At 63.1% G+C, this 56,795-nt stretch carries 52 protein-coding genes, 1 tRNA gene and 3 pseudogenes (2 of these 56 running past the window's edge); 15 read left to right on the top strand and 41 right to left on the bottom strand.

Annotated features, from left to right (window positions below; all coding sequences use genetic code 11):
* Positions 1 to 430, top strand: partial view of an arsenate reductase ArsC gene (locus OHD62_RS15060; protein WP_263783572.1) — the 3' portion only. Its footprint begins 80 nt before the window's first position; only the last 430 of its 510 coding nucleotides appear in the window; its start codon lies beyond the left edge, outside the window; its stop codon occupies positions 428 to 430.
* Positions 431 to 481: 51 nt separating this feature from the next.
* On the opposite strand, the gene OHD62_RS15065 is transcribed toward OHD62_RS15060, so the two are convergent.
* From OHD62_RS15065 to OHD62_RS15120, 13 genes and pseudogenes are all read right to left on the bottom strand, one after another.
* On the bottom strand, positions 482 to 931 hold the full coding sequence (locus OHD62_RS15065) for a hypothetical protein (RefSeq protein WP_263783573.1): 450 nt from the start codon (positions 929 to 931) through the stop codon (positions 482 to 484).
* A gap of 134 nt (positions 932 to 1,065) precedes the next feature.
* A complete protein-coding gene (locus OHD62_RS15070) occupies positions 1,066 to 1,326 on the bottom strand; it encodes a DUF2312 domain-containing protein (protein WP_097573600.1) in 261 nt (86 codons plus the stop codon).
* A 269-nt stretch (positions 1,327 to 1,595) separates the two neighbouring features.
* Positions 1,596 to 5,054, bottom strand: a complete 3,459-nt coding sequence (pyc, locus tag OHD62_RS15075; protein WP_263783574.1) for a pyruvate carboxylase — start codon at positions 5,052 to 5,054, stop codon at positions 1,596 to 1,598.
* 174 nt (positions 5,055 to 5,228) lie between these two features.
* Positions 5,229 to 6,347, bottom strand: a complete 1,119-nt coding sequence (locus tag OHD62_RS15080; RefSeq protein WP_263783575.1) for a branched-chain amino acid ABC transporter substrate-binding protein — start codon at positions 6,345 to 6,347, stop codon at positions 5,229 to 5,231.
* A gap of 139 nt (positions 6,348 to 6,486) precedes the next feature.
* Positions 6,487 to 6,834: a DUF6867 family protein gene (locus OHD62_RS15085; RefSeq protein ID WP_263783576.1), complete on the bottom strand. Its 348-nt coding sequence runs from the start codon at positions 6,832 to 6,834 to the stop codon at positions 6,487 to 6,489.
* 16 nt (positions 6,835 to 6,850) lie between these two features.
* Positions 6,851 to 7,579 (bottom strand): ABC transporter ATP-binding protein, encoded by a 729-nt coding sequence (locus OHD62_RS15090; protein ID WP_107652660.1) that lies wholly within the window; start codon positions 7,577 to 7,579, stop codon positions 6,851 to 6,853.
* Positions 7,579 to 9,096 (bottom strand): ATP-binding cassette domain-containing protein, encoded by a 1,518-nt coding sequence (locus tag OHD62_RS15095; RefSeq protein WP_263783577.1) that lies wholly within the window; start codon positions 9,094 to 9,096, stop codon positions 7,579 to 7,581. The genes OHD62_RS15090 and OHD62_RS15095 overlap by 1 nt, the downstream gene beginning before the upstream one ends.
* Positions 9,096 to 10,202: pseudogene (gene livM / locus OHD62_RS15100) on the bottom strand (high-affinity branched-chain amino acid ABC transporter permease LivM); the annotation flags it as partial. The pseudogene livM and the gene OHD62_RS15095, both read right to left, overlap by 1 nt.
* 186 nt (positions 10,203 to 10,388) lie before the next feature.
* Positions 10,389 to 10,691: pseudogene (locus OHD62_RS35740) on the bottom strand (DUF3382 domain-containing protein); the annotation flags it as partial.
* Between the two features lie 4 nt (positions 10,692 to 10,695).
* Positions 10,696 to 11,598, bottom strand: a complete 903-nt coding sequence (locus OHD62_RS15105) for a branched-chain amino acid ABC transporter permease (protein WP_263783579.1) — start codon at positions 11,596 to 11,598, stop codon at positions 10,696 to 10,698.
* Positions 11,599 to 11,934: 336 nt separating this feature from the next.
* Positions 11,935 to 12,936 (bottom strand): 4-hydroxyproline epimerase, encoded by a 1,002-nt coding sequence (locus tag OHD62_RS15110; RefSeq protein ID WP_263783580.1) that lies wholly within the window; start codon positions 12,934 to 12,936, stop codon positions 11,935 to 11,937.
* A gap of 12 nt (positions 12,937 to 12,948) precedes the next feature.
* Positions 12,949 to 14,268: an NAD(P)/FAD-dependent oxidoreductase gene (locus tag OHD62_RS15115; RefSeq protein ID WP_263783581.1), complete on the bottom strand. Its 1,320-nt coding sequence runs from the start codon at positions 14,266 to 14,268 to the stop codon at positions 12,949 to 12,951.
* A gap of 12 nt (positions 14,269 to 14,280) precedes the next feature.
* Positions 14,281 to 15,174, bottom strand: a complete 894-nt coding sequence (locus OHD62_RS15120; protein ID WP_263783582.1) for a dihydrodipicolinate synthase family protein — start codon at positions 15,172 to 15,174, stop codon at positions 14,281 to 14,283.
* Between the two features lie 103 nt (positions 15,175 to 15,277).
* Here OHD62_RS15120 and OHD62_RS15125 point away from each other — a divergent pair, with 103 nt between their 5' ends.
* Positions 15,278 to 15,931 (top strand): GntR family transcriptional regulator, encoded by a 654-nt coding sequence (locus OHD62_RS15125; RefSeq protein WP_263783583.1) that lies wholly within the window; start codon positions 15,278 to 15,280, stop codon positions 15,929 to 15,931.
* A gap of 13 nt (positions 15,932 to 15,944) precedes the next feature.
* On the opposite strand, the gene OHD62_RS15130 is transcribed toward OHD62_RS15125, so the two are convergent.
* A complete protein-coding gene (locus tag OHD62_RS15130; protein ID WP_263783890.1) occupies positions 15,945 to 16,268 on the bottom strand; it encodes a winged helix-turn-helix transcriptional regulator in 324 nt (107 codons plus the stop codon).
* Positions 16,269 to 16,421: 153 nt separating this feature from the next.
* Here OHD62_RS15130 and OHD62_RS15135 point away from each other — a divergent pair, with 153 nt between their 5' ends.
* On the top strand, positions 16,422 to 16,751 hold the full coding sequence (locus tag OHD62_RS15135) for a nuclear transport factor 2 family protein (protein ID WP_263783584.1): 330 nt from the start codon (positions 16,422 to 16,424) through the stop codon (positions 16,749 to 16,751).
* Between the two features lie 17 nt (positions 16,752 to 16,768).
* Here the strand turns inward: OHD62_RS15135 and OHD62_RS15140 are convergent, their stop codons facing one another.
* Together OHD62_RS15140 and OHD62_RS15145 are read right to left on the bottom strand one after the other, a co-directional pair.
* On the bottom strand, positions 16,769 to 17,098 hold the full coding sequence (locus OHD62_RS15140) for a hypothetical protein (RefSeq protein ID WP_263783585.1): 330 nt from the start codon (positions 17,096 to 17,098) through the stop codon (positions 16,769 to 16,771).
* 306 nt (positions 17,099 to 17,404) lie between these two features.
* The gene (locus OHD62_RS15145) at positions 17,405 to 18,901 is read right to left on the bottom strand and encodes a CoA-acylating methylmalonate-semialdehyde dehydrogenase (RefSeq protein ID WP_263783586.1); all 1,497 of its coding nucleotides are present in this window, start codon (positions 18,899 to 18,901) and stop codon (positions 17,405 to 17,407) included.
* Positions 18,902 to 19,279: 378 nt separating this feature from the next.
* Between OHD62_RS15145 and OHD62_RS15150 the strand changes: the two genes are divergently transcribed.
* From OHD62_RS15150 to OHD62_RS15160, 3 genes are all read left to right on the top strand, one after another.
* On the top strand, positions 19,280 to 20,161 hold the full coding sequence (locus OHD62_RS15150; RefSeq protein ID WP_263783891.1) for a LysR family transcriptional regulator: 882 nt from the start codon (positions 19,280 to 19,282) through the stop codon (positions 20,159 to 20,161).
* A gap of 171 nt (positions 20,162 to 20,332) precedes the next feature.
* On the top strand, positions 20,333 to 20,770 hold the full coding sequence (locus OHD62_RS15155; protein WP_263783587.1) for a hypothetical protein: 438 nt from the start codon (positions 20,333 to 20,335) through the stop codon (positions 20,768 to 20,770).
* Positions 20,767 to 22,923 carry a phospholipase D-like domain-containing protein gene (locus OHD62_RS15160; RefSeq protein WP_263783588.1) on the top strand — a complete coding sequence of 719 codons (2,157 nt, stop codon included), beginning with the start codon at positions 20,767 to 20,769 and terminating at the stop codon, positions 22,921 to 22,923. The genes OHD62_RS15155 and OHD62_RS15160 overlap by 4 nt, the downstream gene beginning before the upstream one ends.
* Before the next feature lie 28 nt (positions 22,924 to 22,951).
* Here OHD62_RS15160 and OHD62_RS15165 read toward each other — a convergent pair whose 3' ends face one another.
* Entirely contained in the window at positions 22,952 to 23,965 is a 1,014-nt protein-coding gene (locus tag OHD62_RS15165) for an AraC family transcriptional regulator (RefSeq protein ID WP_263783589.1), read from the bottom strand.
* Between the two features lie 199 nt (positions 23,966 to 24,164).
* Between OHD62_RS15165 and OHD62_RS15170 the strand changes: the two genes are divergently transcribed.
* Positions 24,165 to 25,403, top strand: coding sequence for an NAD(P)/FAD-dependent oxidoreductase (locus tag OHD62_RS15170; protein WP_263783590.1), 1,239 nt, complete (start codon positions 24,165 to 24,167; stop codon positions 25,401 to 25,403).
* Positions 25,404 to 25,432: 29 nt separating this feature from the next.
* Here OHD62_RS15170 and OHD62_RS15175 read toward each other — a convergent pair whose 3' ends face one another.
* The 8 genes from OHD62_RS15175 to rsfS all read right to left on the bottom strand — a co-directional run bounded on the left by OHD62_RS15175 (position 25,433) and on the right by rsfS (position 33,720).
* Positions 25,433 to 26,689 (bottom strand): D-amino acid dehydrogenase, encoded by a 1,257-nt coding sequence (locus OHD62_RS15175; protein ID WP_263783591.1) that lies wholly within the window; start codon positions 26,687 to 26,689, stop codon positions 25,433 to 25,435.
* Positions 26,690 to 26,896: 207 nt separating this feature from the next.
* A complete protein-coding gene (gene alr / locus OHD62_RS15180) occupies positions 26,897 to 28,048 on the bottom strand; it encodes an alanine racemase (RefSeq protein WP_263783592.1) in 1,152 nt (383 codons plus the stop codon).
* A 78-nt stretch (positions 28,049 to 28,126) separates the two neighbouring features.
* A complete protein-coding gene (locus OHD62_RS15185) occupies positions 28,127 to 28,648 on the bottom strand; it encodes an RNA pyrophosphohydrolase (protein WP_263783593.1) in 522 nt (173 codons plus the stop codon).
* Positions 28,649 to 28,650: 2 nt separating this feature from the next.
* Entirely contained in the window at positions 28,651 to 29,817 is a 1,167-nt protein-coding gene (locus OHD62_RS15190) for a divergent polysaccharide deacetylase family protein (RefSeq protein ID WP_263783594.1), read from the bottom strand.
* Between the two features lie 113 nt (positions 29,818 to 29,930).
* Positions 29,931 to 31,256 (bottom strand): S41 family peptidase, encoded by a 1,326-nt coding sequence (locus OHD62_RS15195; RefSeq protein WP_263783595.1) that lies wholly within the window; start codon positions 31,254 to 31,256, stop codon positions 29,931 to 29,933.
* Between the two features lies 1 nt (position 31,257).
* Positions 31,258 to 32,586: a murein hydrolase activator EnvC family protein gene (locus OHD62_RS15200; protein ID WP_263783596.1), complete on the bottom strand. Its 1,329-nt coding sequence runs from the start codon at positions 32,584 to 32,586 to the stop codon at positions 31,258 to 31,260.
* 164 nt (positions 32,587 to 32,750) lie between these two features.
* Positions 32,751 to 33,233: a 23S rRNA (pseudouridine(1915)-N(3))-methyltransferase RlmH gene (gene rlmH, locus OHD62_RS15205; RefSeq protein ID WP_263783597.1), complete on the bottom strand. Its 483-nt coding sequence runs from the start codon at positions 33,231 to 33,233 to the stop codon at positions 32,751 to 32,753.
* Positions 33,234 to 33,342: 109 nt separating this feature from the next.
* Positions 33,343 to 33,720, bottom strand: coding sequence for a ribosome silencing factor (gene rsfS, locus OHD62_RS15210; protein WP_023678068.1), 378 nt, complete (start codon positions 33,718 to 33,720; stop codon positions 33,343 to 33,345).
* 242 nt (positions 33,721 to 33,962) lie between these two features.
* On the opposite strand from rsfS, the gene OHD62_RS15215 reads away from it, so the two are divergent.
* From OHD62_RS15215 to OHD62_RS15225, 3 genes are all read left to right on the top strand, one after another.
* Positions 33,963 to 34,820, top strand: coding sequence for a mechanosensitive ion channel family protein (locus OHD62_RS15215; RefSeq protein WP_263783598.1), 858 nt, complete (start codon positions 33,963 to 33,965; stop codon positions 34,818 to 34,820).
* 214 nt (positions 34,821 to 35,034) lie between these two features.
* Positions 35,035 to 35,508, top strand: a complete 474-nt coding sequence (locus OHD62_RS15220) for a carboxymuconolactone decarboxylase family protein (RefSeq protein ID WP_263783892.1) — start codon at positions 35,035 to 35,037, stop codon at positions 35,506 to 35,508.
* The gene (locus OHD62_RS15225) at positions 35,508 to 36,365 is read left to right on the top strand and encodes a sigma-70 family RNA polymerase sigma factor (RefSeq protein ID WP_263783599.1); all 858 of its coding nucleotides are present in this window, start codon (positions 35,508 to 35,510) and stop codon (positions 36,363 to 36,365) included. The genes OHD62_RS15220 and OHD62_RS15225 overlap by 1 nt, the downstream gene beginning before the upstream one ends.
* A 31-nt stretch (positions 36,366 to 36,396) precedes the next feature.
* Here OHD62_RS15225 and OHD62_RS15230 read toward each other — a convergent pair whose 3' ends face one another.
* The 5 genes from OHD62_RS15230 to obgE form a co-directional block, all read right to left on the bottom strand.
* Positions 36,397 to 37,695: an MFS transporter gene (locus tag OHD62_RS15230; protein ID WP_263783600.1), complete on the bottom strand. Its 1,299-nt coding sequence runs from the start codon at positions 37,693 to 37,695 to the stop codon at positions 36,397 to 36,399.
* An 89-nt stretch (positions 37,696 to 37,784) separates the two neighbouring features.
* A complete protein-coding gene (locus OHD62_RS15235; protein WP_263783893.1) occupies positions 37,785 to 38,372 on the bottom strand; it encodes a nicotinate-nucleotide adenylyltransferase in 588 nt (195 codons plus the stop codon).
* A gap of 249 nt (positions 38,373 to 38,621) precedes the next feature.
* Positions 38,622 to 39,908 carry a glutamate-5-semialdehyde dehydrogenase gene (locus OHD62_RS15240; RefSeq protein ID WP_263783601.1) on the bottom strand — a complete coding sequence of 429 codons (1,287 nt, stop codon included), beginning with the start codon at positions 39,906 to 39,908 and terminating at the stop codon, positions 38,622 to 38,624.
* A gap of 2 nt (positions 39,909 to 39,910) precedes the next feature.
* The gene (proB, locus tag OHD62_RS15245) at positions 39,911 to 41,092 is read right to left on the bottom strand and encodes a glutamate 5-kinase (protein ID WP_263783602.1); all 1,182 of its coding nucleotides are present in this window, start codon (positions 41,090 to 41,092) and stop codon (positions 39,911 to 39,913) included.
* Position 41,093: 1 nt separating this feature from the next.
* Complete coding sequence (gene obgE, locus OHD62_RS15250; protein ID WP_263783603.1) at positions 41,094 to 42,125, bottom strand: GTPase ObgE; 1,032 nt, start codon at positions 42,123 to 42,125, stop codon at positions 41,094 to 41,096.
* 100 nt (positions 42,126 to 42,225) lie between these two features.
* On the opposite strand from obgE, the gene OHD62_RS15255 reads away from it, so the two are divergent.
* Entirely contained in the window at positions 42,226 to 43,095 is an 870-nt protein-coding gene (locus tag OHD62_RS15255) for an endonuclease/exonuclease/phosphatase family protein (RefSeq protein ID WP_263783604.1), read from the top strand.
* Positions 43,096 to 43,245: 150 nt separating this feature from the next.
* Here OHD62_RS15255 and OHD62_RS15260 read toward each other — a convergent pair whose 3' ends face one another.
* From OHD62_RS15260 to OHD62_RS15270, 3 genes are all read right to left on the bottom strand, one after another.
* Entirely contained in the window at positions 43,246 to 43,833 is a 588-nt protein-coding gene (locus OHD62_RS15260; RefSeq protein WP_263783605.1) for a GNAT family N-acetyltransferase, read from the bottom strand.
* A gap of 115 nt (positions 43,834 to 43,948) precedes the next feature.
* A complete protein-coding gene (rpmA, locus tag OHD62_RS15265) occupies positions 43,949 to 44,218 on the bottom strand; it encodes a 50S ribosomal protein L27 (protein WP_006327539.1) in 270 nt (89 codons plus the stop codon).
* A 99-nt stretch (positions 44,219 to 44,317) separates the two neighbouring features.
* A complete protein-coding gene (locus OHD62_RS15270; RefSeq protein ID WP_263783606.1) occupies positions 44,318 to 45,028 on the bottom strand; it encodes a 50S ribosomal protein L21 in 711 nt (236 codons plus the stop codon).
* A 323-nt stretch (positions 45,029 to 45,351) separates the two neighbouring features.
* On the opposite strand from OHD62_RS15270, the gene OHD62_RS15275 reads away from it, so the two are divergent.
* Positions 45,352 to 45,441, top strand: a tRNA-Ser gene (locus tag OHD62_RS15275).
* Between the two features lie 19 nt (positions 45,442 to 45,460).
* Here the strand turns inward: OHD62_RS15275 and OHD62_RS15280 are convergent.
* Positions 45,461 to 46,084 (bottom strand): TetR/AcrR family transcriptional regulator, encoded by a 624-nt coding sequence (locus OHD62_RS15280; RefSeq protein ID WP_263783607.1) that lies wholly within the window; start codon positions 46,082 to 46,084, stop codon positions 45,461 to 45,463.
* 181 nt (positions 46,085 to 46,265) lie between these two features.
* Here OHD62_RS15280 and OHD62_RS15285 point away from each other — a divergent pair, with 181 nt between their 5' ends.
* Positions 46,266 to 47,105 (top strand): oxidoreductase, encoded by an 840-nt coding sequence (locus OHD62_RS15285; RefSeq protein ID WP_263783608.1) that lies wholly within the window; start codon positions 46,266 to 46,268, stop codon positions 47,103 to 47,105.
* Between the two features lie 145 nt (positions 47,106 to 47,250).
* Here OHD62_RS15285 and fhuF read toward each other — a convergent pair whose 3' ends face one another.
* The 7 genes and pseudogenes from fhuF to OHD62_RS15320 all read right to left on the bottom strand — a co-directional run bounded on the left by fhuF (position 47,251) and on the right by OHD62_RS15320 (position 55,103).
* Positions 47,251 to 47,976 (bottom strand): siderophore-iron reductase FhuF, encoded by a 726-nt coding sequence (fhuF, locus tag OHD62_RS15290; RefSeq protein ID WP_263783609.1) that lies wholly within the window; start codon positions 47,974 to 47,976, stop codon positions 47,251 to 47,253.
* A gap of 8 nt (positions 47,977 to 47,984) precedes the next feature.
* On the bottom strand, positions 47,985 to 49,982 hold the full coding sequence (gene fhuB / locus OHD62_RS15295; RefSeq protein WP_263783610.1) for a Fe(3+)-hydroxamate ABC transporter permease FhuB: 1,998 nt from the start codon (positions 49,980 to 49,982) through the stop codon (positions 47,985 to 47,987).
* Positions 49,975 to 50,883 (bottom strand): ABC transporter substrate-binding protein, encoded by a 909-nt coding sequence (locus tag OHD62_RS15300; protein ID WP_263783611.1) that lies wholly within the window; start codon positions 50,881 to 50,883, stop codon positions 49,975 to 49,977. Before OHD62_RS15300 ends, fhuB begins: the two co-directional genes overlap by 8 nt.
* A gap of 4 nt (positions 50,884 to 50,887) precedes the next feature.
* The gene (locus OHD62_RS15305; RefSeq protein ID WP_263783612.1) at positions 50,888 to 53,356 is read right to left on the bottom strand and encodes a TonB-dependent siderophore receptor; all 2,469 of its coding nucleotides are present in this window, start codon (positions 53,354 to 53,356) and stop codon (positions 50,888 to 50,890) included.
* Positions 53,357 to 53,461: 105 nt separating this feature from the next.
* Positions 53,462 to 54,262, bottom strand: coding sequence for a FecR family protein (locus tag OHD62_RS15310; RefSeq protein WP_263783894.1), 801 nt, complete (start codon positions 54,260 to 54,262; stop codon positions 53,462 to 53,464).
* 48 nt (positions 54,263 to 54,310) lie between these two features.
* Positions 54,311 to 54,466, bottom strand: a pseudogene (locus OHD62_RS15315) (FecR/PupR family sigma factor regulator); the annotation flags it as partial.
* A gap of 121 nt (positions 54,467 to 54,587) precedes the next feature.
* Positions 54,588 to 55,103, bottom strand: coding sequence for an RNA polymerase sigma factor (locus OHD62_RS15320; RefSeq protein WP_263783613.1), 516 nt, complete (start codon positions 55,101 to 55,103; stop codon positions 54,588 to 54,590).
* Positions 55,104 to 55,376: 273 nt separating this feature from the next.
* On the opposite strand from OHD62_RS15320, the gene OHD62_RS15325 reads away from it, so the two are divergent.
* Both OHD62_RS15325 and OHD62_RS15330 read left to right on the top strand, forming a co-directional pair.
* Positions 55,377 to 55,565, top strand: a complete 189-nt coding sequence (locus OHD62_RS15325; RefSeq protein ID WP_263783614.1) for a YodC family protein — start codon at positions 55,377 to 55,379, stop codon at positions 55,563 to 55,565.
* A 405-nt stretch (positions 55,566 to 55,970) separates the two neighbouring features.
* Positions 55,971 to 56,795, top strand: partial view of a calcium-binding protein gene (locus tag OHD62_RS15330; protein WP_263783615.1) — the beginning only. 906 nt of this gene lie beyond the right edge of the window; the window shows 825 of its 1,731 coding nt (coding positions 1-825); it begins with the start codon at positions 55,971 to 55,973; its stop codon lies beyond the right edge, outside the window.

Here is a 56,795-nt window from a genome sequence, read left to right on the forward strand (position 1 = left end):
TCGCATTGGCGCCGGCCGCTTCAAGGCCTATTCTGCCGGTTCGCAACCGAAGGGTACTGTCAATCCCTATGCGCTGCAGTTGCTGGAAAGCCTGAAATACGACACAGCCTTCGCCCGGTCGAAAAGCTGGGACGAATTCTCCAAACCCGGCTCGCCGGAGATGAATTTCGTCTTCACCGTTTGCGACAACACGGCGAATGAAAGCTGCCCGATCTGGCCCGGCCACCCGATGACAGCACTTTGGGCGGTGCCGGACCCGGCCAAGGCCGACGGCACCGAGGCCGAGCAGCATCTCGCCTTCGCCGAGGCCTACCGCATGCTCAACAACCGCATCGCGGTATTCACCAACTTGCCGATGGAATCGCTCGACAATCTGGCACTGCAGCAACATCTCGACGACATCGGCCGCGACGCTTCGAAGCAAAACTGAGGGCGATGCGTTTCGATTGCCGTGCGTTCAGTGCGAGGCGGGCGACCGAACTCACGATCGGGCTTCGTGTCCCAGAACCTCGACGACCGCGCGTTCGACGCGCGAAGCCTCCGTCACCAGCCAGTCGGCCATCGCCGGCCAGTTGTCCTCGGCAAAGCAGTTCACCCGCCACATCGAATTGATGCCGAGGCCCTCGCAACTCTGTTCCGGCCTGAGCTTCAGCCTGCCTTCTATCGCCGGCTGGAAGGGCTTCAACCGCGACCAGGCTTCGGTGGCGCCGAACTTCTCATTGCGGCCGAAGAAGACACCGACATGATTCTGCGCCGGCGCGACATACATGGAAAGGACCAGCGCGAAGTCTGGCAGCCCGCGCTGCCAGAACCAGGGTCCGCGCCGCGCCAACAGAGCCCTTTCTTCCGGATGCCGTTCCGCAAACAGCGTCCAGAAGCCGCGTTGGCGGAATTCAGAGGCGCGGCGGGCGCCAAAGTCGAATTCGCTCATGGTTCGATGCTCGCTCCAGCATCACGCTCAGGTAGTTTCGAGAACCGGAGCGCAGCGGACATTTGGGTCCGTGGGCACCGGAAGCACAGAAAACGCCATCAGATGGCCGCCGGAGTAGAATTTCCAGACAGTCTCTACACCATGCCGAGCGCGGCTTTGTACAGATCGAGGATGGTTTCCTCTTCCTGGCGCTCCGCCTGATCCTTCTTGCGCAGCCGGATGATAGACCGCATCGCCTTGGTGTCGAAGCCGGTGCCCTTGGCTTCGGCGAACACTTCCTTGATGTCGTCGGAGATGGTCTTCTTCTCTTCCTCGAGCCGCTCGATGCGCTCGATGAAGGCACGCAACTGGCCGGCGGCAACAGTCTGGCTGGTTTCGGTGATGTCGTCGGCCATGTTTTTCTCCGCTTCGTTTCATGCCGCGACTCGCTGGACAAACGGCAAATTTGAGCGGGTTCGATGCCCGACCGGGCGCGGCGGGTCAAGCTGTTATCGATGCGGCATGAAGGGTTGGGCACACCCGAAGGTGTGTTGAGATTCAGGTCAGGCCGAGCCGAAAATGGTGGCCGCCGAGAACCGGAGCGGAACGTACTTAAAGTACGTGAGCACCGGAAGCGCAGGAAGCCGGCGTTTGCAGGCCGGCATCACCTGAATATCGGCACACCTTAGCCGAAGGCGATCAAGAGATCCTTGGCGTCGATCTGGTCGCCGGCCTTGACCAGCACTTCGGCAATCGTGCCGTCGCGCTCGGCATGCAATGCCGTTTCCATCTTCATCGCCTCGATCGATAAGAGCACGTCGCCGGCCTTGACCGCCTGGCCTGCAGCAACCGCAAGAGCCGAGACGACGCCCGGCATCGGCGCGCCGACATGTGCCTCGTTGCCGGGCTCTGCCTTGCGCCGCGCCTTGGCGGCGGAGGCGCCATGCGCGCGGTCCGGCACCTTGACGCGACGCGGCTGGCCGTTGAGCTCGAAGAACACGGTAACCATGCCCTTTTCGTCGACGTCGCCTATGGCCAGACACCGCACCACCAGCGTCTTGCCCTTTTCGATGTCGATGAAGATCTCGTCCTCCGGCTTCATGCCGTAGAAATAGGTCGGTGTCGGCAGCACGCTGACCGGCCCGTAGGTTTCCTGCGCGGCAGCGAAATCCGTGAAGACTTTCGGGTACATCAGCCACGAGGCGAACTCGTATTCGCTGAGCTTGCGCTCCAGCTTTTCCTCGATCTCCTTGCGGCTGGCCTTGAGATTGGCCGCTTTCAAAAGCGATCCCGGCCGCGCCGTGATCGGCTTGTCACCTTTCAACACCTTCTTCTGAAGTGCCTGCGGCCAGCCACCGGGCGACTGGCCGAGATCGCCGCGCAGCATAGAGACGACCGAGTCTGGAAAGGCGATATCCCGTGAAGGGTTCTCAACATCGGCCACGGTCAGGTCCTGGCTCACCATCATCAGCGCCATGTCACCGACGACCTTTGACGACGGCGTCACCTTGACGATGTCGCCGAACATCAGATTGACGTCGTGATAGGTCTGCGCCACCTCGTGCCAGCGCGTCTCCAGCCCGAGCGAGCGCGCCTGTTCCTTGAGGTTGGTGAACTGCCCACCGGGCATCTCATGCAGATAAACTTCTGACGCCGGTCCTTTCAGGTCGCTCTCGAACGCGGCATACTGGTTGCGCACCGCTTCCCAGTAGAACGAGATGTTCCTGATCCATTGCGGATCAAGCCCCGGGTCGCGCTCGGTGCCCCTCAGCGCCTCGACGATCGAACCCAGGCAAGGCTGCGATGTGTTGCCCGACAGGGAATCCATCGCCGCATCGATCGCGTCGACGCCGCTGTCCACCGCCGCCAGCACCGTCGCGGCCGACAGGCCCGACGTGTCGTGCGTGTGGAAATGGATCGGCAGGTCAGTCGCCTCGCGCAGCGCCTTGAACAGCACCCTGGCCGCAGCCGGCTTCAACAGCCCGGCCATGTCCTTGACCGCGATGATATGGGCGCCTGCCGCCTGCAACTCCCTGGCCAGACCGACATAGTATTTGAGATCGTACTTGGCCCGCGCCGGGTCGAGTATGTCGCCGGTGTAGCAGATCGCCGCCTCGATCAGCTTGCCCTCGGCGCCGACCGCATCCATGGCGACGCGCATATTGTCGACCCAGTTGAGGCAGTCGAAGACGCGAAACAGGTCGATGCCGCCGGCGGCGGCTTGGCTGACGAAATGCTGGACGACATTGTCGGGATAGTTGGTGTAGCCGACGCCATTGGCGCCACGCAGAAGCATCTGCAGCAGCAGATTGGGCGCCGCCTCGCGCACCAGCGACAGCCGTTCCCACGGGTCTTCGGTGAGGAAGCGCATGGCGACGTCGAACGTCGCCCCGCCCCAGCATTCCAATGACAGAAGTTGTGGCAAGGCCCGCGCATAGGTGCCCGCAATGCCGGCGATGTCATGCGTGCGCATGCGCGTGGCGAGCAGCGACTGATGACCGTCGCGCATCGTCGTGTCGGTGACGAGCACCTGGCTCTGCTCGCGCATCCAGGCCGCGAATTTCTCCGGCCCAAGCGCGTCCAGCTTCTGCTTGCTGCCGCCTGGCACATTGCCATTGAGGTAAGGCACGACGGGCGCCGCAGCATCGGCCTTCGGCTGCGGCCGGCCGCGCGTTTCTGGATGACCGTTGACCGAGACATCGGCCAGATAGTTGAGCAGCTTGGTCGCTCGGTCCTGCCGCTTCACGCTGGCAAACAGTTCCGGCGTCGTGTCGATAAACTTGGTCGTATAGGAATTGTCGGCGAAACTCGGATGGTTGATGATCGCTTCGAGAAAGGTGAGGTTGGTCGCCACCCCGCGGATGCGGAACTCGCGCAGCGCCCGGTTCATGCGGGCAATGGTCTCGGCCGGCGTCGGTGCCCACGCCGTCACCTTCTCCAGCAACGGATCGTAGAAGCGGGTGATGACCGCGCCCGAATAGGCGGTGCCGCCGTCGAGGCGGATGCCGAAGCCGGTGGCGCCGCGATAGGCGGTGATACGGCCATAGTCCGGGATGAAATTATGCTCGGGATCTTCGGTGGTGATACGGCACTGCAATGCATGGCCGTTCAGCCTGATGTCTTTCTGCGCCGGCACGCCCGATTCAGCCGTGCCGATGGCGAAACCGTCGAGGATATGGATCTGCGCCTTGACGATATCGATGCCGGTCACTTGCTCGGTGACGGTGTGCTCGACCTGGATGCGCGGATTGACCTCGATGAAGTAGAATTTGCCGGTATCGGCATCCTGTAGGAATTCGACCGTCCCGGCGCCGACATAGCTCGTCTCGCGGGCGATCTTCAGCGCATAGCCGCAAAGCTCCTCGCGCAGTGATTGCTCGAGATAAGGCGCCGGCGCCCGCTCGACGACCTTCTGGTTGCGGCGCTGGATGGAACAGTCGCGCTCGAACAGATGCACGGCATTGCCATGGGTGTCGCCAAGCACCTGCACCTCGACATGGCGGGCGCGCTCGATCAGCTTTTCGAGATAGACCTCGTCCTTGCCGAAGGCGGCTTTCGCCTCGCGCTTGCCTTCAGTGACTTCTCGGGCAAGGTCTGCTTCGGAGCGAATGGCGCGCATGCCGCGCCCGCCGCCGCCCCATGATGCCTTCAGCATCACCGGATAGCCGACCTCCTTGGCCAGTTTCTTGACCGCCTCCATGTCATCGGGCAACGGATCGGTGGCGGGGATCACCGGCACGCCGACCTCGATGGCCAGATTGCGCGCCGCGACCTTGTTGCCGAGTCGGCGCATCGTTTCCGGTTTGGGGCCGATGAAAATGATGCCGGCCTGGGCGCAGGCCTCGGCGAATTCGGGGCTTTCCGACAAAAGCCCGTAGCCCGGATGGATAGCGTCGGCGCCCGAAAGCCTGGCGACGCGCATCACCTCCTCGATCGACAAATAGCTTTCGATCGGCCCCATGTCCCGGTTGAGGTGCGGTCCGCGCCCCACCTGGTAGCTTTCATCGGCCTTGAAGCGGTGCAGCGAGTATTTGTCCTCCTCGGCCCAGATCGCCACGGTTTTGAGGCCGAGTTCGTTGGCCGCGCGAAAGACGCGGATGGCGATTTCGGACCGGTTGGCGACAAGGATCTTCGTGATTGCCAAGGACAAGGCTCCAGAGATGGAGGGATGGGGGCTGAGGCAATGATTAGCGTGAAAATGCTGCAGCGCAAACAAAAACGCGCGACACTTAAACCGATTTAAATTGATTGTTTGCGCCAACAACGAAAAATGCCCGGCGCTAGGCGCCGGGCATTCGAATTGTCGTCGCCGACAGGCTTACATCTTCTGAACGTAGGTGTACTTGCCGTCGTCGCCCTTCTTCCATTCGTACATGACGTAGCCGGGCAGCGTCGGATCGCCCTTCGCGTCATAGGAGAGGTCGCCCAGCACGGTCTTGAACGGACCCTTTTCGTGAAGCGCCTTGGCGACTTCTTGCGGATCGTTCGACTTGGCGGCCGTCGCGGCTGCGGCGATCGCTTGCGCCGCGGCGTAGGCGTAGAGCGTGTATGCCTCGGGTTCGAAGCCCTGGGCGCGGAACTTCTCGACGAGTTCCTTGTTGGCGGGAATCAGGCGCGGATCCGGGCCGAACGTGTTAAGCGTACCCGCGACCGCATCGCCCGCGATCGAAGCCAGTTCGTTCGATACGATGCCGTCGCCGGAAACCAGCGTGGCCTTGAGGCCCTGATCAGCCGCCTGGCGGATAATCAGGCCGGCTTCGGTGTGCAGGCCGCCCCAATAGATGATGGAAACGCCGGCTTCCTTCATCTTGGCGATCAGCGCCGAGAAGTCCTTGTCGCCGACATTGACGCCTTCATACATGACTTCCGTCAGGCCGGCTGCGTTCATCGCCTTCTTGGTCTCGTCGGCAAGGCCTTGACCGTAGGTCGTCTTGTCGTGGATGACCGCGATCTTGGCGTCCTTGAAGTTCGCCGCCAGATAAGCGCCGGCGATGCTGCCCTGCTGATCGTCGCGGCCGCAGGTGCGGAACACGTTCCACAGGCCGCGTTCGGTGAACTGCGGGTTGGTCGCGGCCGGTGTGATCTCGAGGATGCCGTTCTCCGCGTAGACTTCCGACGCCGGGATCGAGACGCCCGAGTTGAAGTGGCCGACCACGAACTTGACGCCGTCGCCGACGAACTTGTTGGCGACCGAGATGCCCTGCTTCGGATCGGAAACGTCGTCGCCGATCGAAAGCTTGATCTGCTCGCCATTGATGCCGCCGGCCGCATTGATGTCGGCAACGGCCGCCTCGGCGCCCTTCTGCAACTGTGCGCCGAAGGCGGCGTTCGGACCGGTGATCGGACCGGCGACGCCGATCAGTACGTCAGCCCACGCGCTGCCGCCGAACGCGACAAGCGCGGTCAGGGCGACGGCGGACAAAAGTGATTTTCTCATGTAAAACGCTCCCATTTACGGAGTGGGCGTGAATGATGCTTTCATGCGATGCCCACTCTTACTCGCAGAAAGCGTACTTTGCCGATTTTCAGGCACTTGTCACGCCGATTCATTTCCGAAACGGCGTTAATGATGAACGTCAACCTTTTGGTTTCCAGCTCAAAAGCGATGCTCTTTCGTAGAGCCAATTATACTGTGTCACCATCTGGTTGGTGCGCGTGTATTGATAGCCGATGAAGCCCAATATCATCAGCACGATAGTGTCGACGATATAGTAATGCAGCGAAAACATCGTGCCGTTGAACAGCGCGTGGTGGATGAACCTTATGCCGAGGCCGAGCCCGAGCATGTAGGCGAACAGCTGGAGGAAGCTGCGCCATGTCTGGGCGCAGGCCTTGCCCGTCATCCATGCCGCCCAGCCGCCGAGCAGGCAGGTGACGAAGAAGAACTGCCAGATCGAGGGTTCCTCGTAGAGAATGCCCTGCATGACTAGACTCCTGAACTCAATGGTGGCCGCCTTCGAGATAGGCGGCACGCACTTCCGGATTGGCGAGCAGCTCCTTGCCGGTGCCGCTCATCGTCACATTGCCGTTGACCATGACATAGCCGCGCGTGGCGAGCTTCAGCGCGCCGAAGGCGTTCTGCTCGACCAGGAACACCGTCAGTCCCTGCGTACGGTTCAGCTCGCGGATGGCGTCGAAGATCTGCTTGACGATCAGCGGCGCCAGACCGAGCGACGGTTCGTCGAGCAGGAGCAGCTTCGGCCGCGCCATCAGAGCGCGCGCGATCGACAGCATCTGCTGCTCGCCGCCCGACAGTGTGCCGCCGCGCTGGGCAATACGTTCCTTCAGCCGCGGGAACAGCGTGAACACCTTCTCGACGTCCTCGTCATAGTGCTTGAGGTTGTCGAGGCTGGCGCCCATCTGCAGGTTTTCCATCACCGTCATGCGCGGAAAGATGCGGCGTCCCTCCGGCGACTGGGCGATGCGCATGCGCGCGATCTCGTGAGTCGGCAACTGGGTGATGTCGGTGCCGGCGAAGGTGATCGTGCCGGCGCGGGCCCGTGGTGCACCGAAGATGGTCATCATCAGCGTCGACTTGCCGGCGCCGTTGGCGCCGATCAGCGCTACGATCTCGCCTTGCTTGACGGTGACGTCGACGCCGTTCAGCGCCCGGATGTTGCCGTAGTAGGTCTGGACGCCCTTGATATCGAGCAGCGTTGTCCCGGCCATCACTTGCGCCCTCCGCGCTTGCTTGCAGCAGTAGTCTTCCCGGAAACTGCGCTAGCAGTCTTCCCGGAAGCACGATCGGAGGGGTGGCTCGTTTCCACCTTGCCCGCATCGACACGACGCGAGAATTCCGTCTCCTTGCCCTGGCTGAGAAGCTTGGCCTGCTTGACCCACCCCTCGCGCGCGATGCGCCCGTCGAAGGCGAGATAGGCTTCGGCCGCCTCGACGTCGGATTTATTCCATGCCGCGATCTGGTCGAAGTGGAAGATGCCGTGCTGGTTGAGCTTCTTCTCGTTGACCGTGCCGATTCCCTTGATGCGGGTCAGATTGTCGGCAGTGCCGCCGCGTGGCGCCGTGAGCCGGTTCGAAATCCCTGATGTCTTCGCCGTCGCCGGAGCCTTGACGGGCGGCTTTGCAGCGGAAGATTTCGCGGTTGGTTTGGCTGTCGGAACGGCGGCCAGCGAGGCTGACTGGCTTGCCGCCGCCTTCGCGCGGGCGTCGACCTGGCCGGCCTTGGAGGCGCCTTTCGACACCGTGACGCGTTCGCCCTCGCTGTGGCCGACCGTGTCGGTCACCGGCCCGGCGAGATATGAAGACGATGTGCCCGGACCATGCGCCGAGTCCGGACCGATATCCAGCTGCTCGATCACGTCTTCGTCGCCGACTTCGGTCAGAACGGTCTCGACCTCTTCGTCGTCGACGCCGAGATAGGCGGCGATGACGCGCGGGTCGGTGCGCACCGACTGCGGATTGCCATCGGAGATCTTGCGCCCATATTCGAGCACGACGACATGGTCGGAAATCTGCATGACCACCGACATGTCGTGCTCGATGAGCAGGATCGACGTGCCGGTGTTCTTGATGTCCATCAGCAGCGCGTTGAGTGCCAGCGATTCCTTCGGATTGAGGCCGGCGGCCGGCTCGTCGAGGCAGAGCAGTTCCGGCCCCGTGCACATGGCCCGCGCGATCTCCAAACGACGCTGCGCGCCATAGGGCAGGTCACCGGCCGGATCATCGGCGCGGTCTACGAGATCGGCCTTCTCCAGCCAGTGCTTGGCGAGTTCGATCGATTCGGCCGATGCCTTGCGATAGCCGCTGAAGCCGAACAGACCGAGCACCGTATAGCCCGATGCCTTCATCAGCTTGTTGTGCTGGGCGACCAGAAGGTTCTCCAATAGCGTCATGCCCGAGAACAGACGGATGTTCTGGAAGGTACGCGCCACCTTGGCGCGCGCCGGGATTTCATGGTTTGGCAGGCGTTCGAGCAAATAGCTCGTGCCATCCTGCCGGCTGAGCGTGATCATGCCTTCCGTCGGTTTGTAGAAACCGGTGATGCAGTTGAACACGGTGGTCTTGCCGGCGCCATTCGGCCCGATCAGCGCGGTGATCTCGCCGCGCCTGGCCTTGAAGGAGAGATCGCCGATGGCGACCAGGCCGCCAAACTTCATCGACAGATGCTCGACCTGCAGGATGGCATCGTTCGTGCCCGGGTTGGCTTTCTGAATCGAGCTCGCATTCATCAGCCGTGGCCCTCCTTGGTGAAAGAGCTGGAGACAGCCCTTCGCTCCTTCAGGAAGGCGGTCGGCTCGCGGCTGCCGACGAAACCGCGCGGCTTCCACAGCATGACGATGACCATGGCCATGCCGAACAAGAGCATGCGGTAGAGTTCCGGCGTGAAGTCGGGACCGAAGACCTGCTTCAGGAAATCGAGTTCGCGCAGTACCTCCGTGCCGCCGATCATCACCAGCGCGGCGACGGCGATGCCGACCAGCGAGCCCATGCCGCCGAGCACGACGATGGCAAGGATGATCGCCGATTCCAGGAAGACGAAGGATTCGGGGCTGACAAAGCCTTGCCGCGCCGCGAAGAACGAGCCGGCGAAGCCGCCGAACATGGCGCCGGTGGCAAAGGCGGTGAGCTTGGTGGTGGTGGTGTTGATGCCGAGCGAACGGCAGGCGATCTCGTCCTCGCGCAGCGCTTCCCAGGCCCGGCCGACCGGCATACGCCGCAGCCTTATGGTGACGAAAGCGGTGAGCAGGCAAAGGCCGAGGATCAAATAGTAGAGGAATATCTTGTAGTAGGCGCTCGACGTGGCAATGTTCAGCACCTTGGCGATATAGTTCGGATCCGAGACGTTGAACGTCATCAGGCCGAAGAAGGTGACCTTGGGAATGCCGGAGATGCCGGCCGAGCCATTGGTGACCTCGCGCCAGTTGATCAGCACGAGGCGGATGATCTCGCCGAAGGCAAGTGTGACGATCGCCAGATAGTCGCCGCGCAGGCGCAGCACCGGAAAGCCGAGCAGCACGCCCCAGAAGGCGGCCATGGCGCCGGCGGCCGGCAGCAGGATCCAGAACGACAGGCCGTATTGGGTGCCGAGCAGCGCATAGGCATAGGCGCCGACCGCGTAGAAGGCGACATAGCCGAGGTCGAGCAGGCCAGCGAGGCCGACGACGATGTTCAGGCCCCAGGCCAGCATCACATAGATCAGGATCTGGATGCCGAAATTGTCGACCCATTTCAGCGAGCCTTGGAAACCGGCTGCTATCGACCCGCCGTAGAGAGCAAGCGACAGCACGACGATGATCGGGTAGAGCGCCAGCGCGGCGATACCGAGTGCCGAGAAATGGGCATGGATGAAGGCCCGGAAATAAAACAGTACCGAGGCCAGGGCGTAGATGATCGCCAGCGCCCGCACGAACCGTGCATAGCCGGCAAGACCCGGCCCCAGCAGCCCGTCAAGAGAACTGGCCAAGACGAGCAGCAGGGCCGCGATCACGATCGCCGCGATGAAATAGGGCAGCCGGAAGAACCGCGTCGCCACGCTATCTGGCAACAGGCCGGTGGCGACATCGGCGATCTTCTGGTTGGCCATGAAAGGCTGGCCATATGCGACATAGAGGAAGCGCCCGACAGCGGTGGCGATCACCACGATCGCGAGCAGGCCCCAGCGCTGCACCAGGATCAACTCGTTGGAGATGTTCTGGTCTGTCTTCAGCCCGATGAACAGCACGAACAGGCCGAGCGCGATGGCGCCGGCATACAACGCCTCGCGAAAAGCACGCTGTACGGGAGTGGCGACGACGTCGCGCTCCGGGGATACGGTGACGGCCATGATCTCAGACCTTTTCGACTTCTGGCCGGCCCAATATGCCGGAAGGCAGGAAGATCAGCACGATCGCCAGGATGGAGAAGGCGGCGACGTCCTTGTAGTCGATCGAGAAATAGGCCGACCACATGCTTTCGATGAAGCCGATCATCAGCCCGCCGAGCACCGCACCGGGCAGCGAGCCGATGCCGCCGAGCACCGCCGCGGTGAATGCCTTCACGCCGGGCACGAAGCCGTCGGAGAAAGCAATGACGCCATAATACATCAGGAACAGCGTGCCGGCGACGGCGGCAAGTGCGGCGCCCATGATGAAGGTGATGGAGATGGTGCGGTCGACGTCGATGCCGAGCAGCGCCGCCATCTTGCGGTCCTGCTCGCACGCCCTTTGCGCTCGACCGAGCGAGGTCTTGTTGACCAGGTACCAGAACAGCGCCAAGAGCAGCGCGGTGACGACGACGATGATGATCTGCTTCAGCGACACGCTGATGCCCTCGATGTTATAGACCTTGGACACCATCGGCGGGATCGGCTTGTTGCGCGGCCCTTGTGTCACCTGGACGAAGTTCGACAGCGCGATCGACATGCCGATCGCGGTGATCAGCGGCGCCAGCCGGAACGAACCGCGCAGCGGTCGATAGGCCACCTTCTCGATCGTCCAGTTGTACAGGCTGGTCAGAAGCATCGCCACGATCATCATGATCAGGAGCGCCAAGACCACCGGCACCGAATAGAACATAGCGCCGAGGATGAGGAAAACGATGAGGGCGGTGAAGGCGCCGACCATGAAGATGTCGCCATGGGCGAAATTGATCATGCCGATGATGCCGTAGACCATCGTGTAGCCGATCGCGATCAGCCCATAGATCGATCCCAGCGTCAGCCCGTTGATAAGCTGCTGGACAAAGTACTGCATACTGACTTGGCTCCCCTGGAATGTCGCCCATGCAGACGCATTCCTTTTCGTATTTCCCCTAGTCGTAAAGTTTCGAGCCCGGATTGCAACGTGATTTTTCAACCGTCATGCGTGTTTTGCCGACACGCCATCGGATTGCTCCGTTTTTTCCAATCCAGCCCCTGGACTATCGCGGACCCTATCATTGGCATAACGCAATGTCTTTGACGATTCAGCCGTATCATGCACCGCGTTTCGAAGAAATCGCCGTCAAAATAAGTTGATGAGAAGGATCGTTGCGCCGGCGAGCGCAATCCTTTTCACATCTCCTTGCTTTCCCTTGGGTCAGGACTCTCCCTATTTGACGACGAATCCATGTGCGAACGGGTCACGGTCGTCGATGAAGATCGTGTTCAATCCAGTCATGCGCGCCCAGCCGCCGATCGAGGGAACGATCGCCGGCTTGCCCGCCACCTGGACCTCTTTCTCGACCCTGCCCTTGAACAGCGAGCCGATGATCGATTCGTGAATGAAATCGTCGCCAGCCCTGAGCGCGCCTTTGGCGTGGAGTTGCGCCATCCGCGCCGAGGTGCCAGTGCCGCAAGGCGAGCGGTCAATCGCCTTGTCGCCGTAGAAGACCGCGTTGCGGGCATCGGCTTCGGGGTTAGTCGGCTCGCCGGTCCACAGCATGTGCGACAGCTGATTGATACCGGGATTCTCGGGATGCTCGAACTTGTACTTCTCGTTGAGTCGCTGCCGCACCACCGGGCTCCAGGCGATCAGGTCGCCCGCCGAATGGTCGGCCATGTCGCGAAAATTCTTCTGCGGCTCAACGATTGCGTAGAAATTGCCGCCATAGGCGACATCGACGCTGATCTCGCCGAGCTGAGGACAATCCACAGTCAGCCCTTCGGCATGGAGGAAGGACGGCACATTGGTGATGCGCACCTCTTCGACATATTCGCCGACCTGTTTGTACTCGGCGACGACCCGTCCGGCCGGTGTGTCCAGCCTTAGCACGCCCGGGGTCTTCGGCTTGATCAGTCCGTGCTCAATGGCCATCGTCACTGTTCCGATGGTGCCGTGGCCGCACATCGGCAGGCAGCCCGAGGTTTCGATGAACAATATGGCGATGTCGCAATCATCGCGCGTCGGCGGATAGAGGATCGAGCCGGACATCACGTCATGGCCGCGCGGCTCGAACATCAGCCCGGTGCGGATCCAGTCATATTCGGCCAGGAAATGGGCGCGCCGCTCCATCATCGTCGAGCCTTCGAGCGGCGGTCCGCCGCCTGCGACCAGCCGCACCGGATTGCCGCAGGTGTGGCCGTCGATGCAGAAGAAGGAATGGCGCGCCATGTTTGGACCCTGTCAGAACCGGTTCGGAGAGAAAGAAGAAAGATCAAGCGCCGGATTTTGCCCGAAAACGAGTTCGCGGATCAACCGTGCAGTGGCGGTCGCCTGGGTCAGGCCGAGATGGCCGTGACCGAAGGCATAGATGATATTGCCGCCCTGCCTGGTGCGACCGATCACCGGCAGCGAATCCGGCAACGACGGCCTAAATCCCATCCATTCGCGGCCACCCGAGGGATCGAGCCCCGGCAGGAAATTTTGCGCCTTGCGCAGCAGCGCCTTTGATCGGGCAAAGTTGGGCGGCCGCTCGATACCGCCGAGTTCGACAGCACCGCCGACGCGCAGACCCGTTTCGAGCGGCGTGATGACGAAGCCGTGCCCGGAAAAGATCAGCATCCGCTTCACGTCGAAGGCGCTCTTCGGCAACGTCGTGTTGTAGCCGCGCTCGGTTTCCAGCGGGATGCGATCGCCAAGCTGCCTCGCCAGGAGATGTGACCATGCCCCGGCAGCGATGACCAGATGCCTTGCCTGCCGCGCGCTGCCGTCGGCCAGCGTCAGCGTCACGCCGTCCTGTCTCGCTTCGACCCGGTCGATCCGTGCTTTTTCAAAACGCGCGCCCTTGGTCTCGGCATAGGCCCAGATCGCCTTGCCCAGCAATTTCGGATCGGCAATCGTCTTCCACCCCGGCACGAATGTGCCCTTGACGAAGCGTGGCGACAGGCCGGGCTGCAAGGCGGCGAGAGCACCGCCGTCGACATGACTGAAGCCGATGCCGAAGCGTTTGCGCGCCGCCCAGCCCGGCAGCGACGCCCTGAATTCGGCCTCGCTCTCATAGAGTTCGAGCGAGCCGTCCTCGCGCAGCATGGTTGTCGTACCCGAGCGCGCCATCAGCCCGGCCCACTCAGCCTCGGCAAGCCGCATCAGTCCGGCTTGTGCGGCAAGGCCGGCCTCGTAGCGATCGCTGCGCCCGGCGCGCCAGAAGCGGACCAGCCAGGGCATGAGTGTCGGCAGATAGGCAGGCGGGATGCTGAGCGGGCCGAGCGGATCGGCAAGCCATTTCGGCAATTGCCTGATCATGCCCTTGTGGGCCAGCGGCAAGACATCGGAGAAGGCAAAGGCCGCGGCATTGCCCGAACTCGTTTCCTCGCAAATGCCCGTCCGATCGAAGATCGTGACATCTCGTCCCGCCTCGGCCAGATAGGCAGCGGCGCAAATACCGATGATGCCGCCTCCGACGATGGCAATGTCTATCCCTTCTCCCCGTTCACGGGGAGAAGGTGCCCGAAGGGCGGATGAGGGGCGGCGCCCTGCTTCTGTCGACCTGGAATTTCCTTGCACGTGGGCAGAGCCTCAGAACTGCGGCAGCTTCGGCCTCACCGCCAGCGCATCCCTGACGATTTTCTCAACCGCCTTGCGGCGCTCGCCCGACAGCGGCTGCCGCGGCATGCGCACGCGGTCGTTGGTGTTGATGGCAAAAACCTCAGCAAGCTTGATGTTCTGCACCAGATAAGTCGACACGTCGAGGTCGAGCAGCGGCCGGAACCAGCGGTAGATGCTCAACGCTTCCTCGCGACGGCCCTGCTTCATCAGCTGGTAGATGGCGACGGTCTCGCGTGGGAACGCAGTGACCAGACCTGCCACCCAGCCGATGGCGCCGACCGACAGTGCCTCGAAGGCGAGATTGTCGACGCCGGTGAACAGGTCGTAGCGGTCGCCGAAGCGGTTGATGATCTCGGTCGAGCGGCGGATGTCGTCGGAGGATTCCTTGATGGCGACAAAGCGCTTGTCCGAGGCCAGTTCCTCCATCTGGTCGACGGTGACGTCGACGCGGTAGGCGAGCCGGTTGGAATAGATCATGACAGGCAGGTCGCCGGCCTCGGCGACGGCCCGCAGCGCGGCAACCGTCTCCTGCGGATTGGTATGATAGATCGGGCTCGGAACCACCATCAGGCCGTTCGCACCGGCCTTCGCCGCACGGCGCGCAATGCTGGCGGCCTCGCGGGTACCGGCTTCGTTGACCGTCAGCAGGACCGGCTTCTTGCCGGCGACCTTCTGCGCGGTCTTCAGCACCTCGATCTTCTCGTCATGCGACAGCATCGGCCCTTCGCCGAGCGAGCCGCAGACGATGATGCCGTCGCAGCCGGCCTCCATCTGCAAGCCAAAGCAGCGCTCCATCTCGGCATGGTCGAGGCCGTCGTTCTCAGTGAATTTGGTCGTGACGGCGGGGAAAACTCCGGTCCACATAATTGTCGCTCCATCTGATATATCAGTGATATATTTGTTAAGAGAGCTGCTGTCAATGTTGAATCTGCTATGATATATCAAAAATATATCAGGAGACGTCATATTGGTATATGAGAATTCAAGCTCGGAGCCGGCCGCGGCGAAAGCCTACCGCGTGCTCGAGCACATGATCGTAACGCTGGAGTTGGCGCCGGCAAGCTTCGTGACCGAGGGCGCGCTGATCGACAGGCTCGGGCTCGGCCGCACACCGGTACGCGAGGCGATCCAACGGCTGGCCTGGGAAGGCCTACTCGATGTCCGTCCGCGCGCCGGCATCGCGATTGCCCCGCTCCATCCCGGCGATTGGCTGCGCGTCCTAGATGCGCGGCGTGGCGTCGAGGTGGTCCTGGCCCGCTCGGCCGCCCGCTTCGTCACCCGCGAGGCCGCCGACCTGTTTCACGACGCCGCGCTCGCGATGCAGAGGGCGGTGATTTCTGGCAATGTGCTGGCCTTTATCCAGGCCGACAAGGCACTAGACGAGGCACTGGCGCTGGCCGCCGACAACCCCTTCGCCGCCAGGCTGGCGGCGCCCTTGCAGACCCACAGCCGCCGCTTCTGGTTCCGCTACAAGGCCGACACCGGGCTCGCCGAATCGGCCGAGCATCACGTCGCGCTGATCCGCTCGATCCTCGCCGGCGACGAGGAGACCGCGGCCAAGGATGCCAAGCGCCTGATGGCGCTGTTGCGCGGCCACGCCGAGGTGGCGGCCACGCGCTAATTCACAGTGAGAGCTAGCCCTCAGCCGGCTCCTTCTGCGCCGCCCATTTCAGCAAAGCGTCGAGCGCGGGGCACAGAGCCTGGCCCCAATCGGTCAGACAGTATTCGACCTTCGGTGGCACCTGATGGTGCACGATGCGGCGGACGATCCCGTCGGCTTCCATCTGCCTGAGTTGCTGGATCAGCATCTTTTGCGAGATCGCCGGGATCGCCCGTTCGAGATCGGAGAAGCGCAGCACCTTGCCGCCGAACAAATGGAACAGGATCACCAGCTTCCAGCGGCCTTCCAGGATGCGGAGTACATTTTCCACGCCACTCGCCGCGGACGTCGGCGTCAGCACTTTACCCTTGCTTGCGGACTCGCCCTTACTTTCAGGCAAGTACCTTACTTTTTCGTCGGTTCTTGTCATTTCCTCAGCATACCGCATTTTAGGGACCGGACAAGGCCGTGGATGTCATCGACGGCGACCTCAGCAACCGGAGACGAAACCATGACCGTAACACTTCCTCGGCCGCTGGCGGATTATTTTGCCGCCAAGAACCGGCACGATATCGACGGGATGCTCGTCCCCTTCTCGTCGGATGCCATGGTCCGGGACGAAGGCGAGATCCATCAGGGTACGCCCGCCATCCGCGCCTGGATGGAAGCGACGACACGCAAATACCAGGTGACCGTCGAGGTCGCTGACGCGACGGCCAATGGCGATATATGGCGGGTCGCCGGCGTCGTGTCGGGCAATTTCCCCGGCAGTCCGGCGACGCTCCACTACAACTTCACGCTGGCCGGCGAGCAGATCACACGGCTGGAGATCGGCGCATGACCATCCGCCACATTCGTTCACGTGTTCTGGTCGTCATGCGTTGTGGCGACCGGGGCCACCACGTTTTCCCAATTGTCGCCGGCAGCGACGAGACAGCTTCTGCCGGCGAGATCGGTCACAACGATGGTCCAGGTTCCGCTTTTGGCGACAAAGACTTCCATGACCGCCACCTGACCGATCAGCCCGAAAGCGTATTGCCTTTCCTGGAACTGCTCGCTCAAATGGGCGACGAGGTCGCCATGTTCAACGCAGAATTGATATTGGGCGCTCGCGGCATTCGTACCCAGCGCCAATGCGCCAGCGAGAACCAGGGTTTTCACCCATCCTAACAGCGATTTGCGTGCCATAGGGCACCTCCTTTGCCATCACGTTCCGGCAAGGAGAGGTGCCAAAGAGGCAAGCGCTTGACGGCCTCATCTCGCCGGAGCGATCCAGGCCGGTTCCGACGTCATAATCATCGCGTCGTTCCTTTCTGTGTTCCGGTCTGCCATCGGTGGGAATGTTCCCACTATGTTCCATATATGGTATCGGCAATGAAAAAGCGCAAGCAGCACTCCCAAGCCGGCAGATTCATTTCAAACTTGTCTCTGAATAAATGAAGCCCCGGGCCATAGTCCGAGGCTTTGAAGGAATGGACTTGTTCGGTTCAGACCTCAGTTCATCGTCGGGATGACGAACTCGGCGCCGTCCTTCACACCGGACGGCCAGCGCGAGGTCACCGTCTTGGTCTTGGTGTAGAAGCGGAACGCGTCCGGACCGTGCTGGTTGAGGTCGCCGAAGGAAGATGCCTTCCAGCCGCCGAAAGTGTAGTAGGCGATCGGCACCGGGATCGGCACGTTGACGCCGACCATGCCGACCTGGACCCTTGAGGCGAAGTCGCGCGCCGCGTCGCCGTCGCGGGTGAAGATGGCGACGCCATTGCCCATCTCATGATCGTTGGCGAGCTTGATTGCGTTCTCATAGGTCGGCGCACGCACCACCGAGAGCACCGGCCCAAAGATCTCTTCCTTGTAGATGCGCATGTCTGATGTGACGTTGTCGAACAGGCAGCCGCCCATATAGTAGCCCTTCTCGTAGCCCTGCATCGAGAAGCCACGGCCGTCGACCACCAGCTTGGCGCCTTCTTTGACGCCGGTGTCGACATAGCCCTTGACCCGCTCCAGCGCCTGCGCCGTGACCAGCGGACCGAAATCAGCGGAGGAATCGGTCGAGGGACCGACCTTCAGGCTCTCGACGCGCGGGATCAGCTTTTCCATCAGCCGGTTGGCGGTGTCGTTGCCGACCGGGACGGCCACCGAGATCGCCATGCAACGCTCGCCGGCCGAGCCGTAGCCGGCGCCGATCAGCGCGTCGACGGTCTGGTCCATGTCGGCATCGGGCATGATGATCATGTGGTTCTTGGCGCCGCCAAAGCACTGCACGCGCTTGCCCGAGGCGGTGCCGCGCGAATAGATGTAGTGGGCGATCGGCGTCGAGCCGACGAAGCCGATGGCCTTGATATCGGGATCGTCGAGGATGGCGTCGACCACGTCCTTATCGCCATTGACGACGTTTAGGATGCCGGCAGGCAGGCCGGCCTCGATGAACAATTCGGCAATGCGTAGCGGCACGCCTGGATCGCGCTCGGAAGGCTTCAGGATGAAGGCGTTGCCGCAAGCGATCGCCGGCGCGATCTTCCACAGCGGGATCATCGCCGGGAAATTGAACGGCGTGATGCCGGCGACGACGCCGAGCGGCTGGCGCATCGAATAGACGTCGATGCCGGGGCCGGCACCGTCGGTGAATTCGCCCTTCATCATGTGTGGAGCGCCGATACAGACCTCGACCACTTCGAGGCCGCGCTGGATGTCGCCCTTGGCGTCGGGGATGGTCTTGCCATGTTCGCGCGCCAGGATGTCGGCCAGTTCGTCATAGTCCCTGGCGACCAGTTCAAGGAACTTCATCAGCACGCGCACGCGCCGCTGCGGGTTGGTCGCCGCCCAGCCAGGTTGCGCTGCCTTGGCGTTTTCCACCGCCGCGCGCAGTTCCGCCTGTGAAGCCAGCGCCACCGTGCCGCGCACCGAGCCGTCCATCGGCTGCATGACATCCTGCTTGCGGCCGCTGGTCCCGGCGACACGCTTGCCGCCAATGAAATGACCGTATTCGATCATGGTTTCTCTCCCTGGATTTGTGATGGCGCATTGTCCGCCTTTGTGTGGCCGATGGCAACGCGAGGGAGTACGCAACCGTTGTGCAGGAAGTAGATAGCGGTGAGTGTCTGTGCATTAATTCCCGCAAATGGTAGGCTGCGTCTGTCGTCACAGGAACTCTCAAGTTGCGCTTCGTCACGCCCCCCTCTGTCCTGCCGGACATCTCCCCCACAAGGGGGGAGATTGGCTGTCATCCCCGCTTTCGCCAACCCGCAACGTTGCAAGAAAGTCGCCGCCGGAGCGGCCGGCCAATCTCCCTCCTCGTGGGGGAGATGTCCGGCAGGACAGAGGGGGGCGCGAAGGAACACGGCCTTGACCATTTTCATCAAGGTCACCCCCATGAACTGGGATGACGTCCGCATATTCCTCGCCGTGGCGCGTGCCGGCCAGATCCTTGGCGCGGCGCGGCGGCTGGAGCTCAACCACGCCACCGTGTCGCGCCGCATCGCCGCGCTCGAGGATGCGCTCCGGACAAAACTATTTCGCCGGCTCACCACTGGCAGCGAGCTGACGCCGGCCGGTGAGCGCTTCCTCGACATCGCCGAGCGCATGGAGGGCGACATGATCGCCGCGCGCTCCACCGTTGCCGGCGAAGGCGACGACGTCTCCGGCACGGTGCGCATCGGCGCGCCGGACGGCTTCGGCGTCGCGTTCCTGGCCAGGCGGCTCGGCGCGTTGACGGCCCTGCACCGCGAACTCACCATCCAGCTGGTGCCGGTGCCGCGCTCCTTCTCGCTGTCCAGGCGCGAAGCCGACATCGCCATCACCGTGGAGCGTCCGACGGAAGGCAGGCTGGTGGCGGGCAAGCTGGTCGACTACACGCTCGGCCTGTTCGCGTCCCGCGCCTATGCCGAGGCGCATGGCTTGCCGCGGACGCCTGCCGAACTCGGACAGCACACGCTGATCGGCTATGTGCCGGACCTCATCGTCAGCCCCTCGCTCGACTATGCGGCCGAATTCAGCGCCGACTGGCGCACCAGCTTCGCGATTTCCTCCGCGCTCGGCCAGGCCGAAGCGGTGCGTTCCGGGGCCGGCATCGGCATCCTGCATACTTTCGTCGCCCGCTCGATGCCGGAACTGGTACCGGTCGACATCGTCGCACCCATCCGCCGCGCCTACTGGCTGGTCTATCATGAATCGGTCAGGCCGCTGCGCCGCGTGCAGATCGTCGCCAGCTTCATCACCAAGGCAGTGGAAAAGGAGCGGGGATTGTTCGCGTGATACATGTCGCCCAAAAGTGGGAACCGGTTTCGGGACAACGACATGGATCAAAAACAACCTCGCCTTTTCCTCGCCATAAAGTCGGCGAGTGTGGCGATGCGCTGTTGCCGACGCCTTGTTGTGCCGCCGCGCTGGACAGGGCATTTCCGGGGAAAGCTGGCGCGGGTAGACATGCGAGCCGTTCTTGCAATCCTCCTGCTGGCGCTTTCCGCCTGCGCCAACCCGTGGGCGAAGGTGCCGGAAGCGGAACTGCCCAAGTCTGTCCGCTATGCGATGGCGCGCCCGTCGCCTTTCGTCTTCGGCAATTACTGCGGCCCCGGCACCCGCACCGGCGACCTCTCGGCCCGGCCTGTCGACCGCCTCGATGCCGCCTGCCAGATCCACGATGCCTGCTACATCGCCCGCCGCAACCATTGCGACTGCGACGGCGCGCTGGTCGCCTCGGCGAAAACGATCCGCGACGACAAGACGGCGCCAGGAAGGATGCGCAGGCAGGCGGAGCTTTTAATCACCACCTTCGCGCTTCCCGTCTGCAAGATCTTCCCGCAAGGGTTCATGCCGCCGCGCGATCCCGCCCAGCTGAAGGCGATGAACGGAGCCACCGGGTGAGCCGGCGACGCGCCGGAGCAACGGCGCTGCTCGGACTGGCACTGGCCACCCTTACCGGCTGCGCCGGTCGGTCCGTAGGCAGCTGCGATGTCCTCTCCGGCGAAAGCGCCTGCGCTCGCCCCTCACTGTCGGCCACGGCATCGGGTCCAAGGGTCGCGGCGGCGCAGTTTTTCGGCGATGCGGATGGAAACGACTACGAGAAGCGCTTCCTGGCGCTGCTCGCCCACCACCAGCTCGGCGCGATGGACCGGGCGAACGGCATCGGCCCTTTCGGGCATGACCGTCACGACATCGCCAACAGCGACTTCCAGGCGACCTACCGGACGCTGGAACGATTGGCCAAGCCGGTCGCCATGGGACAGGTGCCACCATCGAATGGAAAAAAGGGTGAGGGCCGTTTCGACGGGCGCTGGCGGGTGTCGCGGCAGACGCTTTATATCGACGCAGCGGCGCGTCCGTCCGGGCCGAAGACGTTCAGCTTTTCCGGCGTACAAGCACGCTCGGTCGAGATCCTGATGCGCCAGGCGGGCAGAGAGCCGGTCGACATCGACGGCGTCTGCGACGGCACGCTGGCAGTCCGTCAGACCGGCGGCGTACGCAGCTTTCCGGCAGGCGCGGCGTTTCGCATCCGACTGGCGAGCGGCGACACCAGCCTGTTTCCAAGCGAGATCCTGAACCGCTGCGACCTCACCGTCCGCTCCAGCCTTGCCCCGGCGGGCGCTCCGCTCGCCATCCTGCGCGAAGAGGTCGCCGATCCGGCGCTCGCCGCCCTGGACCGCCGCTATGAGCGTTGTCCCGTGCCCGATCCGGCAGGCCTCGATGCGCTCGAGCGCGCCTTCTACGCCAGCCGCTGGCTCTCGCAGACCTGTACGCTGACGCTCGGACAGCCCCGCCTGCTGCGCAAGTCGCGCGACGGCTTCAATGCCAAGGTCGAAGCGCTGCTGGGCGTGCCGCTGCCCGACAGCGCGTTCGACAGGGGCGATCCCGAACTGCCGCTCGATTTCTCCCGCGCGCCAAAACTCAAGCTGATCTATCTGTCGTCGCTGGAGTTCAAGGCGGATTTTTCCGGCCGCATCATCGAGCGGCTGATCCGCCACCATGCTGCGCTGGGCACCAAGGTGCGCATCATGGTGACCGACGTGCTGGAGCGCGAAAAGGACGACGCCATGCTGCACCGGCTGGCCGCCGAATTTCCCAATGTCGAATTGCAGGAATACCGCTGGCGCGCCGACCATGGCGCGCCGATCGACGAACAGCTGTCTCAACTGCACAAGACCCATCACGTCAAGATGCTGGCGACGCTGGCCGAGGATCCCGGCCGCTCGCGCGTCATCATCGGTGGCCGCAACATCCATGACGGCTTCCTGTTCCACAAGCCGGTCGACCTGTCACGCTATCCCGGCCTCCAGCAATATGGCAAGACCGACGGACTGTCGCTGAACTACTATTCGAACTGGAGCGACTTCGACATCGAGATATCAAACCGGACCACGGTCGAGACGCTCGCCGCGCATCTTTCGACGCTGTGGCTGCGCGACGCCGATACCAATATTTCGCGGCCCTTCTCCATTCCGGTCCGTTCGGATGGCCGGCGTCCGCCTGGCACGGCGCGGCATTTCATCTCCGTCCCCTATGCGGACAGCCACGCGCTGGAGAGCTATTTTGTCGAACTGATCGACACGGCTGAGCACCATGTCGAGATCGTCAATCCCTATCTCAATCTGACGCCTAGCCTGGCCCAGGCCTTCGACCGCGCGCTGGCGCGCGGCGTCAAGATCGACATTATCGGCCGCATCGATCTCAAGGGCGACATTGGCGGCAAATTCCTCACCGCGCTCAACAAGCTGTTCGTCGAGAAATATGGCGACCGCATCGACATCCGCGAGTTCAAGGCGCCGGATGTCGTGCTGCATTCCAAGATCATTATGATCGATCAAAGGCTGGTGACGATCTCGTCTGTCAACCTCAACAACCGCAGCTTCTTCCACGACTCGGAGAACGGCATGATGGTGCTCGACCCCGCCTTCTATGCCAGGATGAAGCCGATCTACGACGACTATGTCGCCCATTCGAACCCGGTCGCCACCAATGTGACGGTCCCGTGGGCCTATCGCCTGTTGTTCTCGGAGGGCTGGGTGAAGCAAGCCTTTTAGGAACCGACTTCGTGCCAACAGCAGGCGTTCATGTGGCTTCAAGCGGCATGCGGACCGTTATTCTGCGCTCGGCTTTCACCTGGTCCGATTGCGATGCCCTCTTTCGGAATTGTCCCGGTGGAATGCCAAACTCACGTTTGAATGCCCGGTTGAAAGCCGCCTCTGAATCGTACCCGACCTCCGACGCCACCTGCAGCACCGTTTCTTGGGTCGTTTCAAGCAGTCTTGCCGAAAGTTGCAGTCGCCAGCGCGCCAGATAGGCAAGTGGCGGCTCCCCAAGATAAAGCGTGAATCTCTGCGCCAGGACCGAGCGTGAGGTTCCGACCTCCATTGCCAATTCGGCTATGGTCCAGGGATGGAAAGGTCTTCTATGCATCAGCGCCAGCGCGCTGCCGACCACCACATCACGTGCGCCCGCCAGCCAACCGGTCTGCTCCGCGGGCAATCGCTCCATGTAGCGCCGCAACGTTTCGATGAAGAGCGCTTCCGCCATCTTCGACAGGAGAATGGACTGCCCGGGGCGCCCGCATCCGGCCTCTGAGACCAGATGACGGATCGAGTTTTCCAACCACTCGCCGGCCGAATCGCCGCGGATATTGATCCTGATCATCAGCGGCAGGCCTGCGAGAAAGAGCTTGTCCGCGTGTCGCTCGCAGCCGAAATAACCACAGACGAATCGTGTCACCTCGCCACCGCCACCCAACTGCATCGTCGTGAGATCGCCCGCCAGAAACCTGCCGAGCGTGCTCCCGCTATCCATGAACTTCGACGGCGAGCCGTTCGAGACGGTATGTGCATCGCCGTGCGGGATGATCAGCACATCGCCGGCCGAAACGGGTATCGTGGAGTCCGGGAAAGACACGACGGCCTTTCCCTCCGTGACCAGGTGATAGCTCACCAGCCGCTCGGTTCCAGGAGCGAGCACATGGGCAACATCCCTGACATGGGGCACCCGGAATCCCCAAGGGGCAGTACACTCCGCATGATAGAAGATGGCGCCGGTCATGCGCACCGCATTCAGCGCCTCTGACAAGGCGTCCATCCGCCGCTCCGATCGAACAAGCCCAGCGCCTTCAGCTCCCGCTGCAAAGAAACACGGAATTCCGGCAAAGATTTGATCCCGCCCTGCGCGTAATTTCGAACCATATGGTCGTACTCTGATCGGGTGCGACAGACGAAGACGCCAAAGCCGCGGGAAGAAAGGGGCCGACCGCAGCGCAGGCGAACCCGAGGAGATCGAAATGAACAAGAAATTCGACGCAATCGTCGTTGGCGCGCGCTGTGCCGGGTCTCCGACGGCGATGCTGCTGGCCCGGCAGGGCTATCGTGTATTGCTGGTCGACCGCGCCACCTTTCCGAGCGACACGGTGTCCACGCATATTCTGCATCCTCTTGGCGTGAGCACTCTGTCGAGATGGGGCCTTCTCGATCGGCTGACAGCGACGGGATGCCCGCCTATTCACACCTACACCTTCGACTTCGGGCCTTTCACGATTGCCGGTTCGCCGGGCACGCCGGCGGCGCCGCTGGCCTACTGCCCGCGCCGAACGATACTGGACAAGCTTCTCGTCGATGCGGCAGCCGAATCCGGTGCCGAGGTCCGCGAAGGTTTCGCCGTCGACCAGGTTTTGATCGAAGACGGATGCGTGGTTGGAATAAGGGGTCGTTCGAAGCAAGGCGGCTCAATTGTTGAGCACGCGGACATCGTCGTCGGCGCCGATGGCAGGCACTCGGTCGTAGCCGAGGCAGTTCGGCCTGAACATTACGACGACAAGCCGCCCTTGCTCGCCGGATACTACACCTATTGGAGCGGGCTACCGATGGAAGGCCGGTTCGAACAATACATCCGCGAGCACCGTGGCTTGGCCGCCGTTGCAACCCATGACGATCAGACGCTGGTCATTGCCGGCTGGCCATACGCGGAGTTCACCGAAAACAAGAAGGACATTGAAGGAAATTACCGCAGGACGATCGAGCTCGCACCAATGTTTGCCGATCGACTACGCGGAGCCAGGCAGGAAGCACGTTTTGCCGGCACAGCCGTGCCCAACTACTTCCGAAAACCTTACGGTCCGGGCTGGGTGCTCGTCGGGGATGCCGGCTACAACAAGGACTTCATCACGGCGCAAGGAATCATGGACGCCTTCCGACACGCTGAACTTTGCGCCGTCGCACTTGCCGCGGTTTTCTCCGGAACGCGGTCGTTCGAGGATGCGATGGGCGATTATCATCACGCTCGGGATGCACAGGTAAAGGCGATGTACGAATTCACCTGCCTACTGGCGACGCTGGAGCCGCCCCCGCCCGACATGCAGCAACTGTTCGGCGCGATCCATGGCAACCAGAAGGCCATGGACGGCTTTGCGCGGCTAAACGCCGGGACCACATCGCCTGCCGAGTTCTTCGCGCCGGAAAACGTCGACGCAATCATGGCAGCCGCAGCCTCAAGTTCTCACAAAGGTGCCGCACATGCCGGGTAGCGGAGAGCCAGAGGTCAGTGCGGCAAATCTTACCTGACGTATCGTTCCGGCCCGAGATCGCGCACATTGATGTCGGGCACGCGGCTGGAGACGATGTCGGCCAGCACCTTGGCCGAGCCGCACGCCATCGTCCAGCCGAGCGTGCCGTGGCCGGTATTGAGATAGAGGTTGGAAAACTCGGTGCGGCCGATCAGCGGCGGCCCGTCCGGCGTCATCGGCCGCAGCCCGCACCAGAAACTTGCCGCACGCATGTCGCCGCTGCCTGGAAAAAGATCGCCGACCGAGTGTTCGAGCGTGCGGCGCCGCGATTCATGCAGATCGAGATCGAAGCCGGAAATCTCCGCCGTGCCGCCGACCCTGATGCGGTCGCCGAGCCTGGTGATCGCCACCTTGTAGGTTTCGTCCATCACCGTCGACACCGGTGCGGCGGCGGCATCCTTGATCGGCACTGTGATCGAATAACCCTTGACCGGGTAGACCGGGATCGGCCGCCTCAGCATGCGCATGAACCTGGCCGAATAGCTGCCCATCGCCATCACATAGGCATCGGCGGCCTTCCAGCCCTTGCTTGTGTTGATGTTAGCGATGCGGTTGCGGTTCCTGATGATGCGCCTGATCGACACGTCGTATTCGAAGGTGACGCCGCGTGCCGCGCAGAGCTCGGCCAGACGGTCGGTGAACATCTTGCAGTCGCCGGTTTCGTCGCCCGGCAACCGCAGGCCGCCGACGAATTTTTCGCGCACCCCCGCCAATCCCGGCTCGGCCGCGATGCAGCCGTCGGGATCGAGGATCTCGTAGGGAACGCCATAGCTCTTCAGCACCTCGACATCGCCTGACGTGCCGTCGAGCTGCTGTTGCGTACGGAACAGTTGCAGCGTTCCCTTGGCGCGCTCGTCATAGGCGATGCCGGTCGCCTCGCGCAGCGCCTTCAGCGTATCGCGGCTGTATTCGGCCAACGGAACCATGCGCGCCTTGTTCACCGCATAGCGCTCGGTGGTGCAGTTGCGCAGCATCTTGACCAGCCATATCCACATATACGGGTCCAGCGTCGGCCGTACCACCAGCGGACCATGCTTCATCAAGAGCCATTTGACCGCCTTCAGCGGAACGCCTGGCCCGGCCCATGGCGAAGCGTAGCCCGGCGAGATCTCGCCTGCATTGGCGAAGCTGGTCTCGAGCGCCGGACCTTTCTGACGGTCGATCACCGTCACCTGATGGCCGGCCTCGGCCAGGAAATAGGCCGTGGTGACCCCGATCACGCCACCGCCCAGCACGAAGATCTTCATCGCATAATTCTCCGCAACGACATTCTGCCAGGGGGCAGGCCATCATCCGCGTTCTGTCTGCCGGATTTTACCGCATCCGCCAAGGGGGCCGCGTGTCGCGTTCCAATGCATGTCGCGCAAAAGCGCGCAGCGGCTTTGCGATAATGACATGCATAAAAAACAAGACCTTAAAGCGCAGCGCCCGATTCCGTTCAAACGCGACGCGCTTTAGCCGTTCACGTAGCGCCGGTGGAAGCGATGGCCGAGGCTGGTCAGGATTTCGTAGCCGATGGTGCCGGCATGGCCGGCCGCCTGGTCCACCGTCCGCGATGGTCCGATCAGTTCGACCAGATTACCCGCCTTCAGCCTGCCGGGCGGCAGCGCCGAAATGTCGAGGATGATCGAATCCATCGAGACCCGGCCCAGGAAAGGCAGTCGCACGCCATCGAGAAACGCAGCCGCCGAGGCACGTCGAGGCCAGCCGTCGGCATAGCCGAATGAGATCGTCGCGGCAGCCCGCGGAGCCGGCGTATGGAAAGTATGGCCGTAGCCGACACCGGCACCGGCCTCCAGCATCCGCGTCTGGATGACCTTGGCCTCCAATCGCACCACTGGCAGCATCGGGTTCGGCTCGGCAGGCGTCGGATTGATGCCGTAGAGCGCAGCACCGGGACGGGCGAGGTCATAGTGAAAGCGCGGTCCAAGAAAGATCCCGGATGAGTTGGCGAGCGACGCCGGCGCCTTCGGCAGCATCTTGCACAGCCGCTCGAATTCCAGCCGCTGCTGCTCATTGGCCGAATGCACGGGCTCGTCGGCGCAAGCCAGATGACTCATCACCAAGGTCAAGTCGATACCGTCGAAAGCCTGCGGATCCCCGGCGACGGCCGCCACTTCCGCCGCCGCCATGCCGAGCCGCGACATGCCGCTGTCGACCTGGATCGCCGCGGGCAATTTCCGGCCGGTGCGGCGGGCCGCCGCGCGCCAGGCCGCCAGTTGCTCCACGCTATTGATGACGGCCGTGAGCCCGGCTGCCACCGCTTCCGCTTCCGCGCCGGGCGCTATGCCGTTCAGCACATGGATGGCAGGCACCGGGCCTAGCGAGCGGCGCAGGGCGATCCCTTCGCTCAGAAGCGCGACAAAGAATGTGTCGCAGCCTTCCCTGGCCAGCGCTGCCGCCACTTGCGCCGCGCCGAGACCATAGCCGTCGGCCTTGACGACACCAGCACAGTGCACGCCGCCCAGCCGCGCCTTCAGCCGCCGGTAGTTCTGGCGGATCGCGCCGAGATCGATGGTCAGGATCGCGCCGGCCACCGCTTCGCTGACCAGCCCGCTTTCGGCAGCGGCCCCTTCCGGGAGGGATTTCTTTCGGGCGTCGTTCATGCCGACCTTGTTTGCAGCGGATTGGCCATCAATAAGGCGATGCTGCCGATGCAGCAACCATGGCCGGCACGGCAGCAGCTACGCTACCAGATGCCTGAACGCCGCCACCACATCTTCGTAAACCTTGCGCTTGAATGGCACGATCAGGTCGGGCAAGTCCTGCATCGGCCGCCACGCCCATTTGTCGAACTCGGCGGTGTGACCGCCTGGTGGCGGATTGATCTGGATTTCGCTTGCATCGCCGTGAAAACGGAAGGCAAACCATTTTTGCGTCTGGCCGCGATATCGCCCCTTGAAGGCAACGCCGACCAGATGCGCCGGCAGGTCGTAATTGATCCAGTGCGGCGCCTCTGCCAGCAGCGAGACCGATCGCATGCCGGTCTCTTCATACAGTTCCCGCTCCGCCGCTTGCAGTGGCTCCTCGCCCTTGTCGATGCCGCCTTGCGGCATCTGCCAGAGCTGCGTCGTGCCGGCAAATTCGCTGTCCGGTTCGGCGATGCGATGGCCAACCCAGACCAGATCATCGCCATTGAGGATCATCAGCCCGACGCAGGGTCGATAAGGCAGCGTCTCTGGATCGATCTTTTTTGCCTTCGCCATGTTCAGCCTTTTTGCGGATCGATCGCCACTGCCGAAATCGGCACGATCTCGATGCCGCGCTTCTTGGCCTCGACCACCCAGGACGCCACCGTATCGACCGTCAGGTCGAAGGCCGAGCCGATGCCGACGGCGGAGCCCTTCGCGCGAGCGGTCGCTTCGAGTTGGTCCAGTTTCTTGAGGATGGCGCCACGATCCTGCACGGCGTCGATCGCCGTATCGCCGGCAACAAAGGGCACGCCGTCCTTCAGCGCCAGTTCGGGGGCGAGGCTGCGTGCCGAGGAGCCGTCATCGACATAGGCGAGGCCACGCTTGCCGAGCTCGGCCATGAACGGCCCCATCGCCGTCGCGTCGGCCGAAAAGCGCGCGCCCATATAGTTCATGACGCCGGTATAATTGGTCGTTCGCGACAGCGCCCAGCGCAGGCTCTTCAAATTCTCGTCGGGTCTCGCCGCGATCGTCAGCGTGTTGCGGCCGGGATTGACGTTCGGATAGTCGAACGGTTCGAGCGGCACCTGCATGACGATCTCATGGCCGCTCTGTCGCGCCGCCTGCATCCAGCGGCCGATGCTGTTGCCTTGCGGGGCAAACGCCAGCGTCACCTCCGCCGGCAGCTTGGCGATGGCTGCTTGCGTACCGGTTTGCGACACGGCGAGCCCGCCAATCACGATCGCCACACGCGCACCGCGCGCCCCGGACCACGGCCGCGCATAGACATCGAACGGCCGCCTGCCATCGGCGGCACGGACCGGCAACGGACCGGTGTCGCTGGCTTCGATCAGCGCCCTGTCGGGAAGATGCGCGATCTTCAGGTTCTGGCCGATGGCCGAAGGGTCGCGAATGACGATGCCCGCCTTAGGCGGACCGTCGCCCTCTTCAGTCTCGACATGGATGATCTGCGGGCCGCCGGTCTTGGGCGCTGCTTCCGCTTTCGACGCCGGCGCTGGCTCCGTGGACGGCGCGGCGGCGGCCGTCACCTTCGGCGTTGAAACGGCTGTAACCTCCGGCTTTCGAAACGGCTTCTCGCGCAGCGCGATGGCGCCGGAGACGCCGACAACGGCCAGCACGACAAGGGCGGCCGCAACCGCACGAGTGCTGATCCTGCTTTCCGCGCGCGGCGGCCGGACGGCCTGTCCGAGCGGGCGTTCAATATCCTTGCCGATGTCAGCCAAGCCGCATCCCCAGCCGCGGTCTCCGAATCAAACTGCCGGAACCTCACGGCCCCGGCAGCATCGCATCGCTTCGATCAGGCGGCCAGACCTGTTTGCCCGGCCACTCTGAAGTCTTACTGATTAAGCACAGCCTTATCCGGATTTGGCGGGAACGCCGGATCGGTCTTTTCGCCGCGCAGAAGCTGCTCGGCATAGATGAGCTGCAAGTCGTCCTTCGGCTCCGGCGGCACATAGGCTGCCGAGCCCGAACCGGTCGTGCCTTCATCGGCGCCCTTGATATGACCCTTGAGGTCCGATTCGCCGCGCGTCAGATCCCTGCCCTGCAATTCCGGCGGCAGCGGCTGGTCGACCTTGATGTCGGGCGTAATGCCCTTGCCCTGGATCGACTTGCCCGACGGCGTGTAATAGAGCGCTGTCGTCAGGCGCAGCGCACCGTTCTCGCCGAGCGGGATGATGGTCTGGACCGAGCCCTTGCCGAAGGACTGCGTGCCGACCACCGTGGCGCGGCGCAGATCCTGCAGCGCGCCGGCGACGATTTCTGACGCACTGGCCGAGCCGCCATTGACGAGCACGATCAGCGGCTTGCCGCCGATGTCGTCGCCCGGCCTGGCGTCGAAGCGGGTGACGTCCTTCGGATCGCGGCCGCGCGTCGAGACGATCTCGCCACGGTCGAGGAAGGCGTCGGACACGCTCACCGCCTGGTCGAGCAGGCCACCCGGATTGAGCCTGAGATCGAGCACATAGCCCTTGAGCTTGTCGTTCGGCACCTGCTTCTTGATGGTGTCGATGGCGTTCTCGAGGTCGTCATAGGTCTTTTCGGTGAAGGAGGTGATCTTCATGTAGCCGATGTCGTTCTCGACCCGGAACTTGACCGCCTTGACCTTGATGATGTCACGCACCACCGTCAGCTCGATCGGCTTGTCGGCACCCTGGCGCAGGATGGTGAGCTTGATCGGCGTGTTGACCGGCCCACGCATCTTCTCGACCGCGTCGTTGAGGGTCAGACCGCGAACCTCGTCGCCGTCGATCTTGGCAATATAGTCGCCGGCAAGCACACCCGCCTTGGCGGCCGGCGTATCGTCGATCGGTGTGATCACCTTGACCAGGTCGTTCTCCATGGTGACCTCGATGCCGAGGCCGCCGAACTCGCCCTTGGTCTGCACGCGCATGTCCTGCGCTTCTTCGGCATTCATGTAGGAGGAGTGCGGGTCGAGCGACGTAAGCATGCCGTTGATGGCGTTCTCGACCAGCGACTTGTCGTCGGGCGGCGTCACATATTGCGCCCGCACCCGTTCGAAGATGTCGCCGAAGATCGCCAGTTGCTTGTAGGTCTCGGAGCCCGCAGCGTTCGCCGTCGAGCTTGGCGCACCATAGACCAGGCTCATCGCGGATGCGCCCATCAGCGCACCGGCAAACAGAAGCGACAATTTCCGCATCATCTCACGTCCTTCCAGAGAAACGGTCCGCCCACCATGGGGTCGGATCGACGGGTTTTCCATCCTTGCGGAACTCGACGTAGAGCTCCGGCGTGGCATTTCCATTCTTCGAGGCCGAGGTGCTTGCCACCCGGGCCTCTCCCATCGCACCGACCGGCTCTCCTGCGAGCACCGACTGGCCAGACGCGACGCTGATTCTGCTCATCCCCGCCAGAACGACATGATAGCCGTCACCCGCGTTCAGGATCAAGAGTTGACCATAGGAGCGAAAAGGTCCCGCATAAAGCACATTTCCGTCCGCCGGCGCTGTGACGATGGCTCCCGATTGTGTCGCAACCATGTCGCCGAGCATCACCGCGCCGTTACCGTCATCGGCCCCGTAACGCCGCTTGATCTTGCCGATGACCGGCAGCGCGATCTGCCCCTGGAGCGCCGAAAAGGGTGCTGCGGCGGTGAGCCGGTTGGCTTCCGGCACCGGCAGGGACGCCAGTTCCGGCTGCGCCGGGACCTTGTCGGCGTCCGCGGACTTCTGCTCGGCGGCTTTTGCCGCATCCGCCGCCTTACGCGCTTTGTCGGCCTCGAGCGTCGCGATCAGTTCCTTCAGACTGCCGGCCTTCGCCGCAAGTGCCTGGGATCGCTGCTTTTCGGCGGCCAGCGCCGTTTGCGTGTCGGCCTCGAGCTTCTGCTTGGCTTCGAGCAGCATGCTTAGCCGCTTCTTTTCTGCGGTCTGCTCGCCGACCGCCGCCGTCAGCCGTGCCCGCTCCGCCTCGATCGAGGCTGTCACCCGCGACTGCTCCTTGAGGTCGGCCAGCAGTATCTCGGTCTGCTGGCGCAATTCCGGTACCACCGCACCGAGCAGGATGGCGCTACGCACCGACGACAGCGCGTCCTCCGGCTTGACCAGGATCGCCGGCGGCGGATTGAGTCCCATGCGCTGCAGCGCGCCCAGCACTTCGGCGAGCACATCGCGCCGCGCGGCCAGCGAGACGCGGATCTTCTGCTCCTCGCCTTTCAACCCCTCCAGCTTGGCGCCAATATCCTCGATATCCTGGCCAAGCTTCTGCTCGGTCATCGCCGACTGGATCAGCGCCGCAGTGATCGAGGCATGGTCTTTCTTGATCGTCGCTATGTCGGCGGCGAGCTTGGCCAGCCGCTCGGATGACAGCGTGATCTCCTTCGACACCTGTTCGTATTCGGCCCGGCTCTTGTCCGGATCGGGCGCCAGGTCGAGTGTGCTCTCGGCCCTGGCGGCACTGAGCGACAGCACGAACGCCACCGCCGCGATGCCGCAGCCGTGCAGAATGCTCGCTCTCGATCGTCCCATTTCAGACATTGAGCCCCGACTCTATGCGTGGCTTCGTTAACGAACAATCAACCATGTTCGATAGGCCTGCCAACGGCGTACAATTTGCCGCTGCATTGGGGCGGAAATCCGGGCGGCTTGCACCACCCATCGGTTCACCACCGGTTTCGACCAAAGCCGGTCATGAACGAAACTCACGAGCGGTGATAGGGATGCCCGGACAGAATCGTGGCGGCCCGATAAAGCTGCTCGCCCAGCATCACGCGGACCAATTGATGCGGCCAGGTCAGCGACCCGAACGACACCATCAGATCGGCCTGATCGCGCAGCGATTGATCGTGGCCGTCGGCGCCACCGATGGCGATGACCAGCGCCTTGCGCCCGCTATCGCGCAGCAGGCCGATGCGACCGGCGAAATCCTCTGAGGAAAGGTTCCTGCCGCGTTCGTCGAGCAGCAGCAGTGCGGTGCCCGGCTGCAAATATGTCTGCAGCTTCTGGCCTTCCTCGCGCCGCCGCTCGGTGGCGGTCTGCGCGCGGCCTTCCGCGATCTCGGCAATACCGGCAAATTCGAGGCCCACGGTGGGGCCGCTTTTGGCGAAGCGCTCGAAATAGCGGTCTGCGAGCTGCTTCTCGGGGCCGGCTTTCATTCGGCCCACGGCATGAACTGATATCTTCATCCTACCTCAAGGAGCCGCTGATGCATGTCGCCCCAAAAGCGTGCCCTCGGGCTTCAACCGAAGGTGCGCACCGGTTTGGCACAAAGACATGCATCAAGACAAATACGGCTCAGTGCAAGGTCTCTTCCTCGAGGTCCGGCGCCTGCCACATCTTTTCGAGATTGTAGAAGTCGCGGACTTCGGGACGGAAGACATGGACGATGATGTCGCCCGAATCGATCAGGACCCAGTCGGCGCCGGCCAGCCCCTCGACGCGCGCCGTGCCAAGCCCGGCATCCTTGAGCGCCTTGAGGAGATGATCGGCGACTGCCGAGACATGACGGTGCGATCGGCCGGACGCGACGACCATATAGTCGCCGAGGCTCGATTTTCCCTGAATGTCGATTGAGACGATGTTTTCGGCCTTGGAGTCTTCCAGACTGGCAAGGACTGTCTTGATGGCGCGGGACACGGCGTCGTTTACGCTGATCCCGGCCGGCGAAGGCACGATATCGGCCCTCTTCCGCAGTGCTGTTCTCAGTGTATTTCCTTTCGCAGCAAGAACAACCAAATCACCCGTGAAATCAGGTGACACCGCTTAAATAGGCAGAGTTCCGTTGCAGTTTCAAGACGGCAGCCTCCGCTGTCGCCGAACGCCCTGCCCGCCCTGCGGTTCCAGCTCGCGAAAAATATCGGAACCCTTGGCGCTTTGCAGGGGTTATCGGCGCATCGATCAACCGGATTTTTATCATGCCAATCGACCCACAGAACGCCGTCCTCACCGTGCAGGCGGGGCTGGCGCAGCTCAGCACTCTGATTGTTTCCTACTCGTTTTCGGCCATCGGCGCCGTCATCCTGCTGGTCGTCGGCTATATCGCCGCCGGCCTCGCCGAGCGCTCGATCTTTGCCGGCCTCGGCCATATCCACGGCTTTGACGCGACGCTGCGCCATTTCTTCTCGAAAATCGTCCGCTACGCCATCCTGGTCCTCGTCGTCATCATGGTGCTTGGCCAGTTCGGCGTGCAGACCGCCTCGATCATTGCCGCCATCGGTGCCATTGGGCTGGCCATCGGCCTGGCGCTGCAGGGCACGCTGCAAAACATTGCCGCCGGCATCATGCTGCTGGCGCTGCGGCCATTACGCATTGGCGAGTATGTCGAGGTCGGCGCCATTTCCGGGACCATCGAGGAAATAGGGCTGTTCGCCACCCGGCTGAGGACGGTTGACGGCGTCTATATACTCGCTCCCAATTCGACATTGTGGAACCAGCCTGTTCGCAACTATTCGCGCAACGGCGTCCGTCGCGGCGACATCACGCTGACCATCGGCTCGTGGAACGACATCGATCTCGCGCAAAAGACCATGCTCGGCGTCGCCGCCGCCGAGCGGCGCGTCAGGCGGGAACCGGCCCCGATCGCCTTTGTCGCCACCGTCGGCGACAGCACCGTCGCCATCACCTTGCGCTACTGGACCTCGGCCGCCGACTTCTTCGCCACCCAGATCGACCTCACCAAACGCGCCAAGCAGGCCTTCGACGCCGAAGGCATTTCGGTTCCAGCACCGCCACCGGAAGCGCCACGGCAGGAGGCCTCAACCACAAGGCAGTAATCGGCATCGCCGGACGCGGGTGCTCGACCACCAACCTTCTTTGGCGTGGGTAGGGCCTGAGGCTTGGATTCCTTCGCCCGGTCCCGAATTTCTCACTATCTTGCGGCGCGGCGCCGTCACCTCGCGCGGCGACATGCAAAAAAATTTGGCGTGCATGTCACACCAGCGGATCCTGTCTCGTCATGATGTCGCAACCAACAGAAGGAAGCCGACCATGACTGCAAAACTTGATCTCTTCGCCACTGCCCCTTCCCTGATGAAGGAATGGCAGCGCGCGGCCTTCGCCATTTCCTCCAGCCTCGAGCCCAGCCTGAGCGAGCTTGTGAAGATTCGCGCCTCCCAGATCAACGGCTGCGCCAACTGCCTCAATATGCATACAGTGTTTGCGCGCGAAAACGGCGAGACAGAGCAGCGCATCTATCTGCTGTCGGCCTGGCGCGAGGCGCCATGCTATACTGACCGTGAGCGCGCCGCACTCGGCTGGACCGACGCGCTGACGCGGATGTCCCAAGGACATACGCACGAAAGTGCCTATGACGCCCTGAAGGCCGAGTTTACCGAGGAGGAGCAGGTGAAGCTCACTTTGATGATCAATGTCATCAACGGCTACAATCGCCTTGCGGTCGGCTTCAGTGCCTGGGCCGATCCGGCGGCTATAAGGTCCGCCGCCAAGGCGGCGGCCGCCTGATGATGAACGCGGAGTCCGAGCATACGGCGGTGAATTTCGAGCCGCTTCGCCCAAAGCTTATGCGCGTCGCCTACCGCATGCTAGGCTCCGTGGCCGACGCCGAAGATATGGTGCAGGAGGCCTTCATCCGCTGGATGAGGGCCGACCGCACAGAGGTGCGCGAGCCCGAAGCGTTCCTGCGCCGCACGGTCATGCGTCTCTGTCTGGACCAGCTCAAATCGGCACGGCGCCAGCGCGAGACCTATATTGGACCCTGGCTTCCCGATCCCGTCATGGAGGACGACGAGGCAGAAGACGTCACCTTGCCCCTGATGCTCGCGCTGGAACGCCTTTCTCCGCTCGAGCGCGCGGCTTTTCTGCTGCATGATGTGTTCGGGCTGGAGTTTGAGGAGGTCGCAGCCGCGATCCAGCGCGACCCTGCGGCCTGCCGCCAGCTCGCTACCCGTGCGCGCGCCCATATGCGTGAGGCGCGCCCTCGCTTCCAGGTGGAAAAACAACGTGGCCTTGAGCTTGCCGAGGCCTTTTACACCGCCTCGCGCAGCGGCGATATGAAGGCTCTTGGTGCAATGCTGAAGGCCGATGTCAGCGCCCATGCCGATGGCGGCGGCAAACGTCCGGCAGCCACCGAGCCGGCCCTGGGGTTCGACGCCGTTATGCAGCAATACGAGCGGGTGGCGGCATGGCTGCGTGAGCATGGCTCGACACTTGTCCGTGTTGGTTTCGTCAATGGATTGCCAGGCTTCATCACGCTGGAAGCCGACGGCGAACTTCAGACCACCGCACTCGAAATCGAGGACGGCAAGATCGCGGCGATCTATGTCGTGCGCAACCCCGACAAGCTCAGGCATCTGCACTAGACTAATGCCTGAGCTTGTACCCGGTTAGGCTCTAATCGTCGGAACGACCGCGCTGTTCCTCCGGCGCGAAGGCCAATTCCACCGGCAGCGGCGCTTGCGCGCTCATCGGCGCGAAACTGCCGGTCTCGGCAGAAGGAACAGGCGACATCGCCAGCACCCGCCACAGCACGAACAGGCAGAAGCCAGCCGCGATCGCTATCGCCACATAGATGAAAGCCTGCGTGCCATAGACGGCGGAAAGCCCGGTCACGATGCCGGGGACGATGAAGCCGGACAGCGACCACGCAAACAGCAGCGAACTGGACAGCGCCACCATGTCGTCCTTGCCGGCGCGGTCGGCGGCATGCGCGCTGGCCAGCGAATAGATCGATTCCGAGGCGCCGTCCCAGACCACGTAGATGACGACCAGCGCCGCCAGCGCGCCGCCGTCGAAGCCGAGCGCGAACAGGCCCGCCGCCAGAGCCAGCGCCGAGGCGGCGATCAGCACGTAGCGCCGGTCGGTACGATCGGAAATCCAGCCAAGCGGAATCTGCAGGATCAGCGTGCCGACCGGCATCGCCGACAAAAGCAGCGCCACATCCGCCTGGCTGTAGCCCTTGGCCGTGGCATGGATCGGCGCGAAGCCTGAAATCGCCATCGACAGGCCGCCGACGGCGAGCATGCCGGCGACGCCCACCGGCGAAATCCGCCAGGCCAGGCCAAGCGCGACCGAGGCAGCCTGCGGCGCCGGCGGCTGGGCGAGCCGCGTCAGCCCGACGGGCAGGATCGACAGCGCCGTGAAGGCGATGCCGATCAAAGGCGCTTCCGCCGTGCCGATATCGACCGCCGCCAGCGTGGCGTAACCGACGCCGAGCCCAGCGACATAGGCGACGTAAAAGACCGCCATCACCCGGCCACGTATGGCGTTGGCGACGGCATCGTTCAGCCAGCTTTGCGCGACGATGAACAGGCCGACAATGGCAAAGCCGTAAAGCGCGCGCGCCGCGATCCACAGCAGCGGGATCGTCCCTGCCCCGACGGCGGCATTGGACAACACGATCAGCGCCGACAGCACCATGAATGCGCGGGCATGGCCGACGCGCCGCACCAGCGGTCCGGTCAGGATACAGCCGGCGAGGCCCCCGGCCGAAAGGCCGGTGATGATCAGCCCGGCCCAGGTCGGATCGAAACGCTCGGCGCCGAGGCGAACGGGGATATAGGCGAACATCAGTCCATTGCCGATGGCAACCAGCGCCATCGACAGGATGACGCTGGCAATGGCAATCGCCGGCGTCGACGGGCTGCCCTGCCGTGGGTCGGGTCTGGTCTGGTTTCGCTCGATAATCGTCATCTTGTCGCAGGATCGCCTACTCGACGGCGATAGGCCGCCGCAAAAGCGACATCGGCGGTCTTCCCATCTCCTGAAGGGAGAAGGAGACTCTATCCTTTCGCCATCTTGCGGATGGCGCTCGACGACAGTGACGAGCGTGGCCCGTGGATAAAGGTCCAGGCCGGCGCCTTCATCCGGGCGAGACGCGGCGCATCGCCCTCGTCGACGCGGGCATAGTCGAAGGTCTTGGCGACGACCGACGACAGGAACGACAACGTCGCACCCGGGCGGTCGATCACCGCGATCGGGAACGTCATCACGATCTGGCGCCAGCGCTGCCAGCGGTGGAAGTCGCGCAAGCTATCGGCGCCCATGATCCAGACGAAGTCGACGCCGGGATTGCGCGCCTTGACCAGCGCCAGCGTGTCGGCGGTGAAGCGGACATGGTGGGCGGCCTCGAAGGCGGTGACCTTGATCTTCGGGTTCCTGGCGATCTGCTCGGACAGGCTGAGCCGCTCCGTCAGCGGCGCCAGTTCCCGCGTGTTCTTGAGCGGATTGCCGGGGGTCACCATCCACCACAGCTGGTCAAGCGCAAGGCGCCTCAGCGCGATCTCGGCGACCAGCGCATGACCGGCATGCGGCGGGTTGAACGAACCGCCAAACAGGCCGACAGCCAGGCCTTTTTCGGCATGCGGCATCTTGAGGTAGTGGGTGGGGACGGGATGCTCGGATGAGGAAAGCATGCCTCAGGCGCCCCCCTCTGTCCTGCCGGACATCTCCCCCTCAAGGGGGGAGATTGGCGGCTTCATCGCCGGAGCAAATCTTGCAGTGCCGGCGATTGGCGAAATCGGAAATGACAGCCGATCTCCCCCCTTGCGGGGGAGATGTCCGGCAGGACAGAGGGGGGTGGCTGGGCGCAACGCCTCAGGCTCTAACGGCGAAAAAAGTCAAGGCCGCACCTGTCCCGACCCACGCACGCGGTATTTGAACGACGTCAGCTGCTCGACGCCGACCGGCCCGCGCGCATGCATCTTGCCGGTGGCGATGCCGATCTCGGCGCCCATGCCGAATTCGCCGCCGTCGGCGAACTGCGTCGAGGCATTGTGCAGCAGGATCGCCGAATCGATCTCGTTGAAGAAGCGTTCGACCGCTTGCGCGTCCTCGGCGACGATCCCCTCGGTGTGGTGCGAGGAGAACGTCTCGATATGCTCGATCGCGTCGGCGACGCCGTCGACCAGCTTCACCGCGATGATGGCGTCGAGATACTCGGTCACCCAGTCGACGTCGGTGGCCGGCTTGGCATCGAAAAACACCTTCACGACCTCGGCATCGGCGTGGATCTCGCATCCTGCCCCGCGCAGCGCCTCCAGGATCGGCACCAGATGGGTGGACGCGACGGCGCGATCGACGAGCAGCGTCTCGGCCGCGCCGCAGACGCCGGTGCGCCGCATCTTGGCGTTGACGGCGATCTTGACCGCCATGTCGAGTTTAGCCGAGCGGTCGATATAGAGATGGCAGATGCCTTCGAGATGGGCAAAGACCGGCACCCGCGCCTCGCCTTGCACCCGCCCAACCAGGCTCTTGCCGCCGCGCGGAATGATCACGTCGAGATTGCCGCCGAGGCCTTTCAGCATTTCGCCGACGGCGGCGCGGTCGGTGGTCGGCACCAGCTGGATGGCATCTTCCGGCAGGTCGGCCGCCTTCAGCCCCTCGACCAGGCAAGCATGGATCGCGGCGGAAGAATTGAGCGAATCCGAACCACCGCGCAGGATCACCGGATTGCCGGCCTTGAGGCAGAGCGCGCCAGCATCCGCCGTCACATTCGGCCGGCTCTCATAGATAACGCCGACGACGCCGAGCGGCGTGCGCACGCGCTCGATATGCAAGCCGTTCGGCCGGTCCCACGCAGCGATAACGTCGCCGACCGGATCGCTGAGTTCGGCGATCTCGCGGATACCTTCGGCCATGGCGTGGATGCGCGCGGGATCAAGCTTCAGCCGGTCCATGAACGAGGCGGAAAGCCCCGACTCGTGGCCGTTCGAGATGTCGATGGCATTGGCGTCGAGGATTTCCCGCTCCCGGGCGATAATCGCCTCCGCCATGGCGACAAGCGCGGCATTCTTGGCGGTCGTCGCAACGATGGCCAGCGGGCGGGCAGCAGCGCGGGCGCGGCGGCCGATATCGGCCATCAGCGCCACCGTGTCATCCCGGGATTTTTCATGCAGCTTCAGCATGCTCATCCTCCGCTCGTTACCTGGTCGTCCGCCCGTACGTGGTCACCCGCCCCTACTTGGTCACCAGCATGGCTCACCACAAGGTCGTCGCGGTGGATCATCGCCGAGCGCGCCTCGTAGCCGAGCACCGTTTCGATCTCTGCCGTCTTCAGGCCAGCGATCCTTACGGCATCGGCGGCATCATAGGCAACCAGCCCGCGCGCGATCTCGCGGCCCTCGGGCGACAGGATCGCCACCGTGTCGCCGCGCGAGAAATTGCCGCTGACCAACTTTACCCCGGCCGGCAGCAACGATTTGCCCGACAGCAGCGCGCCGATGGCGCCGGCATCGACAGTCAGCCGTCCCGCCGGTTCGAGCTGCCCGGCGATCCAGGTCTTGTAGCCCTTGACCGGATTTGCGCTCGGCTTGAAGAAGGTCGCCCGCTCGCCACGCTCGATCGCCATCAACGGCGACAGCCTGATGCCAGCCGTTATGATCATGGCGGTGCCGGCGGCGGTGGCGATCTTGCCGGCATCGAGTTTTGTCCGCATGCCGCCGCGCGACAATTCGGACGCCGCCGCACCCGCCATCGCCTCGATATCGGGGGTGATGCGGTCGACCACCGGAATGAACTTGGCTTGCGAGTCCCTGGCCGGCGGCGCCGTATAGAGTCCGTCAATGTCAGAGAGAAGTACAAGAAGATCAGCGCCCATCATGGTGGCGACACGCGCGGCCAGCCGGTCATTGTCACCATAGCGGATTTCGGAGGTCGCCACTGTGTCGTTCTCGTTGATGACCGGCACCGCCTTCATCTTCAGCAGCGTCGAGATCGTGGCGCGTGCGTTGAGATAGCGGCGGCGCTCCTCGGTATCGCCGAGCGTCAGCAGGATCTGGCCCGACTTCAGGCCGCCCTTGCCGAGCGCATCCGACCAGGCGCCGGCCAGCGCGATCTGCCCGACGGCGGCAGCCGCCTGGCTTTCCTCAAGCTTCAGCGCCCTTTTTCCCAGGCCAAGAATGGTGCGGCCGAGTGCAATCGCCCCGGACGACACGACAAGGATTTCAGCGCCGCCCGCGGCCAGCACCGCAATGTCGTCGGCCAGCGAAGCCAGCCAGTCGCGCTTCAGGCCCGATGAGCGGTCGACAAGCAACGCCGAGCCGATCTTGACGGTGATGCGCCGGTATTTTTTCAGCGACTGCGCGGCCATGCTATTTTTCCCAGCGCGTCTCGACCGGGGCGGCGACGGCGTTGCGCGCCTCGGCCACTATCGCCATCAGGGCACGCAGCACTGCCTCGACGCCTTCGCCGGTGACGGCGGAAAGCAGCATCGGTGCGCGGCCGGCGGCGCGTTTGAGCGAGGCGGCCTTCTTCTTGCGCTGATCGGCATCGAGGATATCGACTTGCGAAAGCGCGACGATCTCGACCTTCTCGGTCAAGCCGTTGCCATAGGCGTCGAGCTCGGCGCGCACGGTCTTGTAGGCCTTGCCCGGATTTTCTTCCTGCGCCGAGACGAGGTGCAGCAGCACGCGCGTGCGCTCGACATGGCCGAGGAAACGGTCGCCTATGCCGACGCCCTCATGCGCACCCTCGATCAGCCCGGGAATATCGGCAATGACGAATTCGCGGCCATCGATGCGGGCGACACCAAGGCCAGGATGCAGCGTGGTGAAGGGATAGTCGGCGATCTTCGGCTTGGCTGCGGTGACCGCCGCGAGAAAAGTCGACTTGCCGGCGTTGGGCAGGCCGACCAGGCCGGCATCGGCAATCAGCTTGAGCCTCAGCCAGATGTTCATCTCTTCGCCCGGCAGGCCGGGATTGGCGCGGCGTGGTGCCTGGTTGGTCGAGGTCTTGAAATGCTGGTTGCCGAAGCCGCCATTGCCGCCCTTGGCCAACAGGAAGCGCTGGCCGACCACCGTCAGGTCGCAGATCAGCGTCTCATTGTCCTCGGCAAAGACCTGGGTTCCCGCCGGCACTTTCAGCGTCACGTCGGCGCCCTTGGCCCCGGTCATGTTGCGGCCCATGCCATGTATGCCCGTCTTGGCCTTGAAATGCTGCTGGTAGCGATAGTCGATCAGCGTGTTCAGCCCATCGACCGCCTCCAGCCAGACATCGCCGCCCCGGCCGCCGTCGCCGCCATCGGGACCGCCGAACTCGATGAATTTCTCGCGCCGGAACGACACCGAACCGGCGCCGCCATCGCCGGAGCGGATGTAAACCTTGGCTTGATCGAGAAATTTCATCGGATTGTGTTGTTTCTGCTATTGGCTTTGGGGGATTGCTCTAAACCAAGGCGGGGCGAAGGGCGAGGCCGTTTATGACCTTGGCCGGAGAGATATCGCAATGAAACTTGTAACCTACAACATCCAGTACGGCATTGGCCTCGATGGCCGCTACGACGTCGACCGCATAGCCGATGCCGTGCGCGGCGCTGACGTGATCGCGTTGCAGGAGGTTACCCGCAACAACCCCAAGAATGGTGGCCGCGACATGGTCGCCGAACTCGGCGACGCCTTGCCCGGCTATTTTGCCGTCTATGGCAGCAATTTCGAGGCCAATATCGGCTCCGCTATCGAGAACGGCCATGCCGTCACGAGAACCTTCCAGCTCGGCAACATGGTGCTGTCGAAAACGCCCATCCACCTGTCGCGCAATCTGCTTTTGCCGCGCAGCCGCAGCTTCGAGGCGATGAACTTCCAGCGTGGCGCGCTGGAAGCCCTGATCGAGACGACGCTCGGCTTTGTCAGATTCTATTCCATCCATCTCGATCACCGCAGCCCGGTCGAACGCGTGAGCCAGATACAGTTCCTGCGCCAGCGCCTGTTGAATTACGCGCTCGAAGGCGGCGCACTGTCCGGCGTCGCCGAGATCGGCCTGCCGGAATTACCCCATCCCGAAGCCTTCGTCGCCATGGGCGATTTCAACATGCTGGCCGGCTCACCCGAATATGTCGAGCTCGCCGGCCGGCCGGACCATGAATTCGGCATGCCGCTGACCGCCGACTTTGCCGTCGATGCCGCCATGCGCCTCAACGTGGCCGGCGCCGATCTCGTCACCTGGGTTGATCCCAAGCGGCCCGCCGACACCAGCCGACACAAACGCATCGACTATGTCTTTTCCAGCGCATCTCTCGCCAAGTCGCTGAAGCGGCTTTGGGTCGACCGGCAAGCGGTCGGCTCCGACCACATACCGGTCTGGGTCGAGCTAGGCTGAGCGCCAAGTGCTGCGAGATGGGTCGAGATTCAGGTCAGGCCGAGCCGAGAATGATGGCTTCCGAGAACCGGAGCGGAGCGTACTTAAAGTACGTGAGCACCGGAAGCGCAAGAAGCCGCCAGGCCGGCCTTACCTGAATATCGGCCCATCTCAGAAGTGGACCCAGTTCCTGAGGCTGGTCCAGGTCTTGCGGTCGAGCCGATAGCGCTCGACCGGCACCTGGCCGGCAACGATCGAGTTCAGCATGCCCTGGCCGGCATACTGGAAGCCGCATTTGTGGATGACCCGGCGCGAGGCCGGATTGATGACCCGGGTCGAGGCATGCAGCACCTGGATCGACGTCTTCTGGAAGGCGAGGTCGACCAGCGCGTGCGCGGCCTCGGTGGCATAGCCGTGCTTCCAGTAAGGCTCGCCGATCCAGTAGCCGAGCTCCAGCCCGCGGTCGGTGGTGTTGAGGCCGGCGCAACCGACGAAGGTTTCGGTGCCGGCCAGCGTCAACGCATAGGCAATTCCCGCCCGGCGCGATGCCGCCATGGCGAGGAAGGCGCGGGCCTCGGCCTCGCCATAGGGATGCGGCATGCGGGCCAGCATTTCGGCGACATGACGGTTGTCGGCAAGCGTCACCAATTGCCCGATATCGCTTTCACGCGGCGGTCGCATGACCAGCCGCTCGGTCGCGAGCACCGGGCAATCGATCGCGTAACTTTCGTCTTCCGTGTCTTCCGCTTCGGCAACCATGTCAGTCCTCCAGGCAAGAAAAAAGGGAGATGGAAACCCATCTCCCCTGATCCTTTTCCTGGCTTGGCCAGACACCGGTCCCGAGATGGGTGCCGGTGTTGTGGTGCGGAACCGGCTACTCCGCTGCTTTGGTAATCGGGTTGACCGATACGTAGGTTCGGCCGTTGGCTTTTTTGTTGAAGGTGACTGCGCCGGCTTCGAGCGCAAACAGGGTGTGATCCGTGCCCATGCCAACATTGACGCCCGGATGCCACGAGGTACCGCGTTGACGAATGATGATGTTGCCCGGAATCACGGCTTCACCGCCGAACTTCTTCACGCCCAGCCGCTTGGAATGGGAGTCGCGACCGTTGCGCGACGAACCGCCAGCTTTCTTGTGTGCCATCTAACTAACTCCGATGCGCCGCAAGGCGCCTAAAAGATCTTATGAACGCGTTCGCGTTCCGTTTCAAGTCCGATCCGGCGACGATTGCGCCGGTTCGTTTTACTTCTTCGCCAGTTCCTTGGCCTGCTCGCGCCAGTCCTTGATCTGGTCGGCGCTGAACGGCATGTGCTCGTCGATCTTGGCCACATCCTTGTCGGTGAGCTTGGCGATCTGCGCGAAGGTGGTGATGCCCTGTTCGTTCAACTGGCCGGCCGCAACCGGGCCGATGCCATTGATCACGGTCAGGTCGTCCGGCTCGCCCTTCGGCGCCTTGAACAGCGTCGCCGCGGCGGCCGCGGCCTTGGCTTCTTCCTTCGGGGCAGCCTCTGCCTTGGCTTCCTTCTTGGCCTTGGCCTCCTTCGGCGCGGCCTCGGCCTTCGCCTCGGGCGCTACCTCTGCCTTGGCTTCCGGGGCCTTGGCTTCCACCTTGGCGGCGGCCTTCTTCGACGGCTTGGCGCCACCCAAAAGGATCTCGGCGATCCGCACGGTGGTCAAAAGCTGGCGATGGCCGATCTTGCGGCGCGAATTCTGCCGGCGGCGCTTCTTGAAAGCGATGACGGTGCGGTTCTTGCCCTGCTCGACGACCTCGGCAGTGACCAATGCGCCGTCGACGAACGGCGCGCCGAACGTCACATTCTCACCCTCGCCATGCGCGAGCACATGGCCGATCTCGACGATATCGCCGACCTGGCCTTCGACTTTTTCGATCTTCAGGAGATCGTTGGCGGCGACGCGATACTGCTTGCCGCCCGTTTTGATGACTGCGAACATTTTTTGCCTTTCGCTGTTCGGTCGGCCTTGATGAACCGCATCACGCGGTTCGGCCGTCTTTTTGTCAGTCTGCGGGTTCAAAAAACAAGCGGCGCGGAAGAACCCTCCACGCCGATTGCGCGCTGTCCCTAACCGAAGGTTGCGTCGAAGTCAAGGCAAACGGCGCAAAGCAAGCCGGGCGGCATTCGGCAAGCGATAGCAGGTCTCGAGAGACGAACCGTACGGCCCGGAGAGAAGCCCGATATCAGGCAGATTGGGCCTTGTAACCTGCCTGTGCAGCCGTTATCTAGTGCGCCGCGCCGGCAACGGCGGACCATGACCGCGGAGAGGTGGCAGAGTGGTCGAATGCACCGCACTCGAAATGCGGCATGGGTGCAAGCCCATCGGGGGTTCGAATCCCTCCCTCTCCGCCACTTAACTCGGGCATCGCCGTCATGCGAGCGAGGTCGGGACAGCCTCCTCAATGGATGCGCTCTGGAGGCTCTTGATCTGCCTGATCAGGTAGGTTCGGCGCTTCGGGTTGGCGAAACCCAGGAGGAGCACGCAGGCGCCAACCTCGAAAGCGCTTCCGAGATCTTCATCCCGAAGCTCTCCAGCGATCCAGAAAGAGACGCAACCGCGGAAGTCGAAGGCAAGCTGTTCCGCGAGAATGGCGTGCGCAACCTTCTCCATGTCCATTGCTATGCCGGCGAAGTCGCCTAGCGCCAGGGACCAGAGCTTCCGCGAATGCTGGTGAACCGTACTCGGAGCGGAACTCGCCACGCCGAGCGAACCCACCACGGCCTTGTGAACAGTCGGCTTCTCTAGCAGGAGCGCCACACTGATCCGTCCCATCACCAGCACGCGATCGATCGCATCGCCATCGGGTGCCTCGTCGCGGAAGCGCGTCGCCATCCGCTCGATCAGGCGGGATGACAGCGCCTGCATGATCGCGTTCTTGCTCCCGAAGTGATTGAACGGCGTCGCAAAACCGACACCCGCTTCAGCCGCAAGAGCGCGCATCGAGAATTCTGCGTCCGGACTCGCCTGGAGGAGCCGCTCGGCTGCGTCCAGCACCACGTCTCGGGCAAGTTGCCGGTTCCGCTCCCTGAGCGGCTGGAGCGACTTGTTCGCTGTCATCCTTTGTCCTTGAAGTTTGTCATCGCAGCTACATATATCATGATATAAAATTTATATCATGATTATCAACGCACAGCCAGGCCTCCCTTGGTGGCGGGCGATCTCGAAGGGGTAGCAGATGAGCGATCCAAAGGTTTTCCTGATAACAGGCGTCAGTTCCGGTCTCGGCAAGGCGTTCGCCGAAGGCGCACTGGCTGCCGGGCACCGCGTCATCGGCACAGTGCGGAGCGCAGAGGCGGCATCGGCGTTCTCGTCGCATCCGACGAGTCACGCCCATGCCGTCGTGCTGGACGTCACGAATTTCGGCGCGATACCAGATGGCGTCACAAAGGCCGAGCACGAGGTCGGCCCCATCGACGTGCTCGTCAACAATGCTGGCTACGGCCATGAGGGCATTCTGGAGGAAACGACACTGGAGGACGTGCAGCGGCAGTTCGATGCCAACGTGTTCGGCGCTGTCGCGATGATCAAGGCCGTGCTGCCGGGTATGCGGGCGCGGCGTTCGGGGCGCATCATCAATGTCACCTCCATGGGCGGCTTTATCACGATGCCGGGCATCACCGCTTATTGCGGAAGCAAATTCGCCCTCGAAGGAATCTCCGAAGCGCTAGGCAAGGAGGTGAAGCCGCTCGGCATTTATGTGACCGCGCTCGCTCCGGGGCAGTTTCGCACGGATTGGGCTGGCCGATCGATGGTTCGCGCCGAGCGGAGCATTGTCGATTACAACGCCGTGATGGACCCCATCCGCGCGGCTCGCCAGGCGAAGAGTGGCAGGCAGCCCGGGGATCCGGCCAAGGCGGCGCAGGCGCTACTGAAGTTGGTCGGGTCCGACAACCCGCCGGTGCGACTCTATCTCGGCGCGGACGCTCTCAAACTCGTCGAGGACAAAATCGAAGCCATGAAGGCAGAAATCGCAGAATGGGAAGCCCTCTCTCTATCCACCGACTTTGACGCATGAGGCGACAGCAAAAGAGCATGACGGAGGCGCGCGCGTCGCGGGCGGGCTCCGTTTAAAATTCGACCAATCTTCTCAGGTCCGCCGCGGCCCCTGCCTCTTTCTGGCAGGCCGCCAGGCGGTTCTTGTCACATCGAGCGGGAGACCTCTAGCTCGTCCCCTGCTGCTCGCTGCGACCGCTCCCGCGCGGTACTTTGTCCAGCGGGCATGACTTGCACAGGCTCAGCGAGGCGATGCGGTATCTGAGGCAGCAGAGCCGCCGCCGGCGCCGGCCTTCGCGGTAGCGGACGGGCTCAAACAGGTCGTTCTTGCGGCCGTCGGGCCAGAGCCGCGTGGCAAGCAGCGCTCTGGCATCAGTGACGCCGGGATGCGCTTCACCGAGAAAAGCCGCGCATTCGCTGACGATGGTCTCCGCGACATTGCCGGCATTGCTCCACAGGGTCTTGGCCGGCAGGCCGCTGGCGCGCGAGATCGCCGCGATCAAAGGCGCCAGATGATCCTCGACGAGTGGCCAAAACCTCTGCACCCCTGAAACAGGCAGACGCGCGCCTTCGCCGGGCAAGCGAATGGCCAATGTCCTGCTGTCCGGCGAAAGCACGATGCCGATACGATCGATGGCGGTCGGCAGCAGCCAGTCGGCCGCGATATTGGCAATGAGCGCAGGCGGCAGCAGCTGCGAGAAATGCCATTTCGACCATTGCGTGGCCACTGCCTGCTCATCCGGTTCGGCATAATTCGTCGCGAAGGCGCTGAGCATTCGCCGCAGCCTGTCTCCGTCCAGAAGCGCGGCGCCCGGAACATGAGGCCGCGGGTCGTCCTCCAGCACCAGGGACTCGGCAATCGCGGCAAGCTTGCCGGGAAAGAACGCGGACAATGCCGGAATCATCGTCGGGAAATCAGCGCCGCATAGAACGCCCCTCCGATGACAGTCGACACCAGGCCGGCCGGCACCTGCCACGGAAAGGCGATGGTCCGGCCGATCCAGTCGGCCAGCACCATCAGTGCCGCGCCGATGAGGGCAGCGGCGTAGGCCTGCGCGACCGGTTTCCTGAAACCGCTGAGCCTGGCGAGATGCGGCCCCATCAGGCCGACGAAACTCAACGGTCCCGCTAGCACCGTGGCCGCGCCGGTCAAGACTGCGGCCACCAGAAGCAGCAGGACCCGGCTTTGCCATTCCGACACGCCGAGGCCGATGCTGGCGGCACGCCCAAGCGGCAGAATGGCGAGCCAGCGCGATACAAACGGCACGATGGTAAGTGCCGCGAGCGCCGGAAGGCAGGCAAAGGCCGCCTGGCCCGGCGTGACCGCATAGGTCGAGCCAGACAGCCAGACGAGCACATTGAGAATGCGGGGATCGCCAAGGGCGGTGAGATAGGTCAGCATCGAAGCGACGATCGAGCCGAGCGCCACACCGATCAAGAGCAGATGCTCGGACGAAAAGGCCGAGCGCCGGCTGAGCCAGAGCACCGTCATCAGCATTACGAAGGCGCCGCAGGAAGCGAAAAGCGCCATTGAGACGCGATCCATCGGCGGCAGCAGGAAGGCCGCCAGAATCAGGAAAATCCCCGCGCCCGAGGAAACGCCAAGCAGTTCGGGGCTGGCCAGCGCATTTCCAGTGATCTTCTGGATCAGCAGGCCGGCGAGCGCCAACATGAGACCAGCCATGGCAGCCGCGGCAACGCGCGGCAGCCGCCACGGCATGAGATCGGCAAAATCCCCGCCGAAAGCGATATGCCAGCCCTGCGGGGTTCGGCCGACGAAAAGTGCCACGGCGAGCACCGCAAGCACCGCCAGGCCGAGCAGGATTTTCGACCGATCGGTAACGGCCACAGGGAAACTCGCGGCCATCGGCGCGCCCGATCCCCAGCCCTCGGCGGCTGGACGAATCTGGCGCATCAGCCAGATGAGAAGTGGCGCGCCGAAAATGGCCGTGATCGCGCCCGCCGGCACTTCCACGCCGCCGGTCACGAAGACGAGCGCCTGGTCGGTCATCGCCAGCAGGCCTGCGCCGATCAGCGGCGCGGCCAGCAGCCTTTCACCGAACAGCCTCGCCCCGGCATGGCGCGCGATGGTCGGGGCGGCAAGGCCAACGAAGCTGATGAGACCGACCGCCGCCGCGATCATGGCACTCAGCACCACGGCAATGCCAAGCCCCAGCAAACGGGTGGAAAGCAGCGGCACGCCAAGGCTGAGGGCGCCGGCCTCATCGAGGTCGAGCAGCTTGAGGCGCCGCGAAAGCAAGGTGGTAGCAGCCAGCGCCACAGCCAGTCGCGGCAACAGGCCAAGCGTGGTGCTCCAGCTGTTCTGCACCAGCGACCCCGCCTCCCACACATAGAGATCGTTGACCGCATCGAAATGGGTCATCATCAGCATCGATCCGAGCGAGCCCAGGCTCAACGAAACGACCAGGCCGGAAAGAATGAGCGACAGCGGCGAGAACCCGCGCCGCGCCGACAGGGCGAATACGAGCAAGATCGCCGTGGCAGCGCCGAGAAGGGCGGCGAAATCCCAGCCCAGGACAAGAAGCTGCGGCGCCCATAACGTGGCGACGACCAGGCTGCATTTGGCGCCGGCAAAGACACCCAAAGTGCCAGGCTCGGCCAGCGGATTGCGCAGCACCTGTTGGAAAAGCGTACCCGCGAGACCGAGCCCGGCCCCACAGCAAAGCGCCACGCAAAAACGCGGCAGCAGGACGTCGCGCGCCATCAACTCACGCAGATTGCCCGGCTCCGGCGTGAGCATGCTTGCCCATGCATTGAAAGGCACGAGCGCATTGAGATTGGCGGCGAGAAACAGCGTTGCCACCAGTATAATGACCGCGCCCCACAGCGCCGCACGGTTGAGCGCGGACAGTGGCTGGACAAGCACCGTGTCAGCCATTGGCGCTACTTTCTTGCGGCAGGATCTCGGCAAGTTGCCGCGCGAAGCGGATGGCGCTGAAGACGCCGCCGCTCGGATAAATCACCGGCATGGCGGTGACGCGCCCCTGGCGCACCGCCGGCAGCGCGTTCCACAGGGAACTCCGCGCGAGGTTGCGCATGGCTTCGGTCGTCTCGGCGCCGCGGTCGAAATGGACGATCCGCGCTTCGGGATCGGCGGCCAGTTGCTCGATGCCGGCGGAAACCACGCCGGAGGCGTTCACCCTGCCCTGCCAGGCATTTTTTAGGCCGAGTTGCAAAAGCACGTCGCCGATCAAGCCGTTGCCGCCGAACACCGCCAAATTGCGGCCATTGGCGGCAAAGCGGCAGACATAAAGCGCCCGACCCGAGCGCACCGCCAGCGCCTGCCTCGCCCGCGCCAGGGTTTCCTCGGCGCGCTCGGCCCAGAGTGCCGCTTCATCAGCCCGATCGGTGGCCGAACCGACTTGGCGCAGCAGATCGATCATATGGGCGACCGCCGGCGTCTTGCCGGCGGAACTCTGCAGGGGGACCAGTGGAGCGATTGCCGAGAGCCGTTGCAGCACCGGCTGCTGCCAGGCTGCGAGCAGGATAAGCTCTGGCCGCAATATCTGCAGGAACTCCGCATTGGGCTCGGTCAGCGGCCCGAGATCCTGCACGCCTTCGGGCAAAGCGGGTTCCGCCACCAGCCTGATGTAAAGGGCCCGGTTGGCGACGGCCAGCGGCGTTACGCCCAGCGTCAGCAAAAGCTCCGTCGGCAGCAGGTCCAGGCAAACCACCCGCCGCACGGCCGCAGCAAGCACCTTGCGCTGGCCGGACAAGACGAAAGGGGCGGTGAGTACCGCCCCGATCAAAGCCCGCCGGTGAAGGAGACCGCGCCGCACGGCTTCACCATTTGCGGGAAAGCGTGGCCGTGACCGTCAGCGGCTCGCCGTAGCGGCAGCCGGTTGCGCCCGCGCAGGTGTAATATTGCTTGTCGAACAGGTTGCGGGCATTGACGTCCAGCGTCGTGCCCTCGAACTTCGGATCGACTGCCCCGAAGTCATACTTGACCATGGCGTCGGCAAGCAGGTAACCGGGCACGTCCTGCGAGCTGTCCAGCAAGTTCGTCTTGCCGATATAGCGCAGGCCGCCCCCCAGCGTCAGGCCCGTCAGCCCGAGCGTATCCATGCGGTAGTCGGCCCAGACGGAAAACGTATTGCGGGGAGTAAGCTCTTCCTGCTGGCCGATTTCGGAGGCCACGGCGCTCTCCAGGATCCTGGTGTCCGTATAGGCGTAAGCCGCAACCAGGCCGAGGTCCTCGAACTGCCCGCGCGCTTCAAGTTCGAAGCCGCGCGAGCGCACCTTGCCCACTTGGTAAGGCAGGAAGGTCACGGGATCATAGCTTACGAGATCGGTCTGGGTGAGATCATAAACAGCGCCGCTGAGCAGTAGGTTGGTATCGGCTGGCTGATAGCGGACGCCCACCTCATATTGCAGGCCCCTGGTTGGAACCAGCGCGTTGCCGGTGCGCGAATCCACACCCGCCTGCGGCAGGAAGGATTGGCTGACGCTGACATAGGGGGCAATGCCGTTGTCGAAGAGATAGACGAGCCCCGCGCGCCCGGTGAAGGCGTCGTCGTCCTGCTCCGTCACCGTGCCGGTCTGGTAGGACGTCGTCTCGCTGTCCGCCCGGTCATAGCGCCCGCCGAACAGAAAGACCCATTTTTCCCTAAACTTGATCTGGTCCTGCAGATAGACGCCGTAATTGTTGGCTGTCGTGTCGGATCCTCTGTCAACCGCGTAATTGATGTCGGGCGCGCCGGAATAGACGGGATCATCGACATCGAGAGGGATGTACCCGGTTCCGCGATAGCGGTGTGTTTCGTAGCCGCGCCGGTAGTAATCGAAGCCGGCGAGCAAATTGTGTTCCCAATCGCCGAACTCGAAAGTCTTCTCCAGCGAGTTGTCGGCCGTCACGCCGCTGGATTTCTCGTCGCGGGCGCTGGCAAGTCGGTAGAGCTGTCCATCGGTGACGGGCACGAGATTGCCGATCATGTAGTCCCACTTGACGTCGGAAGCGAAGTACCGAGCCTTGCTATGGAACTTGATGCCGTTGTCGAACTCGTGGTCGAACAGATATCCTGCGGAATAGCTGTCACCCTCATACGTGTCGAAATCCGGCTCGCCCAGGAACAGGTCGCGTGGAATGCGGCCGGTGGAGACATCCTCCAGCATGAGCGGCGTCGAAAACCGCGTTTTCACATGCTGGTAGTTGGCGAGAAGCGTGAGCTGCGTGACGTCATCGGGTTTAAAGGTCAGCGCCGGGGCGATGTAGACCTTGTCGTCCGGCGTATCCTTCACCCAATTGTCCGCGTCCCGGACAAGTCCTGTGAGACGGTAGAGCAGCGTGCCGTCGGCATTGAGCGGCCCGCCGAAATCGCCAGAAATCTGCTTGCGGCCATAGCTGCCATACTCGACATTCACCTCATGCAGCGGCGTGTCGGTGGGACGCTTGGATATGCCGTTGATGACGCCACCCGGCGCAAGCTGGCCGTAAAGCATGGAGGAGGCGCCGCGCAGCACGTCGAGCCGTTCCAGCCCGTAGGGTTCGGTCGCAAGGTCATAGACGGCGGATTGATATTTCATGCCGTCGCGAAGCAGATTGCCGCTCGGCCCCGCGGCATCGAAGCCGCGTATGTTGACGTCGTCGACCATCCGGCTGAAGGACTGCGACTGCATGGTGATGCCCGGCGTGTAGGACAGCGCGTCGGCCACGGACACCGCCTTCTGGTTGGCAATCTGGTCGGCGGTGACCACCGACACCGACTGCGGCGTCTCGATCAGCGGGGTGTCGGTCTTGCTGCCGGATGCGCTGCGGGTCGCGACATACCCCTTGACCGGCCCCCAGGCCGTTTCGATGCGCCCCTGGACGTCGATGGTCTCAAGCACCTGCGCTCCATCGCCTGCCTCGACGGCGCCGGTCGTATCGGCCCGCGGTGCGACGACGGCGGCAATCGTGGGGCCAGTCATCCGCACCTGAAGGCCCGTCCCGGCCAGCATCGCCTGCAATGCCTGGCGCGGCGACATGGTGCCGGATACCACGTTCGACCGCTTTGCGCCGGCAACGCTCGTCGCATAGCCGACCTGCCAGCCGGTCGTCCGGATGAAGGCTTCGATGGCCGATGGCAGCGGCTGGGCGGGAATGGAAAACCGTACCGGTTGGCTGACGGAAGCCTGCTGCGCCAGGACCGGCATGGGCAGCGCCGCAGCCGATATCGCGATCAGCGCTTGCAGCAATGCCGCCTTGCGGCGCCTCCCTTTGTCGCTGCGCCTGCCGACAGGCTCCGCGCCGCGTGCTGTTTCCCCAGTCCCCATCGCCAACGCCCTTTCATCAACGCAAGGGCGCCTGCCCGCTCGACAAACGCCCCTTCAATGAGAAGACGCATGACTGGCGTGGATCTCACAAAAAAAGTTGAGAAATTAACGCAGGATTAAAACGCCGCCGGGAAGGCGACTGACCTTGGCCCCCGCGGCCTCGGCCAGATTGCGGATGGCGCCTTCCGGGTCGTCAAGGCGATAGTTGCCGGTTACCCGGATGTTGCCCACTCTGGAGCTCAGGACAAAGATCGGCTCCGGATAGTAACGCGCCAGATCCCGCACCGCCGCCGACAAGAGATCGTTACGGAAAACGATGCGGCCACCAACCCATGCCAGGGCGCTTTGAGCGTCCACCGTCCTTACCGGTGAAAGCGCATCGGAGGTCACCTCGACCATCTCGCCGGGATCGAGTGATGCCATGTCAGCCGCGTCATTGAGGCGGCTGACCTCGACATGACCTCGCTCCAGTGTGACGGTGTCTATTTGCGATCCGGTCCGTACGGCAAAGGCAGTGCCCGTAACCTGCACATGGCTGAAGGCCGCCGACACGAGGAACGGATGGGCTGGATCAGGCACAACTTTGAAGAATGCCTCGCCTTCCAGCAATCGCACGCCGCGTCGCCCGTTGTCGAAATCGACGGCGGCGGCGGATGCCGTGTTCAGCATCATGACCGAGCCGTCGGGCAGTGAAATCTGACGGAAATCCCCGGCGGCGGTCATGTAGTCGGCTTGCCAGCGCAGCATCAGACCGGGCAACTGTACGGCTCCGATCGCAACAACCGCCAGCGCCGCGGCCATGGAAAGCCATGCTTTCACGCCGAACCGCCGCCCGACCCGCTGCTTCTGTGCCGCCCTTGCGACATTCGATCGATCGAGGGATGCCAGTTTTTCCGCATCGATCATCGAGGCCGCGCGTAAGGCCGCCGAGCCCGACATGTCCTTGATTTGCTCGAAGGCTTTCGCGTTTTTCGAATCGGCCTCGAGCCAGCGTTCGAATTCGAGGCGTGTCAAAGCATCGCAATTGGCTTCCAGGCGCACAAACCAGTCCAGGGCCGCGTCGACAACGGAATCCTGATGTCGGTATGGATCGGTCTCCTGTCTCCCCACCTTGCGGTCCTTTTTTTGATCGTCATATCCTTGACGTACTAGAACAGGCGATCTCCTAAAATCGACTCCCTAAAACCAGAACGCTAGGATTTCGATTGCCCTGTCTACTGGCTGCCAAGGTCTACAGGCTGCCGAGCCTGCGCATGGCGTCGTGACAATGACCCATCGCCAGCTTGACGTCGTTGAAAACAGTGTTCTGCGAAACACCGAGGTGTTCGGCTATTTTCGGGTAGGGCCATCCCTCCACCCGGGCCAGCATCCAGGCACGCCTGGCCCGCTCCGGCAATTTTTCAAGCGCCTCGGCCAGATGGCGCATTCGTTCGCGCTCGATGGCTATGGTTTCCGGCGAAGGCGTTTCGGCTGGAATGTCGGCAAAGTCCTGTGCCTCCAGGTCCCTGCGCTCATAGCGCTCGCGCGTCCTGCGGCGTCTCTCATGGTCCAGAGCCAGGTTGCGCGCGGTGTGATGCAGGAAGGCTTCGATGCGATCGATCGGCCCCGCCTCAAGCGCCTTTCGGGTGCGCAGATAGGTTTCCTGGGCAAGGTCCTCCGCCGTGGAGGGATCCCGGACGATGCGCATCACACTGCCCATCAGCGAGCGTTTCTCGGAGAGGAAGATGGTTGTCAGACTGGGCCGCATCACACGGTCCGCAAGAGCTGAACACAGGAACATCCCGAGCACGTGATTGTCACAGGAACCCACCAGACCACACCGCCGAGACGCAGCGGACGTATCGCGCTATCAAACATGTATCAAAAGGTCAACTTATCGGCACTCAAGTTGCGACTGCAACCGGTCGATTGGCGGTACAGGCGGCACATATGATCCTTTGGGATGCAACCGCTGCTTGTCGACAGGCGCCATTGGTGCTTACCTCTCGGTGTTCTGTTTCGAACTCCTGGGAGGAACATCATGGCGGACAGTTTCAAAACCGGAGATGTCGTCAAACTGAAGTCCGGCGGCCCGAACATGACGATCAACGATCATGCTGCCTCCGGCATGTATCTGTGCAATTGGTTCAATCGCGAGGGTGACATCTGGACCCCTCAGCACGCCGCTTTCAAGCCGGACCAGTTGACAGCGATCGATCGATCTCAATGACTTGAAGACGCAGCGGTTTGGGTTGATTTCAGTCTTCTGCCCGCGGCGCCAGCTTGGTGCGCGGCGATTGCGCTGAGGAATATCTTGCCGAATTCCCTGAGCTTCGCGGCGCCGACGCCAACCACTTCGGCGAAGGCGCCGAGGTCGCGCGGGCAGTACTTGCGGTCATATCGGCTGCTGCGACGACTCGCCCAACCGCCACGCCGCCATCGGCTGGCTCCTGTCTATCCAACACAAGCCACCGTTAAGATTCTGGTAAGGTCGTGCGTCGAAATCGCAAGACAATTGGTATCCATCGAAGATCAATGATTCTATCAACAGATGTCGCTAATTGATTTGGCGCTAATATAGACCTTCGCGTAGGCAGGGGTCGGGGCGCTGCAGAATCAGACGAGGGATATTTGCATGGCCACGATGCACTACACTTGGGGCGCCTCAGCTGCCCAGGCCCAGGCCAATGGCTTCAACCTGGTTGATCTTCAATACGCCTCATCGGTCAACGCGTTGCCGGAGGGCTCGAAGGCCCTGATCTGGCTCGGCGAGAGCAATGGCGTCACCCAGTCCTTTATCGACAAGGTAACGCCGCTCCTCAACAATCCGAAGGTTTTTGGATTTTTCCTGACTGACGAGCCTGATCCGACCGGCAGATACCACACCCAGGTGGACGCTGCGGATCTGAAGGCGGAATCCGACTGGATCCATCAACATTTTCCGGGCGCCAAGACCTTCATCACCCTGATGGACATGGGGTCGTACACAGATTCCAATTACAACAATACCTACAATCCCGCCAACACCGGCATCGATTATTACGGCATTAATCCCTATCCGGTGCGCACGACCGCGGTCGACTTCAACTACATTGACAGAGCCGTGGCCGCGGCGTTGGAGGCAGGCATCCCGCAGAGCGCGATCATTCCGGTCTATCAGACGTTTGGCGGCGGCGGCTGGGCGACCAATACGGGCGGCTCCTATGTCATGCCCACGACGTCCCAGATGCAGACCATGATGGACCACTGGGAACGGCTGGTTCCCAATCCTGCCTTCGACATGGCTTATAAGTGGGCCTCGCAGAACGGTGAAACCTCGCTTGGCAACACGTCGTCAATGCAATCCTTTTTCCGGGAGCACAACTCCGAAACTGGGACAGTCACGCCACCTGTTGTCACGCCACCACCTGTTGTCACACCACCACCGGTTGTCACACCACCGGTTACCACCCCGCCACCG

This window comes from Mesorhizobium sp. YC-39 (assembly GCF_025753795.1).
Lineage (GTDB): Bacteria > Pseudomonadota > Alphaproteobacteria > Rhizobiales > Rhizobiaceae > Mesorhizobium.

Bases quoted from the DNA above. Each gene is read 5' to 3' on its own strand.
- OHD62_RS15095 (WP_263783577.1), bottom strand. From the start codon at position 9,096: ATGAATGCGAGCTCGATTCAGAAAGCCAACCCGGGCACGAACGATGCC.
- OHD62_RS15320 (WP_263783613.1), bottom strand. From the start codon at position 55,103: ATGCGGCCCAGTCTGACAACCATCTTCCTCTCCGAGAAACGCTCGCTG.
- OHD62_RS15170 (WP_263783590.1), top strand. From the start codon at position 24,165: ATGAACAAGAAATTCGACGCAATCGTCGTTGGCGCGCGCTGTGCCGGG.
- OHD62_RS15110 (WP_263783580.1), bottom strand. From the start codon at position 12,936: ATGGCGCGCCATTCCTTCTTCTGCATCGACGGCCACACCTGCGGCAAT.
- OHD62_RS15215 (WP_263783598.1), top strand. From the start codon at position 33,963: ATGCCAATCGACCCACAGAACGCCGTCCTCACCGTGCAGGCGGGGCTG.
- OHD62_RS15305 (WP_263783612.1), bottom strand. From the start codon at position 53,356: ATGGGGACTGGGGAAACAGCACGCGGCGCGGAGCCTGTCGGCAGGCGC.
- OHD62_RS15165 (WP_263783589.1), bottom strand. From the start codon at position 23,965: ATGGACGCCTTGTCAGAGGCGCTGAATGCGGTGCGCATGACCGGCGCC.
- OHD62_RS15120 (WP_263783582.1), bottom strand. From the start codon at position 15,174: ATGTGGACCGGAGTTTTCCCCGCCGTCACGACCAAATTCACTGAGAAC.
- OHD62_RS15135 (WP_263783584.1), top strand. From the start codon at position 16,422: ATGACCGTAACACTTCCTCGGCCGCTGGCGGATTATTTTGCCGCCAAG.
- rlmH (WP_263783597.1), bottom strand. From the start codon at position 33,233: ATGAAGATATCAGTTCATGCCGTGGGCCGAATGAAAGCCGGCCCCGAG.
- OHD62_RS15085 (WP_263783576.1), bottom strand. From the start codon at position 6,834: ATGCAGGGCATTCTCTACGAGGAACCCTCGATCTGGCAGTTCTTCTTC.
- OHD62_RS15140 (WP_263783585.1), bottom strand. From the start codon at position 17,098: ATGGCACGCAAATCGCTGTTAGGATGGGTGAAAACCCTGGTTCTCGCT.
- OHD62_RS15185 (WP_263783593.1), bottom strand. From the start codon at position 28,648: ATGGCGAAGGCAAAAAAGATCGATCCAGAGACGCTGCCTTATCGACCC.
- OHD62_RS15285 (WP_263783608.1), top strand. From the start codon at position 46,266: ATGAGCGATCCAAAGGTTTTCCTGATAACAGGCGTCAGTTCCGGTCTC.
- OHD62_RS15230 (WP_263783600.1), bottom strand. From the start codon at position 37,695: ATGACGATTATCGAGCGAAACCAGACCAGACCCGACCCACGGCAGGGC.
- OHD62_RS15195 (WP_263783595.1), bottom strand. From the start codon at position 31,256: ATGATGCGGAAATTGTCGCTTCTGTTTGCCGGTGCGCTGATGGGCGCA.
- OHD62_RS15270 (WP_263783606.1), bottom strand. From the start codon at position 45,028: ATGTTCGCAGTCATCAAAACGGGCGGCAAGCAGTATCGCGTCGCCGCC.
- OHD62_RS15145 (WP_263783586.1), bottom strand. From the start codon at position 18,901: ATGATCGAATACGGTCATTTCATTGGCGGCAAGCGTGTCGCCGGGACC.
- obgE (WP_263783603.1), bottom strand. From the start codon at position 42,125: ATGAAATTTCTCGATCAAGCCAAGGTTTACATCCGCTCCGGCGATGGC.
- OHD62_RS15200 (WP_263783596.1), bottom strand. From the start codon at position 32,586: ATGTCTGAAATGGGACGATCGAGAGCGAGCATTCTGCACGGCTGCGGC.
- OHD62_RS15065 (WP_263783573.1), bottom strand. From the start codon at position 931: ATGAGCGAATTCGACTTTGGCGCCCGCCGCGCCTCTGAATTCCGCCAA.
- OHD62_RS15240 (WP_263783601.1), bottom strand. From the start codon at position 39,908: ATGCTGAAGCTGCATGAAAAATCCCGGGATGACACGGTGGCGCTGATG.
- OHD62_RS15260 (WP_263783605.1), bottom strand. From the start codon at position 43,833: ATGGTTGCCGAAGCGGAAGACACGGAAGACGAAAGTTACGCGATCGAT.
- OHD62_RS15080 (WP_263783575.1), bottom strand. From the start codon at position 6,347: ATGAGAAAATCACTTTTGTCCGCCGTCGCCCTGACCGCGCTTGTCGCG.
- OHD62_RS15220 (WP_263783892.1), top strand. From the start codon at position 35,035: ATGACTGCAAAACTTGATCTCTTCGCCACTGCCCCTTCCCTGATGAAG.
- OHD62_RS15225 (WP_263783599.1), top strand. From the start codon at position 35,508: ATGATGAACGCGGAGTCCGAGCATACGGCGGTGAATTTCGAGCCGCTT.
- OHD62_RS15255 (WP_263783604.1), top strand. From the start codon at position 42,226: ATGAAACTTGTAACCTACAACATCCAGTACGGCATTGGCCTCGATGGC.
- OHD62_RS15175 (WP_263783591.1), bottom strand. From the start codon at position 26,689: ATGAAGATCTTCGTGCTGGGCGGTGGCGTGATCGGGGTCACCACGGCC.
- alr (WP_263783592.1), bottom strand. From the start codon at position 28,048: ATGAACGACGCCCGAAAGAAATCCCTCCCGGAAGGGGCCGCTGCCGAA.
- OHD62_RS15155 (WP_263783587.1), top strand. From the start codon at position 20,333: ATGCGAGCCGTTCTTGCAATCCTCCTGCTGGCGCTTTCCGCCTGCGCC.
- OHD62_RS15105 (WP_263783579.1), bottom strand. From the start codon at position 11,598: ATGCAGTACTTTGTCCAGCAGCTTATCAACGGGCTGACGCTGGGATCG.
- OHD62_RS15070 (WP_097573600.1), bottom strand. From the start codon at position 1,326: ATGGCCGACGACATCACCGAAACCAGCCAGACTGTTGCCGCCGGCCAG.
- OHD62_RS15235 (WP_263783893.1), bottom strand. From the start codon at position 38,372: ATGCCGCATGCCGAAAAAGGCCTGGCTGTCGGCCTGTTTGGCGGTTCG.
- rpmA (WP_006327539.1), bottom strand. From the start codon at position 44,218: ATGGCACACAAGAAAGCTGGCGGTTCGTCGCGCAACGGTCGCGACTCC.
- fhuB (WP_263783610.1), bottom strand. From the start codon at position 49,982: ATGGCTGACACGGTGCTTGTCCAGCCACTGTCCGCGCTCAACCGTGCG.
- proB (WP_263783602.1), bottom strand. From the start codon at position 41,092: ATGGCCGCGCAGTCGCTGAAAAAATACCGGCGCATCACCGTCAAGATC.
- OHD62_RS15310 (WP_263783894.1), bottom strand. From the start codon at position 54,262: ATGATCGATGCGGAAAAACTGGCATCCCTCGATCGATCGAATGTCGCA.
- OHD62_RS15150 (WP_263783891.1), top strand. From the start codon at position 19,280: ATGAACTGGGATGACGTCCGCATATTCCTCGCCGTGGCGCGTGCCGGC.
- OHD62_RS15090 (WP_107652660.1), bottom strand. From the start codon at position 7,579: ATGGCCGGGACAACGCTGCTCGATATCAAGGGCGTCCAGACCTACTAC.
- OHD62_RS15325 (WP_263783614.1), top strand. From the start codon at position 55,377: ATGGCGGACAGTTTCAAAACCGGAGATGTCGTCAAACTGAAGTCCGGC.